Source organism: Extensimonas vulgaris, assembly GCF_003337425.1.
Taxonomy (GTDB): domain Bacteria; phylum Pseudomonadota; class Gammaproteobacteria; order Burkholderiales; family Burkholderiaceae_C; genus Extensimonas; species Extensimonas vulgaris.
The window spans coordinates 250,233-305,358 of record NZ_QPJU01000003.1; the positions used below are offsets into that span (position 1 = coordinate 250,233).

Here is a 55,126-nt window from a genome sequence, read left to right on the forward strand (position 1 = left end):
ACGCCGCTTGAATGGGAGCTGCTATGCATCTTGCAGCGGCGCTACGGCCACGTGTCGGCCGAGCGCGTGCTCAGTGGCCAGGGGCTGGTCGATCTGTACCACGCGCTGCGCGAGCGCTCGATGTTTGGCGGAACAGAAGTGAGCCAGCCCGAGCATGTCACGGCACTGGCGTTCGACGCGGGCGACGCGCTGGCCTTGCAGGCGCTCACGCTGTTCAGCGGCTTTCTGGGCACAGTGGCGGGCGACTTGGCACTGACGCTGGGCGCGCGCGGCGGCGTGTATCTGGGCGGCGGCATCGTGCCGCGCCTGGGTGCGTGGTTCGACCAATCGAACTTTCGCGCCCGCTTCGAGGCCAAGGGGCGCTTTCAGGCGTATCTGGCGCCGATTCCATGCTGGGTCATCAACCCCGACGCGGCCCCGGCGCTGTACGGCGCCGCGCGCGCGCTCGATCGGCCGCAGGACGGTGGAAATTGAGGTCTTTTTGGCCGTTAGCCTAGATGCAGGAAGCGTGAGCAGCTATCTTTTTTGAATAATTGGAATCTGACCCCAATTTCGAGTTTCCCCTCGCGAGCATCCGCGCAGGGGCGTGGCGCCTCCTCTTGGGCCAGCCGCGCTCAAACCTCTTCACTCCAGCAAAACCCGTCGCGCGCGATCATGGCGCTCGCAGCGCTTGGTCCCCAGGTGCCGGCGGCGTAGGGGCGTGGGCCTGTGGGGTCGCGGCGCCAGTGCTCGAGGATGGGTTCGACCCAGCGCCAGGCTTCTTCCTGCTCGTCGCTGCGCACGAACAGGTTCAGGCGCCCCGCGATCACGTCGAGCAGCAGGCGCTCGTAGGCGCCCACGCGCTCGGCGCCAAAGCGCTGGGTGAAGTCGAGGTTCAGGCTCACCGGCGTGAGGATGGTTTCGACGCTCTGGGCTTGCGTGGCGCCCTGCGCGAGCAGGCGCAAGTCGAGGCCGTCCTGCGGCTGCAGGTGGATCACGAGGCGGTTGGCCGCGTCCGCCGGGGTTTTGAAGATGTGGTGCGGCACGGGGCGAAAGTGCACCATGATCTGCGCGCTGCGCTCGGCTAGGCGCTTGCCGGTGCGCAGGTAAAAGGGCACGCCGGCCCAGCGCCAGTTCATGATCTCGGTGCGCAGCGCGACGAAGGTTTCGGTGTTGCTGTCGGGCGCTACGCCTTTTTCTTCGCGGTAGCCGGGCACGGGCTGGCCGTGCACCATGCCTGCGGTGTATTGGCCGCGGATCACGTTCTGGCCGATGCTGGCTTCGTCCCAGGGCTTGAGCGATTGCAGCACCTTGAGCTTTTCGTCGCGGATGGCGTTGGCGCTGGCGTTGATCGGCGGCTCCATGCCGATCGCGCACAACAGTTGCAGCGCGTGGTTCTGGATCATGTCGCGCAGCGCGCCGGTCTGGTCGTAAAAGGCGCCGCGCGTTTCCACGCCCAGGTCTTCGGCGATGGTGATCTCGATGTTCGCGATGGTTTCGCGCCGCCACAGCGGCTCGAACAAGGCGTTGCCAAAGCGCATCGCAAACAGGTTTTGCACCGAGGGCTTGCCCAGGTAGTGGTCGATGCGAAAGACCTGCTCCTCGCGCAGCACGCGGCGCAGGGTGGCGTTGATGGCCTGGTTCGAGGCCAGATCGTGCCCCAGCGGTTTTTCGAGCACCACGCGCGTCGCCGGGCCGTTGAGCCCCGCGGCGGCGATCTGCTCGCACACGGTGGTGAAGAGGCTGGGCGCGGTCGCCAGGTACATCACCACGGTGTCGGCCTGGCGTGCTTGCAGCAGCGCGGCGAGCTGCGCGTAGTCCTGCGGCTGCGACAAGTCCATGCGCAGGTAGTGCAGCAGCTGCGCGAAGCGCGCGAATTCGTCGGGCGTGGGGCGTTTGGCGAGCTCGACCTTGTCGAAGCGCTCGTACATCAGGCGGCGGTATTGCTCGTCGCTGAGCGTGTCGCGCGCCACGGCGATGATGCGCCCGCCTGCGGGCAGCGTGCCGTGGCGAAAGGCCTGGAACAAGGCTGGCATGAGCTTGCGCCAGGCCAGATCGCCCGTGCCGCCGAACAAGACGAGGTCGAATCCCATGGGTGGCTCCTGTGCGTGCGGCCATCCGTCACGAAAGGCCCTGCGGCGCAGTGTACCCTTGCCATGTGGCACGCACCTGTAGCGCCAAGCGATGTCCTTACACGCCGTAATTACTCGCAAAACAGGAGCTGCTTGCGACCTATCCATAAGCCTTGGAGTGCTTTTTGACCATGAACCCCACGAGCTCCCTGCCGCCCTTGCTGCCCTGCGACCAGGCGCCCGAGTGGCCGCGCCTGCAGGCTTTGTTTGCCGCGCAGGGGCGCGCCTTCGACCTGCGCCGCGCCTTTGCCGAAGACGCCGGGCGCTTTGCGCACTTCAGCCAGGAGGCGCCGCACCTGTTCGCCGACCTGTCGAAAAACCTCTGGAGCCGCGAGGCCGAGGCGCTGCTGCTCGCGCTCGCGCAATCGTGCCGGCTCGCCGAGCGGCGCGACGCAATGTTTGCCGGCGTGCCCATCAACACCACCGAGGGCCGCGCCGTGCTGCACACCTTGCTGCGCCGCCCCAAGGGGCTGGCGCTGCCGGGCGACTTGCCGCAGGTGGCGCACGAGCTCGCGCAGGTGCACGCCACGCTCGACGCGATGCTGGCCTACGCCGAGGCGCAGCGCGCCGACGCGGCCATCACCGACGTGGTGAACATCGGCATCGGCGGCTCCGACCTCGGCCCGCAGATGGCCGTGCTCGCGCTCGAGGCGCAGCACATCGCGGGCAAGCGCTTTCATTTCATCTCGAACGTCGATGGGCACGAGCTGCATACCACGCTGCAAACGTTGTGCCCCGAGCGCACGCTGTTTCTGATCGCCTCCAAGACCTTCACGACCGTCGAGACCATGACCAACGCGCATTCGGCGCTGGCCTGGTTTGCCGCGCAGGGCGGGCGCGAGGTGGCGCGCCACTTTGCGGCGCTCACCACCAACGTAGCAGCGGCGCGCGCGCTGGGCATCACCACCACCTTCGGCTTTTGGGACTGGGTGGGCGGGCGCTATTCCCTGTGGTCGGCCATTGGCTTGTCGCTTGCGATCGCCATAGGCGCCGAGGGCTTTCGCGCGCTGCTCGCGGGCGCGCACGCGATGGACGAGCACTTTCGCTCTGCGCCTTTTGCCGCCAACCTGCCCGTGCGCCTGGGGTTGCTCGACCTCTGGTATCGCAATTTCTACGGCTTCACGAGCCGCTGCATCGCGCCCTACCACGCGGGCCTGCGGCGCCTGCCCGCGTATTTGCAGCAGCTCGAAATGGAGAGCAACGGCAAGCGCGTGGGGCTCGACGGCAAGCCGCTTGCGCTCGCCACCGCGCCCGTGCTCTGGGGCGAGCCTGGCACCAACGGGCAGCACGCGTTTTTCCAGATGTTGCACCAGGGCAGCGACGTGGTGCCGCTCGAATTCATCGCCGTGCGCACGCCCACGCACCCGCTGCCGGGCCACCACGAAAAGCTGCTCGCCAACGCCCTGGCGCAGGCGCAGGCGCTGATGCAAGGCAAGGTGGTGGGCGACGGGCACCGCGACTTTCCGGGCAATCGGCCGAGCACCTTCATCGTGCTCGACGCGCTCACGCCCGCCGCGCTCGGCGCCTTGCTCGCGCTGCAGGAGCACCGCGTGTTCGTGAGCGGGAGCCTCTGGGGCATCAATAGCTTCGACCAGTGGGGTGTGGAGCTGGGCAAAGTGCTTGCGCGCGACCTGGAGCCGCGCCTGGCGAGCGGCGACGCGACAGGGCTCGATGCCTCGACGGCGGGGCTATTGCAGCGCCTGCGCCGCCCCGGCCGAGCCTGAGCCTGCGCGAAAGAAATTCACCGGCAGTCCCGGCACGCTCACGCGCAGGCGCAGCAGCGCGCCCGCGGGCACGGCGGCGGTGCATTCCTCGGGCGGGCGCCCGCGCCGCGCCGAGGTCACGTAGAGCGTGCGCAGGTCTTCGTCGCCAAAGCACACCATGGTCGGGCATTGCACGGGCGTCGTCAGGCGCTGCAGCACCTCGCCCGCGGGGGAGAGCTGCAGCACGCACGCGCCTTCGAACATCGCCACCCAATAGTCGCCCTGCACATCGACGCTCGCGCCGTCGGGCCGCCCGCCGTAGGGCTGGCCGTCTTGCGGCGGCGCAAACTGCACCCAGGGCGTGCGTGCGCCCAGGCTGCCGCTCGCGGCATCGAAGGCAAAGCGGTCTATGCGGTGCGCGGGTGTGTTGGCCCAGTAGAGCCAGCGCTCGTCGGGGCTGAAGGCCAGGCCGTTGGCGGTGTAGTTGTCGCCCGCCATGCGCTGCAGGCTGCACGGCGCGCTGCGGCAGTCCAGGCGCCACAGCGCCGCGTCGGGCTGGGTGCGCGGGCTGACCACCGAGCCGGCCCAAAAACGCCCCGCGCGGTCGCAGCGCCCGTCGTTGAGGCGCAGCCGCTGCGGGTCGTGCGACGCGGGCGGCAGCTGGGCGATGCAGGTGATGGCGCCGGTCTGCACATCGAGCGCGTAAAAGCCATCGCGCAAGCCCAGCGCCACGCCGCCGCCCTGCATGGGCGCGCAGCAGCCGGGCTCGGACGGCGTGCTCCAGCGCCAATGGCGTCCCGTCTGCGGCTCCCAGGCATGCACGGCAAAACCGTGGATGTCGCACCAGTACAGGCGTTTTTCCGTCGGGTGCCAGAACGGGGATTCGCCGAGTTCGCAAGGGGGCAGGGGCAGGGCGGTGAAGGGCATGGAGGAACGTGGGGCGCATGATGGATGCACGCATTGTGCGCGCGTGGGCGTTGGCTTTTGCTGGGGGCGCCGCAGGCGGTGCCTCACCCGTGCTCATAAAAACCCGCGGTTTGCACCGCCAGGGGGCGCGCGCTACATTCCTCGTCTGCTTTTTCGTCCAGGAGGCAGTCATGCATGCAGTCGTAGCCCGCGTCACGGAGCGCATCGCGCAGCGCAGCCGGGACAGCCGCGCGGCCTATCTGGCCGGCATAGACGCCATGCTCGCGCGCGCGGTGCCGCAGGAGCGCATGGGCTGCGCGAACCTGGCGCACGCCTATGCCGCGCTGCCGGGCCCGCAAAAGATCAAACTCATGGTCGAACGCGCGCCCAACATCGCCATCGTCACGGCCTACAACGACATGCTCTCGGCGCACCAGCCCTACCACGCCTACCCGGACTTGCTGCGCGACGAGGCGGCGCGCTGCGGCGCCACGGTGCAGGTCGCGGGCGGCGTGCCCGCGATGTGCGACGGCGTCACGCAGGGCACGCCGGGCATGGAGCTGAGCCTGTTTTCGCGCGACGTGATCGCCATGGGCACGGCCATCGCGCTTGCGCACGACGTGTTCGACGGCGCGCTGCTGCTCGGCGTGTGCGACAAGATCGTGCCGGGCCTGCTGATCGGCGCGCTGCACTACGGCCACTTGCCCTGCGTGTTCGTGCCCGCAGGGCCCATGCGCTCGGGCCTGTCGAACCGCGAAAAAGCCAAGGTGCGCGAGCTGCACGCGCAAGGGCTGGTCGGGCGCGCCGAGCTGCTGCAGGCCGAATCCGCGGCCTACCACAGCCCCGGCACCTGCACGTTTTACGGCACGGCCAACAGCAACCAGATGCTGCTCGAAGCGATGGGGCTGGTGCTGCCGGGCGCGGTCTTCGTGCACCCCGACGCGCCCGAGCGCGAGCAGCTCACGCGCGCCGCGCTGCGCACCGTGCTCGACATCGGCCGGCGCGGCGCGCGCTTCACGCCCATTGGGCGGCTCGTCGATGCGCGCTGCATCGTCAACGCCATGGTGGCGCTGCTGGCCACGGGCGGCTCGACCAACCACCTGATCCACTGGGTCGCGGTGGCGCGCAGCGCCGGCATCGTGATCGACTGGACGGACTTCGACGAGCTTTCCTCTGCCGTGCCGCTGCTCGCGCGTGTCTATCCCAACGGCGAGGCCGACGTGAACCAGTTCCAGGCCGCGGGCGGGCCGCTGTGGGTGCTGCGCGAGCTGCTCGCCGCGGGGCTGATGCACGATCTGCCCAGCGTGCACCCGGGCGGCTTGGCTGCGGGCGCACGCATGGCGGCCACAGCGTCGGGCGACGAGACCGTGCTGCGCCCGGTGCGCCGGCCGTTCGCGCCCACGGGCGGCTTGCGCCTGCTGCAGGGCAACCTCGGGCGCGCGGTGATCAAGGTCTCGGCCGTGCCCGAAGATCGCCTCGTGGTGCAGGCGCCGGCGCGCGTGTTCGCCTCGCAGGAGGAACTGCTCGCCGCGTTCAGCGCGGGCGGCTTGCGGGAGGACATGGTGGCCGTGCTGCGCTTTCAGGGGCCGCGCGCCAACGGCATGCCCGAGCTGCACAAGCTCACGCCCGCGCTTTCGGTGCTGCAGGATCAAGGCTATCGCGTGGCGCTCGTGACCGACGGGCGCATGAGCGGCGCTTCGGGCAAGGTGCCCGCGGCCATCCACGTCACGCCCGAGGCGCTCGAAGGCGGCCCGCTCGCGCGGGTGCGCGACGGCGACCTGCTGCGCATCGACGCCCGCGCGGGCACGCTGGACGCGCTCGTCGAGGCCGCCGAATGGCAGCGCCGCACGCCTGCGCCGCACCCGGCGCCGCCGCCGCACGGGTTCGGGCGCGAGCTTTTTGCCAACTTTCGCCGCAACGCGACCAGCGCCGAACAAGGAGCATGCACATGGCTGTGAACCCGCAACTCTTGCGCCCCATCGATCTGGCGTCTTACGGGCCGGTGATTCCGGTGATCGTGCTCGAGCGCGTGGAGGACGCGCTGCCGCTGGCGCGCGCCTTGTACGCGGGCGGCGTGCAGGTGCTCGAAGTCACGCTGCGCACGCCGGCGGCTTTGCCCGCGATCGCGCAGATCGCGCGTGAACTGCCCGAGGTCATCGTGGGCGCGGGCACGGTCTTGAATGCCGCCGACGCGGGCCGCGCGCGCGAGGCCGGCGCGCGCTTCGTCGTGAGCCCCGGCTACCACCGCGAGCTCGCCCAAGCCTGCCGCGCGCTCGGCCTGCCGCTGCTGCCGGGCGTGGCCACGGCAAGCGAGGTCATGGCGGCGCTCGCCGACGGCTTCACCTTTCTCAAGCTGTTTCCGGCAGACGCCATCGGCGGGCTGGGTTTGCTCAAAGCCTGGCGCAGCCCTTTCCAGCACGTGTACTTTTGCCCTACGGGTGGCATCACCAGCGCCACCGCGCCGCAGTACCTTGCACTGCCCAACGTGCGCTGCGTCGGCGGCTCGTGGCTCGCGCCCGCGCCGTCGATCCAGGCGGGCGACTGGGTGCGCATCACGCAGCTCGCGCGCGAAGCGCAGGCCTTGCGCCCCGCGTGAGGGCGCTCACATCGAGGCCAATTTCGGATACAAAATCGGCCTCAAAGGCACATGCAGTAAGCGCTTGATGCTCACTTTTGAGGAGTAATGCCGATGGGCCGTACTTGCATGCCGGGCATCAGGTCACTTCCTCGGCGCGCAGCGCGGCTTTTTGGATCTTGCCTGCCGGTGTCAGCGGCAGTTGTTCGCGGAACACGATCTGGCGCGGCACCTTGTAGTCGGCCAGGTGTTCGCGGCAAAAGGCTTGCAAGGACTGCTCGGTCAGTGTGCTGCCGGGTTTGCGCACGACGTAATAGCGCCCGACTTCGCCCAGCACCGGGTCCGGCACGCCGATGCCGGCGACCATGAGCACCTCGGGGTGCGAGGCGATCACGCTCTCGATCTCGGCCGGATAGACGTTGAAGCCGCCCTGGATATACATGTCCTTTTGCCGGCCCATGAGGTGGATCAGACCCGCCTCGTCCACGAAGCCCAGATCGCCCGTGTGCAGCCAGCCCTCAGCGTCGAAGGCGCCCGCGTCGCGCTGGCTGCCAACATAGGCGCGGATCACGCCCAGGCCGCGGAACCAGAGTTCGCCGACTTCGCCCGTGGGCAGGTCTTTGCCCTCGGGCGAGACGACGCGCACCTGCGCGCCGGCCAGCGGCTTGCCTATGGTTTCGAGCAGCGCCTGCTGGCTCGCGCCCCACGGCGTCATGACGATCGCGCCCGAGGATTCCGAGAGACCGTAAAGGTTCATGATCGCCACCTCCGGAAAGGCCGCCTGCAGGCGCGTGAGCAGCGTGGCATCGACGTTCGAGCCGCCGACGATCAGCAGGCGCAGGCGCGAGAAGTCGCCGCGCGCGAGTTGCGGGTGCATGAGCAGCAGGGTGAGCATGGTCGGCACGCCGGTCAGCAGCGTCGGCGGGTGTTTGCGCGTCATCTCCAGCAACCTGTCGGTATTGAACTCGGGCATGAGCTCGCAGGTGCCACCCGCTAGCAGCATGGAGAGCACGCCGCAGGTGATTCCGCCCACGTGGTTCAAGGGCAAGGCCAGTTGCACAAGATCGTCCGCGGTGAGCTTGGTGTGCGCGTCTTGCGCCCGCGCCGACGCCAGCTGCGAGCGGTGCGTGATGCCCGCCGCCTTGGGACGCCCCGTGGTGCCCGAGGTGTAGATCACGAGCAGCAAGTCGTCCGGCTGCGGGCTGCACTCCGGCGGCAAGGCTGCGGTGTCGTCACCACCCGGGGCGAGCAGGGTGTGAAAGGCGATGCCCGGCCCGTCCGGCAAATTTGCGGCGGGCGCATCATCGACGAACAGCAGGTGCTGCAAGGCGGGAAAGCGCGCCTGCGCCTGCGTGAGAAACTGCACGTAGTCGAAGCCCGCATAACTGCGTGGCGCGAGCACGGCCTTGATCTGGCTGTCGGCGAACATGAAGTCCAGCTCCACATCACGGTAGCGCACGTTCAGCCCCACGACCACGGCGCCGATCTTGGCCGCGGCAAAGTAGGTGTAGAGCCACTCGATGCGGTTGGGCAAAATGATGCCGATGCGGTCACCCTTGCCCAGCCCCAGCGCGCGCAGGCGCCGCGCCAGGCGCGACGAGGTGGCGTCCACCTCCTGCCAGCGGATTTCCTGGTCGTGGTCTATATAGGCGGTTTTGTGGTGCTGCTGCACCGTGCGCGCGAGCGCCGCTGCCACCGTGTCCGGGGCTGGAAGGGATGCCATGGGTTTGTCTCCTTTGCGGTGATAGGCGCAGGATTGGGCTTTTGCCTGCGGGTGGCCTCCGCGCCCTTGCACCAAAATATGCCACGCCTGCAGTGATTCTGTCCCATGCCGAACGGGGTGGCGTCACTAATTTATGGATAAAAATGGCTCTAAGCCAAGACACAGAAAGCGCAAGCAGCAATGGTATTGATAGCAACCATCGTCGCCACCCTGGCGGCGGGCATAGGCAGTGTGTGGCTCGCGGCGCTGCTGTTGCGCACGGGTTTGGGCGCGGGGCAGGGCCGTGCAGGGCCGCAGAATTTGCTGAGCCTGGCCGCGGGGGGCTTGCTCGCGACCTCGTTCATGCACCTGCTGCCCGAAGCCTTCGAGAGCCAGGTGGACGCGCACGCGCTCTTTGCCACGCTGCTCGTGGGCGTGGTGTTTTTCTTCTTGCTCGACAAGGCCGAACTCTGGCACCACGGGCACGAGCATGGCTTTGCGCACGCGCACGGCCAGCCGCAGGCGCACGGACACGCGCACACGCATGACCCTGCACACACGCATGCGCACGAGGCGGATCACGGCCAGCGCGCCGCGGGTGGCTGGACGGTGCTCACGGGCGACAGCGTGCATTGCTTTGGCGACGGCATGCTGATCGCCTCGGCCTTCGTGGCCGACCTGCGCCTGGGCGCCGTCGCGGCGCTGTCAGTGCTCGCGCACGAGGTGCCGCACCACATGGGCGACCTGGTGGTGCTGCGCCAGTCGAGCGCGAGCCGCTCGGTGGCGCTGCTCAAGGTGTCGCTCGCGGGCGCCGTGACCGCGCTGGGCGGTATCGTGGGCTATTTTCTGGTCGATCGCCTGCAGGACGGCCTGCCGTACTTTCTGGCCGTGGCGTCGAGCAGCTTCATCTACGTGGCGCTCGCCGACCTGATCCCGCAACTGCAAAAACACCTCACGCTGCGCCAGACCGCAGGCCAGGTGTTCTGGCTGCTCGCCGGCATGGCACTCGTGACGCTGGTGAGCGCCGGGGTGCATGTGCATTGAGCCCGGCGCGCACGGGCTGCGCTCAGTGTTATTCTTGTTTGGGTAGTGCGCTTCTAGCGGATAATTGGGCGTATGGTCTTCATCGAACTTCCCATCTTCGTGCGTTGTGCGAGTGAGTTGTTCTCCGACGAAGACATGCGCGAGTTGCAATTGATTTTGCTGGAAAACCCTGCAGCAGGGGACATGATCCCCGGTGGACGTGGCCTGCGAAAGCTTCGGGTGCCGCTGCCTGGACGAGGCAAACGCGGTGGTGCGCGGGTCATTTATTACCACTGGGTATCCCATGAGCGCTGCTACATGGTTTATGCCTACGCAAAAAATGTGATGGCGGACTTGAGCAAAGACCAACTGCGTCGGCTGGCCGACATCATTGCCGAAGAGGTGCACGATGAACGAAAAACAATTTGACGAGCTATTGCAAAGTGTCCGTGACATGGGGCGCCACATGCGTGGTCAGGCGGTGGCGGGAGTGCGTGTGCACGACTTTCCTGATCCCGACGTCAAGGCCATACGGGAGCGCACGGGCTTGAGTCAGACCCGTTTCGCCTACCTCATCGGCGTCAAGCCCAAAACCTTGCAGAACTGGGAGCAGCACCGTGTTCGCCCAGCTGGGCCTGCGCGCGCGCTGTTGAAAATCGTCGAGCTCAACCCAGAGGCGCTGTCGGCGCTGCATGGGTGAGCGCACGCGGCGTTTCGGCCAGACTCTACCCGCCCTCAAGCTCCGCGCGCACCGCCGCCAGCTGGCGCCGGGACACGGCCAGCGGCTCGACGAGGCCCTGCAGGCGCACGGCCCAGCCTTCGCCTTCTTCGGGGTCGAAGTGCTTTTCCAGCGCGCGGATGGCGCGGCGCGCGACCAGGGCGTTGCGGTGGATGCGCAAGAACTGCGCGGGGTATTTGCGTTCGAGCTCGCTCAGGGCGCCGTCGAGCACGTAGCTGCGCGTGCTGGTGCGCACCGTCACGTACTTTTGTTCGGCCTTGAAATACAGTACCTCGGCCAGCGGCAGGCGCTCGGTGCGGCCGCGGTCTTGCAGCAGCAGGGCTTCGCCCGCGTTAGGCGGCGGTGGGGCTGTGGCGCTCTGGCCCGCGAGGCGCTGCGCCTTGGCCAGCGCCTGTTGCAGGCGTTCGCGGCGCACGGGTTTGGTGAGGTAGTCCACGGCGTCGAGCTCGAAGGCGCTCAGCGCATGGTCGGGGTGCGCGGTCACGAACACCAGCGCGGGCGGGTGCGCCAGCGCCTTGAGGCGCTGTGCGAGTTGCAGGCCGTCCAGCCCCGGCATGTGGATGTCGAGCAGCACCAGGTCGAAGCCGCGCCCGCCCGTGGGTTGCAGCAGGGCCAGCGCCTGCGCGGCGCTCTCGGCCTCGGTCACGGTGTGGGCGCCGTTGCAGTGGCCCGCGCCGCTGCCGCTGCAGTCGGCGAGCAGGGTACGCAGGCGGCTGCGCGCCAGGGCTTCGTCGTCAACGATCAGGATGTGCATGGGACTGCTCTCTGGATGGCGGCGGGGTGGCTTCGGGCGTGGGCGTGGGCGTGGGCGTGGGCGTGGGCGCCCGGCGCGGTGCTGGCCGTGGCTGCCGTAGCGGCTGGCGTGGCGCGGGCAGGGTGATGCAGACTTCGTACAGGCCATCCTGCACGCCGGCGCTGAAGTTCGCCTGCAGGTCGTGCAGCAGGGCGAGGCGCGCGCGCACATTGGCCAGGGCCATGCCGTGGCCGCGGCGCTGCGCGGCGGGCGCTTCGCTGCCGGGCGCGGGCAGGGTGTTGGTGATGCGCACGCGCACGCGGCTGCCGCGCAGCTCGGTCTGCACGCGCAGCTTGCCGCCGCGCGGGCTGGGCTCCACGCCGTGCTGGATGGCGTTTTCGACCAGCGGCTGCAGCAGCAGCGGCGGCAGCCGCGCCGCGTCGGCGCGCGGGTCGAGCTGCCATTGCACCTGCAGGCGCGGGCCGAAGCGCACGGCCTCCACATCGAGGTAGTGGCGCGCCAGCCGCAATTCCTCGGCCAGCGTGACCGACTCGCCCTGCTCGGCGAGGGCGTGGCGAAACAGCTCGCTCAGGTCTTCGAGCAGCGCCTCGGCTTTGGCAGGCTCGGCGCGCACCAGGGCGATGGCGCTGTTGAGCGTGTTGAACAAAAAGTGCGGGCGGATGCGCGCCTGCAGCTCGGCCAGGCGCGCCGCGGTGGCGGCCGGCGTGCGCCCGCGTGCGCGCAGCACGAGCGCCGCGACGAGCAGCGCCGCAAGCAGCGCGCCGCTGGCGGCGCTCGCAAGCCAGGGCGGCGCGGTGGCCACGCCGGCGAGCGCCAGCATGGCGCAGGCCATCAGGCCCGCGAGCGCGCCCAGCAGCACGCCCGCAGCATATTGCCGGGCGGTGGACAGGCGCTGCAGCGTTTTTTTGAGGCTGCAGGCCGTGAGCAGCCAGGCCAGCGTGGCGGGCAGCGCGCCGCCGGTGAGCAGCATCAGGCGCAGCAGCCACTCGCGTGCGCTGCCCGCGCCAAACAGCGCGCCCACGCCGAGCACGGCTTCGACGAACAGCACCGCGCGCAGCACCAGGCCGACCTCGCAGGCGTCGAAGACCAGCACGGCCGCATGGGCCGATGTGCCGCGCGCAGTTGCGGGTTTGGGGATGGCCGCAGAGCTTTCCAGCATTTTTAGGTCTTTTATGGCTTTTATGCTTATGTAGTATGCACAAGCAGCTTCTGAAGATATAGCATTTTGCGGCGTCGATAAAATCTGCGGCTCGCGCACTTGCAGCGCCCGGCGGCGCCGGCTTCACTCATTCAACGGATTATTGCCTCCCCATGCCCACGCCCCCCAGCCCCCATTCTTCCTCCGCGCCCGCCCCCACGCCCGCCCCCGCGAACCAGCTCGACACCAAGGCGCAGGCGTGGTCGGCGCTGTTTTCCGAGCCCATGAGCGAGCTGGTGCAGCGCTACACGGCCAGCGTGTTTTTCGACCAGCGCCTGTGGCAGGCCGACATCATGGGCAGCCTTGCGCACGCCGAGATGCTCGCCGCGCAGGGCATTCTGAGCGCGCAGGACCTGGCCGACATCGAGCGCGGCATGGCGCAGATCCGCGCCGAGATCGAGGCCGGCAGCTTTGCGTGGAAGCTCGAGCTCGAAGACGTGCACCTGAACATCGAGGCGCGCCTCACGCAGCTCGTGGGCGACGCGGGCAAGCGCCTGCACACGGGCCGCAGCCGCAACGACCAGGTGGCGACCGACGTGCGCCTGTGGCTGCGCGGCGAGATCGACCTGATCCTCGGCCTGCTCGCCGAGCTGCAGCGCGCGCTGCTGGCCGTGGCCGAGCCGCATGTCGAAGTGATCCTGCCCGGCTTCACGCACCTGCAGGTGGCCCAGCCCGTGAGCTTTGCGCACCACATGCTCGCCTACGTGGAGATGTTTGCGCGCGACGCCGAGCGCATGCAGGACGTGCGCCGGCGCGTCAACTGCCTGCCGCTGGGCGCGGCGGCGCTCGCGGGCACGAGCTACCCGCTGGACCGTGAGCGCGTGGCGCGCACGCTGGGCATGGTGGATGCGCAAGGCAACCCTTGCGTGTGCCAAAACAGCCTGGACGCCGTGAGCGACCGCGACTTCGCGATCGAATTCAGCGCCGCCGCGAGCCTGTGCATGGTGCACATCAGCCGCCTGAGCGAGGAGCTGATCCTGTGGATGAGCCAGAACTTCGGCTTCATCCAGATCGCCGACCGCTTCACCACGGGCAGCTCCATCATGCCGCAGAAGAAGAACCCCGACGTACCCGAGCTCGCGCGCGGCAAGACGGGGCGCGTGGTGGGGCACCTGATGGGCCTGGTCACGCTCATGAAGGGCCAGCCGCTGGCCTACAACAAGGACAACCAGGAAGACAAGGAGCCGCTGTTCGACACCGTCGATACGCTCAAGGACACGCTGCGCATCTTTGCCGAGATGGTCGGCGGGCAGACCGACCCGGCCACGGGCGCGCGGCATGGCGGCATCCGCGTCAACGCGCAGGCCATGGAGCAGGCGGCGCTGCGCGGCTACGCCACGGCGACCGACCTGGCCGACTATCTGGTCAAAAAGGGCCTGCCGTTTCGCGACGCACACGAAACCGTGGCGCACGCGGTCAAGGAGGCCATGGCGCGCCAGCTCGACCTGGCCGCGCTGCCGCTCGAGGTGCTGCAGGGCTTTCACCCCGCGATCGGGCCCGACGTCTATGAGGTGCTGAGCCTGCGCGGCTCGCTGAACGCGCGCAACACGCTGGGCGGCACCGCGCCCGCGCAGGTGCGCGCGCAAATCGCCCGGCACCGCGCGCGCCTGGGCGGCTGAAAAGGGTTGGCCGGAAAGCCAGAAAACACGCCCACGCGCACATGACGGCTTTGTTGCGTTTTCTCTCGCACCGCCTGGTGTGGCTCGCCGTGCTCGTGTCCTTGGGCATCGGCGGCCTGTTTGCGCGCGCCATCTGGATCACGCACGCAGACGCGCTGGCGTATGCCGAACGCAGCAATGCGAACCTCGCGCGCGCGCTCGAGATCGGCCTCGTGCGCGGGCTGGACACCTTGGCCGAAGCGATGCAGAACGTGGTGTTCGAGCTGGGCCGCTCCAAGGTCATGGCGCTGCCGCCCGACATGCGCCAGCGCGTGCTGTTCGCCAGCGTTGCGCGCGCGCAAAACATCGACGACATGCTGGTGACCGACGAGCGCGGCCATGTCGTGCTCGACGCCCGCGGCGTGGTGCCGCGCCAGATCGATCTTGCAGACCGCGAGTATTTCCAGGTTCTGCGCAGCGGGCAGCAGCGCGGACTCTACGTGGGCCGGCCCATCGTCGCCCGCACCACGCAGGAATGGAGCCTGCCCCTTGCGCATGCCTACTACAACTCCGACGGCAGCTTTGCTGGCGTGGTCGTGGGTGTGATTCCGCTGCGCTACTTTCAATCCATCTTCAGCGAGGTGCAGCTGGGGCCGGACAGCGGCATCAACCTCATTACGCTCGATGGCACTTTTTTGGCGCGCTTTCCTTACGACGGCACGGGCGTGGGCAAGAGCGTGGCCGCGAGTGCGGACTTGCGCTTCGTGCAGTCGCATCGCAGCGGCACCTTGCTCACGCGCTCGACGCTGGACGGCGTGCGGCGGCTGTATTCATTCCGCCGCGTGGGCGCCTATCCGCTCGTGGTAGGCGTGGCGCAGTCGTACGACACCATCATGCTGCCGTGGCGCCACAATGCCTGGCTGCTGGGCGCCTTCGCCGCGCTGCTCATGGCTGGCAGCATCGGCCTGGCGTGGCTCTTCACGCGCCAGCTGAGCGAGCGCGAACGCATCGCCGCGCAACTGCACGAGGCCGAGCACAGGCTGCGCACCATCCTCGACAGCGTGCCTTCACTGATCGGCTACTGGGGCGCCGACTTGCGCAACCGCTTCATCAACCATGTCTGCGAGGACTGGTTTGGCCTGGCGCCCGCGCAGGTGGCGGGGATGCATCTGTACGACTTGATCGGCAGAAAAATGGCGTCGCAATACCAGTCGTATATCGAGCAGGCCTTGCAGGGACGCAGGCAGGTGTTCGATTTGTCCATGCGCGATGCGCGCAACGAGGAGCGGCACTACCTCGTGGCGTACCTCCCGGACATGGAGGGTGGCGCCGTGCGCGGATTTTTCGTGCAGATGACCGACATCACCGAACGCAAGCGCATGGAGGACGAGCTGTTCGAGGAGAAGGAGCGCATGCGCCTGACGCTGCAGGCCATCGCCGACGCCGTGGTCTGTACCGACGCGCAGGGCCGCGTCACCTACGTCAACCCCGCCGCCGAGCGCCTGACGGGCTGGCAGGCTTTCGACGCGGCTCTGCGCGACGTCGACGAAGTCATCGCGCTGTGCGCGGCCGACGGCACCACGCCCCAGTCCAGCCCGCTGCACCAGGCACTAGCGCAAAAGCGCCCCATCCCCACCACGCGCGGCGTGGTGCTGCAGCGCGGCACGGGCCGGCGCGTCGATGTGGAGGCGTCGGCGAGCCTGATCACCGACCGCAAGGGCCGCGTCACAGGCGCCGTGGCCGTGCTGCGCGACGTGGGCGCGGCGCTGGCGCTGGCCGAGCGCATGGCGCACCTTGCGCAGTACGACGCGCTGACCGACCTGCCCAACCGCCTGCTGCTGCGCGAGCGCGCGCACCAGGCGTTTGCCCAGGCGCGGCGCGACGGCAGCCTGGTGGCCGTGCTGTATATGGACCTCGACGGCTTCAAGCAGGTCAACGACCAGCTGGGTCACGACGTGGGCGACGAACTGCTGGTGCAGTTCGCCAAGCGCCTGCAATCGGCCGTGCGCGCCACCGACACCGTGTGCAGGCTCGGTGGCGACGAATTCTTGTTGCTGCTGCCCGGTCTGGCGAGTGCCGAGCAGGCCGCGCCGTTGGTGTGCAAGGTTTTGAATGTCTGCAATGCGCCGGTCGAGCTCGCGGGGCAGACGCTGCCGCTGCGCGTGAGCGGCGGCATGAGCCTGTTCCCGCTGCACGGACAAGACCTGGAAACGCTGACGCGCCACGCCGACGAAGCCCTGTACGCGGCCAAACGCAGCGGGCGCGGGCGCGTGTGCCTCTACGCGGGCGAAGGCGTGGAGCCCGCGCTGCTTGCCCCCGCGCCCGCACCCGGGGCTACAACCATGGTGGTCGCGCCGTCGAAGTAGCTTCTGAATAAATAGCTGCTTGCGCAGTATCCATGAGCGCTGGAGGCCAATTTCTATCAAAATTGCCAGCGCTGTCCTGCGCCAGTCTGCGGCCTGCGCCTGCCGCACAATCGACGCTGAACGAATCCCCGCCCCATCCAAGGAGACACCGCGTGCCCGACCTGTCCAAAATCACCTGCATCGAAGACCTGCGCCGCATCGCGCGCCGCCGCGTGCCGCGCATGTTCTACGACTATGCCGACTCCGGCTCCTACACCGAGAGCACCTACCGCGCCAACGAAGCCGACTTCCAGCGCATCCTGCTGCGCCAGCGCGTGGCCGTGAACCTGGAAGGGCGCAGCACGCGCAGCACCATGCTCGGCGAGCCCGTCGCCATGCCCGTGGCGCTCGCGCCCACGGGGCTCACGGGCATGCAGCACGCCGACGGCGAAGTCCTCGCGGCGCGTGCGGCCAAGGCATTCGGCGTGCCCTTCACGCTCTCGACCATGAGCATCTGCTCGCTCGAAGACGTGGCTGAGCACACGGGGCGCCATCCGTTCTGGTTCCAGCTCTACGTGATGCGCGACCGCGACTTCATCGAACGCCTGATCGAGCGCGCCCGCGCCGCCAACTGCTCGGCGCTGGTGCTCACGCTGGACTTGCAAATCCTCGGCCAGCGCCACAAGGACATCAAAAACGGCCTCTCCACGCCGCCCAAACCCACGCTGGCGAACCTGCTCAACCTCGCCACCAAGCCGCGCTGGTGCCTGGGCATGCTGGGCACGCGCCGGCGCAGCTTTGGCAACATCGTGGGCCACGCCAAGGGCGTGGGCGACATGGGTTCGCTCGCCGCCTGGACAGCCGAGCAGTTCGACCCGCGCCTGAACTGGGCCGACGTCGAGTGGATCAAAAAGCGCTGGGGCGGCAAGCTCGTGCTCAAGGGCATCATGGACGCCGAGGACGCGCGCCTCGCGGCGCAAAGCGGCGCCGACGCGCTCATCGTGAGCAACCACGGCGGGCGCCAGCTCGACGGCGCGCCCTCGAGCATCCAGGCCCTGCCCGCGATCGCGGACGCCGTGGGCCAGTCCATCGAAGTCTGGATGGACGGCGGCATCCGCAGCGGCCAGGACGTGCTCAAGGCCCGCGCCCTGGGCGCACGCGGCACGCTGATCGGGCGCAGCTTCCTCTACGGCCTGGGCGCCTTCGGCGAGGCCGGCGTGCGCCGCGCGCTCGAAATCATCCAGAAAGAGCTCGACATCACCATGGCGTTTTGTGGGCGCACGCAGATCGACCAGGTCGACCGCTCCATCCTGCTGCCCGGGACTTATCCGACGCCGTGAACGAGCCAGCCCCCCGCGACGAACGGCCACCGTCCGCGCCCCAAGACCAGGCCCCGCCCCGGCGCATCGCGCACCTGGACATGGACGCCTTTTTTGCCAGCGTGGAGCTGTTGCGCTACCCGCAGCTGCGCGGCCTGCCCGTGGTCATCGGCGGGCGGCGGCGCACGCCGCAAGAGGGCGCCAGTGCAGCCGATGCCGCCCTGCCGCTGTCGGCCTTCGAGCGGCTCAGAAACTACCAGGGCCGCGGCGTCATCACCACGGCCACCTACGCGGCGCGCGCTTTTGGCGTGGGCTCGGCCATGGGGCTCATGAAGGCTGCGCGCCTGTGTCCTGATGCCATCTTGCTGCCGGTCGATTTCGACGCCTACCGGCGCTACTCGCGCGCCTTCAAGGACGTGGTGCGCAGCTTCGCGCCGGTCATGGAAGACCGCGGCATCGACGAGGTGTATATCGACTTCACCCACGTGCCCGGCGGCCAGGAGCAGGGCGGGCGCGTGCTCGCGCAGCGCATCCAGCAGGGCATCCTCGCGGCCACGGGTCTGACCTGCTCGATCGGCGTGGCGCCCAACAAGCTGCTGGCCAAGATGGCGAGCGAGTTCGACAAGCCCCAGGGCATTTCCATCATTTTCGAGGGCGACCTGGCCACGCGCATCTGGCCCTTGCCCTGCCGCAAGATCAACGGCATAGGCCCCAAGACCGACGCGCGCCTGCAGGCCCTGGGCATACACACCATCGGCGAGCTCGCGCAGCAGGACGTGGCGGCGCTGGTGCGGCACTTCGGCAAGGCTTACGGCGCCTGGCTGCACGACGCCGCCTGGGGGCGCGACGAGCGTGCCGTGGTCACCGCGAGCGAGCCCGTTTCCATGAGCCGCGAGACCACCTTCGAGCGCGACCTGCACGCGGTGCACGACCGCGCCGAGCTCGGGCGCATCTTCACCGCGCTGTGCGAGCGCGTGGCCGCCGACCTGCAGCGCAAGGGTTACTGCGGCCGCACGATTGGCATCAAGCTGCGCTACGCCGACTTTCGCAGCGTCACGCGCGAGCAGACCATCGCGCTGCCCACGCAGGACGCCGCCACCATTCGCCGCGCCGCCGGGCAATGCCTGCGCCGCGTGGCTTTGACGCAACGCCTGCGCCTGCTCGGCGTGCGTGTGGGGAATCTGGTGCCGCAGAGTGAAGTCGCCTTGCAGCACATGGCCGCAGGAACGCCCGAGCTGTTCTGAATTCAGGAGTTGACCTGCGTCAAACCCCTGCCGGGGGCATGCCGGGAAGCTTGATGTGTTTCTTTACAAAAACCCTTGCAACCATGCGCATCAACCTCCCCGTCACCCAGCGCGAGTACGACTTCCCAGGTGAAGAACTGCTCATGTCCACCACCGATGCCAAAGGCCGCATCACGCATTGCAACGCGGCTTTCGTGCGCGTGAGCGGCTTCGATTTTGCCGAGCTCATGGGGCAGCCGCACAACATCGTGCGCCACCCGGACATGCCGCCCGAAGCCTTCGCGGATATGTGGACGACCATAGGCCACGGCCGCAGCTGGACGGGAATCGTGAAAAACCGGCGCAAGAACGGTGACCATTACTGGGTACGCGCCTTCGTCACCCCGCTGATGGAGGGCGGCAAACCCAAGGGCTATATGTCGGTGCGCGCCAAGCCCACGCGCGAGGAAGTGCGCCAGGCCGAGGCGCTGTACGAACGCATCAAGGCAGAGCGCGAAGCCGGTCGGCGCACGGTACGCCTGCACGCAGGGCGCGTGCGCCGTGTGGGCTGGCGTGATCTGCCGGGCCGCTTGCACCGCGCCACACCCACGATGCGCATGGCGGCCATGCTGCTCGGCCTGATCGCGCTCACGCTGCTGTCGCTGTGGCTGGGCTGGCAAGATGGGAAACTGGTGCTGTTTCAGTTTTTTGCCTTGCTTCTGGGTGGGGGCTTCATCGTCTGGCGCTTTCACCGCAACGTGACGCAGTCGCTACTGCAGGCCAACCTGCTCGCACGCGACATCGCGGGTTGCGACCTCACTACTGCGCTGCAGTGGAATATGGACGCCATTCGCACGCCCATGGTCATGCTGACCGAGCGGCTGCAACAAATCCAGCTCAACCTGCGCGCAGTCGTCGGTGATGCGTGCCACGAGATCGCCGGCTTTGGCAGTATCGCGGCCGAGCTCGCACAAGGCGCGCAAGACCTCTCGGCGCGCACCGAGGCGCAGGCCAGCAGCCTCGAAGAAACGGCCGCCGCGATGGAGCAGCTGGCCAGCACCGTGCAGCAGTCCGCCGAGACCACGCAGCGCATCCAGCAGCAAAGCGAGCACAGCGCCGCACTCGCGCGCACGGGCGGCGCGGCCGTGCAGGCCGTGGGCGCGGCCATGCAGGAGATAGAAAACTCGGCGCGGCAGATGCAGCAGATCATTGGCGTCATAGAGAGCATCGCGTTCCAGACCAACATCCTCGCGCTCAACGCCGCCGTGGAAGCGGCGCGTGCCGGCGAGCAGGGGCGCGGTTTTGCCGTCGTCGCGAGCGAGGTGCGTGCGCTCGCACAAAACAGCGCCGCCGCGGCGCGCGAAATCCGCGCGCTGATAGGCGCCTCGAACGCGCAGGTCGGCCAGGGCGCGGGCCAGATGCGCGAAGCCGATGCAGCCATCGCGCAGGTGGTGCATTCGGTCGAACAGGTGAATGCGCTGATCGGCCACGTCACCGGCGCCGCGCGCGAGCAGGCGCTGGGCATCGCGCAGGTGAACCAGGCCGTGAGCGACATGGACAGGGTGACGCAGCAAAACGCCGCCCTGGTCGAAGAAACCGCCGCCGCCGCCGCGGCCATGAACGGCAACGCCGGGATACTCGGGCGCACGCTCGCGGTGTTTCGGCTGAGGTGATGCCTACACGCGGCGAGGTGCGCCGCATTATCAGCATGAGGAAAGTCAAAGTCCGACAGGCTGCTAGCAGGCCCAAGCAGGCCCAAGCAGGCATTGACGGTACGCTACGACGCCGAAGTCATCAAGGCATTCAAGGCTACGGGCAAGGGCTGGCAGACACGCATGAATGCTGCTTTGAAAGACTGGCTCAAAAGCCATTCACCGACGTGATGGTTTGAACCCAGATTGTCCATTAGGCGGTGCTGTGCACCTACGCGGGCGCTGGCGAACGTCTGACGGTCATTTTGGCCGCGGCTTCGTCGTCCATGGCACCGGCCATGCACTCCTCAGCCGCGACCAAACTGCCTCGCCAGCCGCCTCGCCATCATCCCGCGTCCTAATGGACAATCTGGGTTGAACCCAGATTGTCCATTAGGCGGTGCTGTGCACCTACGCGGGCGTTGGCGGACGTCTGCCGGTCATTTTGGCCGCGGCTTCGGCGTCCATGGCACTGGCCATGGACTTCTCACCCGCAACCAAACTGCCTCGCCAGCCGCCTCGCCATCGTCCCGCGTCCTAATGAACAATCTGGGTTGAAATTTGGATAAAGCGCAAGATTCTCCATCGCAAAGAGGTTTTGCAAAATGCCTATCGAGTAGCTGGCAAAGGTGCGCAAGGCTGGCGGTGGCATCGAAGCGGCGCATGCCTGCATCGCCGCGGTGGCCGTCGCCAACGGGCGGACCGTGGCCACACGCGACACGGCGTCCTTTCAGGGCGCGGGGCTGAGCGTCGTCAACCCTCGGCTGGCGTGAATCGCTTGCGCTGCTGCAAGTGTGCATGCGGGTTTTTCCGCATGCGGCATGTGACCGTTTGTAATAATGCGTCGATCCCTTTTCCCTCGCGCATTTGCGAGGGATTTTTCACGAGACCCGGATGCGCATCAATCTACCTGTCACCACCCAAGAATACGACTTCCCCGCCGATACCATGCTGGTATCGACCACCGACACCAAGGGTGTCATCACGCATTGCAATGCGGCGTTTCAAGAAACCAGCGGGTACAGCTACGATGAGCTCATCGGTCAGCCGCACAACCTGATACGCCACCCCGACATGCCACCGCAGGCGTTTCGTGACATGTGGCAGACCATTGGGCGCGGCCAGACCTGGACCGGGCTCGTGAAAAACCGGCGCAAGAATGGCGACTTTTACTGGGTGCGCGCCAATGTCACGCCCATCATGGAAGGCGGCAAGCCGCGCGGCTACATGTCGGTGCGCACCAAGCCCAACCGCGACGAGATACGCCAGGCCGAGGCCCTTTATGCGCAGCTGCGCCGTGACGCCGAACAGGGGCGCACGGGGCTGCGCTTGCAGCAGGGGCGGGTGATCCAGCCCGGTGTGCGCGGCCTTTGGCAGCGTCTGCGCTGGCTGCCGCCCGCCTATGGCCTGGGCGCACTGCTGCTCGGCGTGACGGCGCTCGCCATGCTGCCGTTCGCGCTCGGCGCCAGCGGCGCCTGGGCCTGGGGCGGCGTGCTGGCCATCCTGCTGGCGGGCCATGCGGCGGTGCTCGCCTGGTTCCAGGCGCGCATCGGGGGAGGTTTGCAGCGTGCGGCGGACTTCGCGCGGGACATTGCGGCCTGCAATCTTGCGGTGCGCCTCGATAGCTCCGACTTCGCGCCGGCGCTGCAGGATTTGCTGCGCAATCTGCAGCAGATTCAGATCAATCTGCGCGCCGTGGTGGGCGATGTACGCAGCGAAATCCAGGGTTTTTTGCAGACCGCCGAAAGCATGGCGCAGGCTGGGCAGGACTTGTATGCGCGCACCGAGGGCCAGGCCAGCAACATCGAAGAAACGGCCGCCACCATGCAGCAGCTCTCGGGCACGGTGCACCAGACGGCCGATATGGCAAGCCAGGTGGCGCAGGACGGCGCGCAGAGCGCTGCGCTCGCGCAGCGCGGCGGGCAGGCCGTGCAGCAGGTGGGACAGACCATGCAGGCGATCGAACAGTTCTCGCGCCGCATCAGCGAGATCGTCGCCGTGATCGAGGGCATCGCCTTCCAGACCAATCTGCTCGCGCTCAACGCCGCCGTCGAAGCGGCGCGTGCCGGGGCGCAGGGGCGCGGCTTTGCCGTCGTGGCCGGCGAGGTGCGCGCGCTCGCGCAGCGCAGCGCAGAGGCAGCCAAGGACATCCGCACGCTGATTGCCTCGTCGGTGTCGCAGGTCAGCGGTGGCAGCCAGCAAATGGCGCAGGCCGAGCAAATGATCGCCTCCGCGGTGGCCGCGGTCGAGCGCCTGAGCGCACTGGTGCGCCGTATCAGCGAAGCCACCCAAGAGCAGTCGCACGGCATCGATCAAGTCAACGAGTCCGTCGTGCAGCTCGAGGCCGTGACCCAGCAAAACGCCGCGCTCGCCGAACAGACCGCCACTTCGGCCGAGGAGCTCGAGGCGCACTCGCAGATGCTCGCGCGCTCCGTGGAAGTGTTCCGACTGTAGGCGCGCGTGGGGGCCAGCGATGCCGTAGGGCTGGGTGAGGAACGAAATCCAGCAGACAGACGCGCGCGCAAAGCCCTACTGCCGCGCCGTGCGCACGTTCGCGGGCGGCTGTTGCGGGTGGCTGGTGCGCCAGGGGTTGATGTCGAGCCCGCCGCGGCGCGTGTAGCGCGCATAGACGGTGAGCTGCGTCGGCCGGCAGCGCGTCCAGAGGTCCATGAAGATGCGCTCCACACAGTGCTCGTGAAAGCCGCTGTGCTGGCGAAAGCTCACGAGGTAGCGCAGCAGGCCCTCCTGGTGGATCGGCGCGCCGCTGTAGCGGACTTGCACGCTGCCCCAGTCGGGCTGGCCCGTGACCGGGCAGTTGCTCTTGAGCAGGCGGCTCGTGAGCACTTCGCCGTGTACGGGCGGCGCATCCTGCTGCACGGTGAGCAGTTCGGGCGCGGGCTGGTAGTGCGTGCATTCGACGTCGAGCCGGTCCAGGTTCAGGCCGTCGAGCTCATGGATGGCCTGCTGGTCGAACTGCTCGGGCAGCAGCAGCTTCACGCCGATACTGCCGGGCGCAGCGGCGCCGCGCCATAGCGCCGCGGCCAGGTCGGCGCGGATGCGCGATTGCACCTCGGCTGCGTCGGCAAAGCGCGTCTGGCTGAAGCTGCCCAGGTAGAGCTTGAGCGACTTGCTTTCGACGATGTGCGGCGTCTCGCACGGAACCGTGAGGTGTGCGAGCGCCACCTGCGGCTTGCCGCGCAGGTTGAGCCACGAGAGTTCGTAGGCCGTCCACAGGTCGGCGCCAAAAAAGGGCGGCGCGGCCGTGATGCCGAGCTCGGCCCGCTGCGCTGCACGCGCTATCGGAAACAGCAGCGCCGGGTCGTACTGGTCGGCGTAGGCGACGGCCTTGCCCAGCGGCGAATGCTGCGGCGACGGGTCGGGCGAAGGAGCGTTGATGGACATCTAATTTCTATCAAATAAGGAGCTGCTTGCGCTTGATGTGCCTTGGCAAAAGGCCGATTTCATTCAAACTTTCCCGCGCGCAGCCACTTGGTCGCGATCCATTTTTCGCCCGCGATCACCGGGGTGCCCGCGTGCAGGCTGCCGCTGGAGGGGTGCGCGCGCTCGTAGCTGAAGAACACGGCGTTGCCGCGCTGCGCCGCGACTTCGAGGTGGATGCCCGGAAAGCCCGTGGAGCCGCCTTTTTCGGGCGTGTTGAGGTAGAGCACCAGCGTGCCCACGCGCTGGCCGCCGCGCGCGAGCAGCGTGGGTGTGCCGGGTGCGTCGGGGTCGAAGTAGTCGTAATGCGGCTTGTATTCGGCGCCGGCGCGGTAGTGCAGCACCTGCAGGCCCTCGCCGTTTTCCACGGGCCAGCGCAGCAGGCGTGCGATGCGCTGTTCTATGCGCTGCAGCAGCGGGCTTTCGCCGCGCTGGAAGAACATGCCCTCGCTCGTGCGGTCGGCGTTGACCTCCTGCCCGCCCGTGGCCGTGGCCACGGTGAGCGAGCGCGCCAGGCGCGGGCGCGCGGCCTCGATGAGCGCGTCGCATTCTTCGGGCGCGAGCAGATCGCCGAACACCACGATGCGCGGCTTGCCGATGGCGAGCAGCACGCGCACCTGGCGCTCGCCCAGGTCGATCACGGTGGGCGCGTCGGCCAGATCGGGCTCGGGCACGGGATTCGCGGGCGGCAGCCCCTGCGCGACGGCAACGGCGTCGAGGTGCGCGCGCAAGGTTTCTTCGAGCGCTGCGGCGGCCAGGTCTTCGTCCCAGCCGGCTTGTTGCATGGCTTGCAGCAGCGCAGGCGCGCTGCAGCCGGCCTCGGCCTGCGCGACGATCCACTGGCGCAGCTCGGGCGTGATTGTTTGGCTACGCCGGCTCATGCGTGCGCCCCTGGCTGCTCACGCCGGAACACGAGGCGCTCGGGGCTCGAAGCCGCAGGCGCAAAGGAGTAGCCCTCGAGCGCAAAACCTTCGAGGCCCGCGGGCGTGGTGATGCGCTGCGTGATGGCGTAGCGCGCCATCAACCCGCGCGCGCGCTTGGCGTAAAAGCTGATGATCTTGTAGCCGCCGCCTTTGAAGTCCTCGAACACGCAGTCGATCACGCGCGCGCGCAGCGCCTTGCGATCCACGGCCTTGAAATACTCTTGCGAGGCCAGGTTGACGACGATGCGTGCTTCGTGCTTTTGCGGTTGAGATTGGGCTTGATCCTGTCCCTCTAGCGCGGCGTTCAGGTAGTCGGCGATGCGCGTGCCCCAGAACTGGTACAGGTTCGCGCCCGCGGCGGTGGCCAGCGGCGTGCCCATTTCGAGGCGGTAGGGCTGCATGCAGTCGAGCGGGCGCAGCACGCCGTACAGGCCGCTCAGGATCACGAGGTGCTGCTGTGCCCACTCCAGGTCGGACGTGCTGAGCGAGCGTGCCTGCAGTCCTTCATAGACGTCGCCGTTGAATGCGAGCAGCGCCTGGCGCCCCAGCGCGGGGGTGCACTGCGGCTGCCAGGCCTGGTAGCGCGCGACGTTGAGCGCCGCGAGCTTGTCGCTCAGGCCCATGAGCGAGGCGATTTCTTGCGGCGACTTGGTGCGCAGCACCTCGATGAGCTGCGCCGCCTGCGCGGTGAAGGCGGGCTCGGTGCACGGCAGTTGCGCCGGCACGGGGGTGTCGAAGTCCAGGGTTTTGGCGGGCGAGAGCAAAAACAGCATGGCGATGGCACCTCAGGGAAAGTGGCGTGGCGCTAGTGCAGTGTTCGACGCTATATGCGACATAAAACCGCGTCTTTTCGGCCTGGGCCGCGTTGCAAATCCTCGCGATACCACCCGGTATCGCTGCGGTTTACGCCTTGCCCAGACCAAAAATCCATCGGTTTTATTTGTCGCATCAAGCATCAAACACTACACTAGCGGCCGCCTGCAGTGGGGCGGCACGCCAGCGACGCACGATTATGGGCGCGGCTCTTCGAACGGCAGGCGCAGCGCGGCCAGATCGCGCCGCGTTTCCACCAGCACCAGCGGGCCTTCGTCGGGCCGGGCCACGGCGGGGCGCTCGCGCGGCACGCGGATGGGCGCGGGCTCGGCCGCGATTGCGGCTTGCACGGCAGCGACCTTGGCCGGATCGGTGTTCACCCACTGCAGGCCGGCTTGCGCGACGACCTGCTGCAAATCCTGCAGCGGCAGGACAAACCGCTGGGTCGGCGCAGTCGAGGCCGTGCTTGCAGCCAGCGGTGTGGCGGCCTGCGCCTGCGCCACTTGCGCGGTGGCAAGCGCGGGCTGGGCTGGGGCTGCTGGCTCGGCAGCAGCTTCGGCCGTGGCTGCGGTTGCAGGCTGCGGCGCAGCGGCGTGGCTCTGGTCGAAATAGCTGCGGCGTGCAGGCGCTGCCTCGGCGGTGGGTTGCGCTTGTGCGCTGGCATCCGGCGGTGCCGCGGCCGGCGTGGGGGCCAGGGCGTCGAACTCCAGCAGCACCGATGCTTCGGCCGCGGCAGGAGTGGGCGCGGCTTCTGCGGCGGTGCTGCTGCCAGCTTCGGCGCGTGGCGTGCGGCTGCGGCGGTCGCGGCCGTAGCGGTCGCGCGAGCGGCGTTCCCGGCGTTCTTCGCCGCCTGGGGCTGCGCCGCTTTCTTCGGCCGGGGTTTGCGCGGCGGCGCCGGGCCCGGCTTCGCTGCTGCTCAGGTCGAGGTCGGGCATGAGCGCCATCGGAACGGTATCCGCAAAGCCGGACGCAGAGGTGCCCGCAGAGGTGGCCGCTTCGGTCGCGCCAGGCTGTGCAGCGGCACGCAGGGCGCGCTCACCACGCGCACCGCTGTCGCGGCGCTGGCTCGTCTCGGGCGCCGGGCGCGTCGGGTGCGCCGCGGGCTCGGCGCTGCTCAGGTCGAGATCGGGCATGAACTCGATCGGGATGGTGTCGGCAAAGCCGGACGCAGAGGCTTCGTTTCCTTCCAGGCCCTGCGACGCGCGGGCCGCGCGCAAGGCGTTTTCGCCACGCTCACTGCGGTCGCGCCGGCCCGTGCCCTCGCCACGTTCGCGGCGTGTGTTGTCCCGCTCGCGGCGCGCTGTGCGGGCGCCGGCGCTGCCTTCAACCGCGCCCTCGGCTGCGCTCGTGCCAGCTTCTGCCGCAGCCGCAGCACTTTCCGGCGATGCGCTGGGGCGGGACTCGGCGTCGCGGCGGTTGCGGCCCCGGCTGCTGCGCGCTTCGCCAGTGGGCTTTTCTGTGGCGGATCTGTCGGCCGCAGCGTTTTCGGCGTCGGCTTCGGTGCGGCGGTTGCGCGCGGGCGGTGCACTCTGCGCAAGGTCGCGGTTCGCGCCATTGCCTTGGCCGTTCGCGGAGGCGCCGGCGCTGCGCTCGGGGCGTCGGTTGCGTCCCTCGGTGCGGCCCGTGCGCCGGGTTTCTGCGGCGGGCGCAGTCGCCACGGGCGCTGCCGGGGGCGTCGGCACTGGCGTAGGTGGTGTGGCCGGCGCCAGAGGGGTCAAGCCCAGCAGGCGTTTGAGCCAGGCGAAGAAGCCGCGCTCTTGCGGCACAGGCACCGCGGCCGGTGCGGGCGGCGCGGCTGGCGCTGGCGCAGCAGGCGCCGCGCTGCGGGCGGTGGGGCGCGGCTCGGCCGCCGGCGCGGGCATGTCGGGCAGCACGCCCTTGATGACCGGGGTCTGTCGGTTCGTGGGCTCCTGCGAGCGGCGCGTCACGGCCGTGGGGTCTTCGACTTCCTCGGCGAGCTGGTAGCTCGGCTCGATTTGTTCGAGGCGCGGGTCGTCGTGCTTGAGGCGTTCGAGCTTGTAGTTCGGCGTCTCGAGGCCCTTGTTGGGCACGATGAGCACGCTCACGCGCTGCTTGAGCTCGATTTTGGTGATTTCAGGGCGCTTTTCGTTGAGCAAAAAGCTCGCCACCTCCACCGGCACCTGGCAGCGCACGGCGGCGGTGTTGTCCTTCATCGACTCTTCCTGAATGATGCGCAGGATCTGCAGCGCCGAGCTCTCGGTGTCGCGCACGTGCCCCGAGCCGCCGCAGCGCGGGCAGGGAATGGACACGCCCTCGCTCAGCGCGGGCTTGAGGCGCTGGCGGCTCATCTCGAGCAGGCCGAACTTGCTGATCGAGCCGAACTGCACGCGCGCGCGGTCCTGGCGCAAGGCGTCGCGCAGGCGGTTTTCGACCTCGCGGCGGTTCTTGGCCTCGTCCATGTCGATGAAGTCGATCACGATCAGTCCGCCCAGGTCGCGCAGGCGCATCTGGCGCGCCACTTCGTCGGCGGCTTCGAGGTTGGTGCGCGTGGCGGTTTCCTCGATGTCGCCGCCCTTGATCGCACGCGCCGAGTTCACGTCGATCGAAACCAGCGCCTCGGTGTGGTCAATCACGATCGCGCCGCCGCTGGGCAGCTGCACGGTGCGCGCGTACGCCGATTCGATCTGGTGCTCGATCTGAAAGCGCGAGAACAGCGCGGCGTCGTCGCGGTAGCGCTTGACGCGGCCCGCGTACTCGGGCATCACGTGCGCCATGAACTGCTGCGCCTGTTCGTAGATGTCGTCGGTGTCGATGAGGATTTCACCGATGTCGTGGCTGAAATAGTCGCGGATCGCGCGGATCACGAGGCTCGATTCCTGGTAGATCAGGAACGCACCCTTGCCGCCCTTGGCGGCGTTTTCGATCGCGCTCCAGAGCTTGAGCAGGTAGTTCAAGTCCCATTGCAGCTCGGCGGCGCTGCGGCCTATGCCGGCGGTGCGCGCGATGATGCTCATGCCCTTGGGGTATTCGAGCTGGTCCATCGCGTCTTTGAGCTCGGCGCGGTCTTCGCCCTCGATGCGGCGCGACACGCCGCCGCCGCGCGGGTTGTTGGGCATGAGCACCACGTAGCGCCCGGCCAGGCTGATGAAGGTGGTGAGCGCAGCGCCCTTGTTGCCGCGCTCTTCTTTTTCGACCTGCACCAGCAGCTCTTGGCCCTCTTTGATCACGTCGCTGATGCGCGCCTGGCTCACGGGCACGCCTTCGGCGAAGTATTGGCGCGAGATTTCCTTGAACGGCAGGAAGCCGTGGCGCTCCTCGCCGTAATCGACGAAGCAGGCTTCGAGCGAGGGCTCGACGCGCGTGACCACGGCTTTGTAGATGTTGCCCTTGCGCTGCTCGCGCCCTTCGATTTCGATTTCGTAGTCGAGCAGTTTCTGGCCATCGACGATCGCCAGGCGGCGCTCTTCGGGCTGCGTGGCGTTGATGAGCATCCGTTTCATGATGCGTGTCCTTCTTGTTGTCAGTGCGGACAGCGGCGTGCAGCAATGCGCTGCGTGGGGCCGCTGCCCGCGGGGTTCCAATCAATGAATGCTCTGCACTTCAGAGCTGCAAATGCCTGGACTGACGCATCGAAACGGAAGAAATGGCCAAAGCAGCCGCCATCCCGCAGGCAGCAAGTGCTTGCGGCGGGTGGGGCAGGGACGGGTGGATGGGGCGAGCAGGCGGCGGAGGACGCACGGGTGCGCTATGTCAGTGGTAGCTGCCAGCGCAGGCTGCGCCTTGGCTTGGGCCACTTTTCGTTCCAAATACAGGGGCGTGGGCCGGTGCCAGAGCACGCGCCACAAGGCCATCAGCAACCACATTGCTCGCTTTGATCCGCTGGCGCCTCGCAGGGGGCGATGGTGCCGGCTTGGGGATTCCAGGTTGGGTTTCGATTCGTCGGCCCGCAGCGTGCTGCGCGGGCCACTGCAGGCTGCATGGCCTGCGGATGTGCGCGCGACGCTCGCCGGCATCGACCTGCCTGCGCGCGGTGTTGGCAGGCTCGGCTAAACTCGATCCGAATCAACCACTCTGGACTTACGCAAACAAGGATGCAGCGAGGTTTTTGCCCTACGGCGAGTGCCTTGCATCATCCCGATTTGCGTAAGTCGCGCCACTTACACACACAGGTGAAACGAATTATAGGGGCCAAAGCGAAGGCGCCGGCGCCGGCCGCGCGCACGCCGGAGCGAGCGGGCGCAGCCGAGGCGCGCATGCTGCAGGTCGATGAGGAATCCTCGGGTCAGCGGCTCGACAATTTTCTGCTGCGCCAGCTCAAGGGCGTGCCCAAGACGCATGTCTATCGCATCATCCGCAGCGGCGAGGTGCGCGTGAACAAAGGCCGGGCGCGTGCCGACACGCGCGTGCAAGCGGGCGACTTGGTGCGCCTGCCGCCGGTGCGCGTGGCCGCGCGCGCCGCTGGCGTGGGAACCGACGGCGGGGTCGGCGGCGCTGCCGAAGCGCAGGCCGCGGCGCAGGTGCCGGCGCGCCAGTTTCCCATCCTGTTCGAAGACGAGTACCTGATCGCGCTCGACAAGCCCGCGGGCGTGGCCGTGCATGGCGGCAGCGGCGTGAGCTTTGGCGTGATAGAGCAATTGCGCCGTGCGCGGCCCGAGGCGCGCTTTCTGGAACTCGTGCACCGGCTCGACCGCGAGACCTCGGGCATCCTGCTCGTGGCCAAAAAACGCTCGGCGCTTACGCGGCTGCAAGACCAGTTCCGTAGCCGCGCCACGGGCAAGACCTATCTCGCGCTGGTCACCGGCGTGTGGCCCGCAAACCAGAAGGTGATCGACCTGCCGCTGCACAAATACCTGCTGCCGGGCACCCCGGGCCAGGCCGGGCAGGGCGGCAATGCCGGCGCGGGCGAGCGGCGCGTGCGCATCGCGCGTGCCGACGATCCACAGGGCCAGCGCGCGATCACGCTCGTGCAGGTACGCCGCGTCCTGCCCGCGCGGCCGCAGCAGGGCCTGCCCGCGATGACGCTGCTCGAAGTGACCATCAAGACCGGGCGCACGCACCAGATCCGCGTGCACCTCGCGAGCCAGGGCCACCCCATCGCCGGCGACGACAAATACGGCGACTTCGAGCTCAACAAGCGCCTCGCGCGGCGCGGGCTCAAGCGCATGTTCTTGCACGCCTGGCGTTTGGATTTCACCCACCCGGCCACGGACGCGCCCGTGCGTCTGCATGCCGAGCTGCCGCCCGAGCTGGCCGACTTTTTGCAAAGGGATTGATTTCGCCATGTCTGCCACCACTCCCGTCCCCGCCGCCGAGCGCCCGCGCCGCTTTGACCTGATCGCCTTCGACTGGGACGGCACCCTGTTCGACTCCACCGCCATCATCGTGCGCTGCCTGCAGGAGGCCGTGCGCGACGTGGGCGGCAAAGTGCCGGCGCAGCAGGACGCCGCCTACGTGATCGGCATGGGCCTGCCCGAAGCGCTCGCGCACCTCGTGCCCGACCTGCCGCCCGCGGCCTACCCCGAGCTGAACCGGCGCTACCGCTACCACTACGTGCGCCACCAGCACGACATCAGCCTGTTCGACGGCGTGCGGCCCATGCTCGAGCAGCTGCGCGCGCGCGGCCACTGGCTGGCCGTGGCCACGGGCAAGAGTCGCCGCGGGCTCGACGAGGCGCTGCAGGCCGCCGGGCTGCACGCGCTGTTCGACGCCACGCGCACCGCCGACGAAACCGCGGGCAAGCCGCACCCGCTGATGCTGCACGAGCTCATGGCCGAGCTCGGCGCCGCGCCCGAGCGCGTGCTCATGGTCGGCGACACCACGCACGACCTGCAAATGGCGCAAAACGCAGGCTGCGCCGGCGTGGGCGTGGCCTACGGCGCGCACGACCCGCAAGCCTTCGCCACGCTGCAACCGCTGTACGTCGCGCCCTCGGTGGCGCATTTGCACGACTGGCTGCTGCAGTCGGCCTGAAGCGCGCCGCCCCCATGAGTAGCGTACCTGCCGAGTCCATCGCCATCCCGCTGTGCCGCAGCAGCGAACTGCAAGAGCGTGGCCTGGCCGTGCCTTTCGACGTGGTCTACGGCGGCCAGACCTGCCGCGCCTTCGCGATCCGCTTCGAAGGCCAGGTGCACGCCTACCTGAACCGCTGCACGCACATCGCGATGGAGATGGACTACCAGCCCGACCGCTTTTTCGACGCGAGCGGCCAGTGGTTGCTGTGCGCCACGCACGGCGCCGCCTACGCGCCCGCAAGCGGCGCCTGCGCAGGCGGGCCGTGCCGCGGCGGGCTGGTGAAAATCGCCGTCTCCGAAGCAGACGGCGTGGTGCGCTGGCATACTGCCCACAATCTCCGTCCCGCCGAGTTCTGATATGACCGACCCGATCGCTCCGCCCCCTCCGGAACCCCCCAAAAAATCTGAACCAAATATGCCTCCAACGCCCAATCCATGGGCGCAAGAAGCTCCTAAGACAGAAGCAAACGCGGCACCGCGCGGGGCGTCGTCCGAGACGCCGCCACAAGAGCCCGGCTGGGAGCGTTCCGTGCTCGAAAAACTTGCCTTCGCCACGCTCGAAGAGCAGCGCCGCGCGCGCCGCTGGAAGGTGTTTTTCCGCTTCGCCTGGCTGGCGGTGGTGCTGACCGTAGGCGCAGTCGTGCTGTACGAAAACACGCCCGGCGCCGACGTTATCGCCCCGCACACCGCGCTCATCGAGATCAAAGGCGAAATCGCCGCCGACACGCCCGCCAACGCCGACGACATCGTCGACAGCATGCGCAGCGCTTTCGAAGACGCAGGCGCCAAAGCGCTCGTGCTGCGCATCGATTCACCGGGCGGCAGCCCCGTGCAGGCGGGCATCATCAACGACGAAATCGTGCGCCTGCGCGCCAAATACCAAAAACCCGTGTACGTCGTCGTCGATGAGACCTGCGCCTCGGCTGCCTACTACATTGCCTCGGCCGCCGACGAAATCTACGTCGACAAAGCGAGCATCGTGGGCAGCATAGGCGTGCTCATGGACGGCTTCGGCTTCGTGGGTACGATGGAAAAGCTCGGTGTGGAACGGCGCCTGCTCACCGCGGGCGAAAACAAGGGCTTTCTCGACCCTTTCAGCCCGCAGACCGAAAAACACCGCCAATACGCCCAGGCCATGCTCAACCAGATCCACCAGCAGTTCATCAACGCGGTCAAAGCCGGCCGTGGCGACCGCCTCAAGCCCACGCCCGAGACTTTCAGCGGCCTGTTCTGGACTGGCCAGCAGGCCGTCGAAATGGGTCTTGCCGACCACTACGGCAACCTCGACTACGTCGCGCGCGAAGTCGTCAAGGCCGAGGACATCGTCGATTACACGCACCACGAAAACCTCGCCGAGCGTCTGGCCAAGAAGTTTGGCGCGGCGATAGGACGGGGCGGCGTCGCCGCTTTGCGTTCGGCACTGCCGGCGCTGCGCTGACCGGCCAAGCGGCGCGCTGTGTGCGCGCCGCGCGCAGGTTTCGGGGTGCACATCCTTGGCAGCAGCGCTGCGAAATATTCTGCACAAATCGGCCGTAAGCCCTTGTGCAGCAAGCGCATGCAGCTATCGAAAACGCTTCATCTTCAATGATTTGCGTGGATTATCAGCTTGCGTCCAAGCTCCCGTGCCGCCCGGCCCCGCTGGCAAAACGTGCGGCGCCTTCTATACCTTCGGCCAACACCACGGGCGCGCCGCGTGCGCCCTCGGCGCGCAGCGCCTCCTCGAGCGGCAGGCTCCACTGCGCATACGCCGAGGCGCGGTCGATCAGCATGCACTGCTGCGGAAACGCGGCAATCTGCCGCGCGAGCTCCTGCGCCGCAGCCAGCGCGCCGCCCACGGGTGTGACGCGGTTGACCAGCCCCATCGCCAGCGCCTCTTGCGCCGAGCACGCACGCCCCGTGAGGATCAAATCCAGCGCGCGCCCCATGCCCACGATGCGCGGCAGGCGCACGGTGCCGCCGTCGATCAGCGGCACGCCCCAGCGCCGGCAGAACACGCCCAGCGTCGCGTCCTCGTCGGCCACGCGCAGGTCGGCCAGCAGCGCAAGTTCCAGCCCGCCAGCCACTGCGTAGCCGTTGATCGCCGCGATCAGCGGTTTGCGCAACGCCATGCGCGACGGCCCCATGGGCCCGCTGCCGCTGCCGTCGGGCGTGACCTCGTTGCGCAGCTGCGCGTTGCCCATTGCGGCCAGATCGGCGCCGGCGCAAAAATGCCCGCCCGCTCCATGCAGCACGGCCACGCGCAAGTCGTCGTCTGCCTCGAAGCGCTCGAACGCCGCGTGCAAGGCCTGCGCCATCGGTCGGTGCACGGCGTTGCGCTTGTCGGGGCGGTGCAGCGTGATCGTGGCGATCGGTGCGGTGGCTTCGAAGAGGACGTCGGGCATGGGAATTTCCTCGTGACGGGATGAAGGAGTCGGCTGTGGCATAGGAGCGTTGCAGCGTGCGCACGCTTGCGAGCTCAGCCTCCGATGCCAAAAACCGCCGGTGTGCGCGGCTCGGGCGGGTTCGGGTCGCGGCGCCAGTCGGCCACGGTTTTGCAGGCGATGCGCGCTTCGGGCAGCGTCAGGCCGCTCGCGAGCGCCAGGCGCGTGCGCGGGTGCAGGGTTTGCAACAGCGCTTGCCAGAGCGCGGCGTTACGGTACGGCGTTTCGATGAACAGCTGGGTCTGCCCGCTGTGCAGGGCCGTGGCTTCGAGGGCGCGGATGCGCTGGGCGCGCGCGCTCGCGTCCTGCGGCAGGTAGCCCGTGAAGGCGAAGTTCTGCCCGTTCAGGCCGCTGGCCGCGAGCGCGAGCATGAGCGAGACGGGGCCCACCAGCGGGCACACCGACACGCCCAGCGCATGCGCGGCGCGCACCACCGAACTGCCGGGGTCGGCCACGGCGGGCATGCCGGCTTCGCTGACCAGTCCCACGTCGTGCCCGGCGAGCGCGGGCGCGAGCAGCGCGCGCGCATCGAAGGCGGCCATGCCCTGCGCGCCGTGGTCGCCCTTTTTGTGCACGGCGCGCGGCAGCTCGGTGATGTGCTGCTGCTGCAGCGGCGCTGCCAAAGGGTAGAGCGCAGCGACGCGCGCAAGGTAGGCGCGCGTGCTCTTGGCGTTTTCGCACACCCAGTGCGTGAGGCGCGCGGCCACCTGCAGCGTGCCCGCGGGCAGCACGCTTTCGAGCGGCACCGGGCGCGCGCAGCCGAAGTCGAGCGGCGCGGGTACAAGGTACAGCGTGCCCGGCGCAGTTCGTGCAGATTCGGCAAAGGTGTCGGCGTCGGGCGCGCGGCTGCTGGGGGCGTTCATGGCAGCGTGAGCCCGGCGGCGCGCAGCAGGCGGCAGGTGTGGATCAGCGGTAGGCCCACGAGCGCCGTGGGGTCGTCGCTCACGATGGCGTCGAGCAGCGCGATGCCCAGCCCTTCGCTCTTGGCACTGCCCGCGCAGTCGTAGGGCTGCTCGGCGCGCAGGTAGCGCTCGATTTCATCGTCCGAAAGCATGCGAAAGCGCACCTCCACGGTCGCGAGTTCGGTCTGCGCAAAACCCGTCGCGGCGCAGACCACGGCCACGGCGGTTTGGAACAGCACCGTGCGCCCGCGCATGCGGCGCAGCTGCGCCACGGCGCGCTCGTGCGTGCCGGGCTTGCCCAGCGGCTGCCCGGCCAGGTCGGCGACCTGGTCTGAGCCTATGACCAGCGCCTGCGGGTGTTGTGCGGCCACGGCCTGCGCCTTGGCGTGCGCCAGGCGCAGCGCCAGCGCGCGCGGCGCCTCATCGGGCTGCGGCGTTTCATCGACTTCGGGGGCGGATACCGTGAAGGGGACGCGCAGCCGCGCGAGCAATTCGCGCCGATAGCGCGAGGTGGAGCCCAGGATCAATGGGCGTTGTGCGGCAAGGGAGGCAGGCATGGGCGCGATTCTCTTACACTGCCGCGATGGAAAAGCCAAAGACCAAGCCAATGGACAAGGAGGGCGAGAAAACGTTTTCCGCCGACCGCCTCGACGTGTGGGCCTTCGCCCAGGCCGGGGGGCAGCTCGCGGGGCGTGATCAACTCCCGAAATATGAGCGCCTCACGCTTGATACACAAGGGCTGCGCCCCGATTTGTTCGTAGATTGGCAAGCCGAAGGCAGCGTGCGCAAGGCCGCGCTGGGTGGCGTGGCGCAGGCGTGGCTGCAGCTGCGCGTGCACGCCACGGTGCCCCTGCTGTGCCAGCGCTGCCTCACGCCCGTCGATGTGCCGCTCGTCGTGGAGCGTGCATTTCGCTTCGTCGCCGACGAGGCCACGGCTGAAGCGCTCGACGAGGGCTGCGAGGAAGACCTGCTCGTGCTGAGCCGCAGCTTCGACCTGCGTGCCCTGATCGAGGACGAATTGATCCTCGCGCTGCCGCTCGTACCGATGCACGATCGCTGCCCGGTGGCCGTCCCCATGGCCAGCAGCGACCCGGACTTCGACGCCGCCGGCGCCGACAAGCCGCACCCTTTTGCCGCGCTGGCCGGTTTGCGCAAAGACCAACACGGCAAATGACCGTGGCGCCAAGGCAGTTATAATCGCCGGCTTCGCGCGGATTTTCTTTGGCTTTTGACCATCGAATGCAAGCGGATGAGGTCGCTGGCGCTTGCGCAGTGCCTGAATCTCCGCTTGGCGCGCGCTTTGCGGATGTCCGGCTGCATCAGGAACCCGATGAGGAACAGATCGGCTGACCGCATTTTTACCAACCCTGTTCCAGACCAGGAGCCACCATGGCCGTTCAGCAAAACAAAAAATCCCCTTCCAAGCGCGGCATGCACCGCTCGCATAACGCCTTGAGCGTGCCGGGCATCGCCGTCGAGCCCACCACGGGCGAGACCCATCTGCGCCACCACATCAGCCCCAACGGTTTCTACCGCGGGCGCCAGGTGCTCAAGAACAAGTCCGAACTCTGATTTTTGTTTTCGGCGCAAGGCCCGTTGCTACTCTTGATGTAGCGCGGGCTTTTTTGTGAACTTTTCCTTTTCTGGCCTGTGTGCGGGCCGCAGCGGATTTTCATGATCACCCTGGCTGTTGACTGCATGGGCGGTGACCACGGCCCGCCCGTCACGCTTGCGGCGTGCCGGAAATTTCTCGACCGCCATGCCGATGCGCGCTTGCTGCTGGTCGGCCTGCCCGACAGTCTGCGCGCGTTCGCGCACGAGCGCGCCGCCGTGGTGCCCGCGACCGAGGTCGTCACCATGGACGACCCCATCGAGGTCGCGCTGCGCAAAAAAAAGGATTCGTCCATGCGCGTGGCCATCCAGCAGGTCAAGGATGGCGCGGCCGCAGCGGCCGTTTCGGCGGGCAATACGGGCGCGCTGATGGCGATTGCGCGCTACCTGCTCAAGACGCTCGAAGGCATAGACCGGCCCGCCATCGCGACGCAATTGCCCAATGCCAAAGGCGCTGCAACCACGGTGCTGGACTTGGGTGCGAACGTCGATTGCACGGCCGAGCATTTGTTGCAGTTCGCCGTGATGGGTTCGGCCCTGGTGTCGGTGCTGCAAGGCGGCGAGCCCACGGTGGGTTTGCTCAACATCGGCGAAGAAGCCATCAAAGGCAGCGATACGATCAAAAAAGCCGGCGAACTGCTGCGATCTGCGGCCAATTCGGGTGATCTGCGCTTTCAGGGCAACGTTGAAGGCAACGACATCTTCAAGGGCACGGTCGATATCGTCGTGTGTGACGGTTTTGTGGGCAACGTTGCGCTCAAGGCCAGCGAAGGTGTGGCGGCGATGATCGTCGATGGCCTCAAACAAGAGTTTGCGCGCAACATCTTCACCAAACTTGCTGCCATCGTCGCTTATCCTGTTCTCAGGGCGCTCATGAAGCGCATGGACTACCGGCGCTACAACGGCGCTGCGCTGCTCGGCTTGCGCGGGCTGGTGTTCAAGAGCCACGGCTCCGCCGACGCGCTGGCTTTCGAACAAGCGCTCAACCGCGCGTATGATGCGGCCCGAAACAAACTGCTCGACCGCGTCCGGGCGCAGATCGCCCATGCAGCGCCTTTGTTGCTGCCCGTGGAGCCTCTGGAATCCGGCGCGGCGGCGATGACCCGATCATGACCCTGTATTCCCGTATCACCGGCACTGGCAGCTATTTGCCGCCGCGCCGCCTGACCAACGCCGATCTGGTGGCCGACCTGGCCCGGCGCGGCATCGAAAGCTCCGACGAATGGATCGTCGAGCGCACCGGCATCCGCGCACGCCATTTTGCTGCCCCCGATGTCACGAGCAGCGACCTGGGCGCCGAGGCCGCGCGCCGCGCCTTGCAGGCTGCCGGCCTGCAGCCGCAGGACATAGACCTGATCATCGTCGCGACTTCGACGCCCGACATGGTCTTCCCCTCGACGGCCTGCATTTTGCAAAACAAGATCGGCGCCAACGGTTGCCCGGCCTTCGACGTGCAGGCGGTGTGCACGGGCTTCATCTACGCGCTCACCGTGGCCGACGCCATGATCCGCGCCGGCAACGCGCGGCGCGCGCTGGTGGTCGGCGCGGAGGTGTTCAGCCGCATCCTCGACTTCAACGACCGCGGCACCTGCGTGCTGTTCGGCGACGGCGCGGGCGCGGTGGTGCTCGAAGCTGCCGAGGCTCCAGGCATCCTCGCGAGCGACCTGCACGCCGACGGCAAATATGTGGACATCCTCTGCGTGCCGGGGCAGGTGTCGGGCGGGCAGGTGATCGGCGACCCGCTGCTCAAGATGGACGGACAGGCGGTGTTCAAGCTCGCCGTGGGCCTGCTCGAAAAGGCCGCGCACGCCGCGCTCGGCAAGGCTGGCCTGCACGAGGCCGACATCGACTGGATGATCCCGCACCAGGCCAACATTCGCATCATGCAGGCCACGGCCAGGAAGCTCAAACTGCCCATGGACAAGGTGGTGGTCACGGTGGACCAGCATGGCAACACTTCTGCCGCCTCAATCCCGCTCGCGCTCGACCAAGGCGTGCGCACGGGGCAGGTGCAAAAAGGCCAGACGCTGCTGCTCGAAGGGGTGGGCGGCGGCTTCACCTGGGGCGCGGTTCTCCTGAAGTTGTAGTTGCTTGCGCTTTTCCTATCTACGTAAAAGCCGTTTTTCATTCAAACTTTTGCCATGAAATCTTTTGCCTTCGTATTCCCCGGCCAGGGCTCGCAAGCCGTGGGCATGCTCGACGGTTGGGGCGAGCACCCCGCCGTGGCGCAAACCCTGCAGGAGGCGAGCGCCGCGCTCGGTGAAGACATAGGCCGCCTGATCAAAGAAGGCCCGAAGGAAGCGCTCGCGCTCACGACCAACACGCAGCCCGTGATGCTCGTCGCGGGCGTTGCGGCCTGGCGCGTCTGGCGTGCCGAAGGCGGCGCGCTACCGGCGGCCGTGGCCGGGCATTCGCTGGGCGAATATTCGGCGCTGGTCGCGGCAGGTGTGCTCACGCTCGCGCAGGCCGCGCCGCTCGTGCGCCTGCGCGCTGCCGCGATGCAGGAGGCCGTGCCCGTGGGCGCGGGCGCGATGGCCGCAATTTTGGGCCTGCCCGCCGATAAGGTGATGGCAGGTTGCGCGCAGGCCACGGCAAGTTTTGGTGCGGGCAGCGCCGAAGTGGTCGAAGCCGTGAACTTCAACGACCCGATTCAAACCGTGATCGCCGGCACCAAGGCCGCGGTGGACAAGGCCTGCGAACTGCTCAAGGCCGCAGGCGCCAAGCGCGCGCTGCCGCTGCCGGTGTCGGCACCTTTCCATTCGAGCCTCATGAAGCCCGCCGCCGAAAAGCTGCGCGCCGCGTTGGCGCAGGTGCCTCTGGCTGCGCCGCAGATTCCCGTCGTGAACAACGTCGATGTGGCGGTGCAGCAAGACCCTGACGCGATCCGCGATGCGCTCTACCGCCAGGCCTTCAGCCCGGTGCGCTGGGTCGAATGCGTGCAGGCGCTCAAGGCGCGTGGCGTGACGCACGTCATCGAATGCGGCCCGGGCAAGGTGCTCGCGGGCCTGACCAAGCGCATAGACCCCGAGCTGGTCGGCGCGGCTTTGTACGATCCGGCCACCTTGGCCGAAGTGCGGGAGTTGCTGGCATGACGACCCTTGAAACATCCCCCGCCGCGCAGGTGGCGCTGGTCACGGGCGCCTCGCGCGGCATCGGCGCGGCGATCGCGCTCGAACTTGCCGCGCGCGGCTACCAGGTGACTGGCACGGCCACGACCGACGAGGGCGCGGCGCGCATCAGCCAGGCCCTGTCGGCCTACGCGGGCTGCCGCGGCGTGGCGTGCAACGTCAACGATGCCGCCGGCGTCGAGGCGCTCGTCGATGGCATCGTCAGACACCAAGGCGGGCTGCACGTGCTCGTGAACAACGCCGGCATCACGCGCGACACCCTGGCCATGCGCATGAAGGACGAGGACTGGGATGCCGTCATGGACACCAACCTCAAGGCCGTGTTCCGCCTCTGCCGGGCTGCGATCCGCCCGATGATGAAGCAGCGCTTCGGGCGCATCATCAACATCACGAGCGTGGTCGGTGCCTCTGGCAACCCGGGCCAGGCCAATTACGCCGCCGCCAAGGCCGGCGTCGCGGGCATGACGCGCTCGCTCGCACGCGAACTCGGCAGCCGCGGCATCACGGTGAACTGCGTCGCGCCGGGCTTCATCGAGACCGACATGACCGCGCACCTGGCCGAAGAGCAGCGCAAGGCGCTGCAGGCGCAGATCGCCGTCGGGCACCTGGGCAAGCCTGCCGACATTGCGCACGCCGTGGCCTACCTCGCGTCTGCGGGTGCGGGCTATGTGACGGGGCAGGAGCTGCACGTCAACGGCGGCATGTATATGTGAGCACGACTTACGCAAATGGGACCCAGGCAAGGCGCTCGCCCCACGGCAAAACACTTTGTTGCATCCTTGTTTGCGTAAGTCCAGATGAGCTGTGCCCCAAAATCGACTTCATTGCCAATTTCCAGCCGCATCATCCGTACGGCAGGCGGCGCGAAAAGTGTGACTTTCGTGCAGCTAGAATCGCGGATTCATTCACAACCCCCAGAGGGAACCCCATGAGCGATATCGAAACACGTGTCAAAAAGATCATTGCCGAGCAACTCGGCGTCGAAGAGTCCCAGGTTACCAATGAAAAAGCCTTTGTGGCCGACCTCGGTGCCGATTCTCTGGACACCGTGGAACTGGTGATGGCCCTTGAAGACGAGTTCGGCATCGAGATCCCGGATGAGGACGCCGAGAAGATCACCACGGTGCAAAACGCCATCGATTACGCCAAGGCCCATTACAAGGGCTGACAGAACCCTCCCCATTTCCTCCATTCGGCGCTCCTGAGGTGTTTTGCACCGAAGTTCGAGCGCTGTGCAGAAGGTTTTATTCGCATGAGCCGTCGTCGCGTCGTCGTGACCGGCCTGGGTTGCATCAGCCCCGTGGGCAACACGGTTGCTGAGGCCTGGGCCAACATCCTTGCCGGCCGCTCCGGCATCGGCCCCATCACCAAGTTCGATGCGTCGAATTTCTCGTGCAGGATTGCCGGGGAAGTCAAAGGCTTCGACGTCGAGTCCTACATGAGCGCCAAGGATGCGCGCAGCATGGACACCTTCATCCACTACGGCATCGCCGCCGCCGAGCAGGCCGTGCGCGACGCCGGCCTGCCCACGGGCGAGGCGCTCGATGAAGAGACCGCGACGCGCATAGGCTGCGTGATCGGCTCAGGCATCGGCGGCCTGCCGATGATAGAAAACACCCACGCCGAGTTGGTGGCGCGCGGGCCGCGGCGCATCACGCCGTTTTTCGTGCCGGCGTCCATCATCAACATGGTGGCGGGGCATGTGTCCATGCGCTTTGGCTTCAAGGGGCCCAATCTTTCGGTGGTCACGGCGTGCACCACGGGCCTGCACTGCATCGGCGAAGCCGGGCGCATGATCGAATACGGCGATGCCGACGTGGTGGTTGCCGGCGGCGCCGAAGCCACGGTGTCGCCGCTCGGCGTGGGCGGCTTTGCCGCGATGCGTGCGCTCTCCACGCGCAACGACGATCCGCAAACCGCCTCGCGTCCCTGGGACAAAGACCGCGATGGTTTCGTGCTCGGTGAGGGCGCGGGCATCATGGTGCTCGAATCCTACGAGCACGCCAAGGCACGCGGCGCAAAAATCTATGCCGAGCTGACGGGCTTCGGCATGAGCGCCGACGCCGGCCACATCACCGCGCCGAACATGGACGGCCCGCGCCGCGCGATGCTCAACGCGCTGCGCAACGCGGGTCTGGCGCCCGATGCGATCGATTACCTCAACGCGCACGGCACTTCGACGCCGCTGGGCGACGTCAACGAAACCAAGGCCATCAAAGCCGCCTTGGGTGCGCATGCGCACAACGTCGTGGTGAGCTCGACCAAGTCGATGACGGGCCATTTGCTCGGCGGTGCCGGAGGCGTGGAGAGCGTGTTCACCGTGCTCGCGCTGCACGAGCAGAAAATCCCGCCCACGATCAACCTCTTTGCGCAAGACCCCGAGTGCGACCTCGACTACTGCGCCAACGTCGCGCGCGAGGCAAAAATCGAAGTCGCGATGAAAAACAATTTCGGCTTCGGCGGCACGAACGGCACTTTGATCTTCCAGCGCGTGTGAATTGCGCGCTGGTGTATCGACCGCCCACCGACCCGGCCGTCAGGCTTTCAGGCCGCCTTTTCTGCATGGGCTGATGAGCGTGCCATCCCAGCAAACACCCCCTGCCGTGCGCTACCCCGTCGGGCGCACGCGGTTGCTCGGGGCTGCTTTGCTGGCGCTCGCCGCGGCGGGCTGGGTGATGCTGGCCGGCTGGGCGGCGCAAGGAGCAGGAACTTCGCCGTGGCGCCTCGCGATGGCCGGCGCGCTGTGTCTGGCATGCAACGGCTGCGCATGGCATTTTTGGCGTCGCCTGCCGCAAGGCGCGCTGCATTGGGATGGCGAGCGCTGGTGCTTCGAAAATCGCAGCGAGGGTCGCCGTATCGGTGCCAGGTCTGGCGCTGCGCCCACAGAGGGCGTACCCGAGATCTTGCTCGACTTGCAAGACCATCTGGCGCTGCGCTGGCGCAGCGTGCAAGGGCACCATCAGTGGCTGTGGCTCACGCGCGCCTCCGACGCGGCGCGCTGGGCAGACTTGCGCCGCGCCATCTATGCGCGCGTTCCGCATGCGGCCGCAGCCAGCGCGGGTGTTGCCGAAAACGCATCCCCGGATGCGGCGCGATTCCCATGAGCGCGCCCGTACCCCCGGCCCCGCCTGCAGCGCCCGACAGCGATCTGCCGCTGGTCGAGCGCGCGCGCGCGGGCGACCAGCACGCGTTTGCGCTGCTCGTGCACAAATACCAGCGGCGCATAGAGCGCCTGATCGCGCGCATGGTGCGCGACCCCGATCTGGTGCAAGACATTGCGCAAGAGACATTTTTGCGTGCCTACCGCGCCCTGCACCAGTTCCGCGGCGACGCGCAGTTCTACACCTGGCTGTACCGCATCGCGGTGAACACTGCGAAAAAAGCGCTGCTCGAGTTGAAGCGCGACCCCCTGATCTATGAAAGTGCCACGGCGCCGGCCAGCGAGGACGAGGAAACTTTCCGCCCCCAGCAAGAACCAACGAGCACGGAAACCCCGGAAGCCGAGCTCGCGGCACGCGAAGTGGCTGCGGCCGTGCAGGCCGCTGTGGCGGCGCTGCCCGAAGACCTGCGCGAAGCCTTGCTGTTGCGCGAGATCGAGGGCCTGAGCTACGACGAGATCGCCGCGGCCATGGGCACGCCCATAGGCACGGTGCGCTCGCGGATTTTCCGTGCGCGCGAGGCGGTGTCGGAGCGCGTGCGCCCGCTGCTTGAGAATCAGTCGGGCAAACGCTGGTGAGCGGTGGCGCGGCGCAGAGGAACAAAAAGGTGCAGCTATGGCGGATGAATCGATCAATGCAGTGAGACAAACGGAACTGCTGTCGGCCCTGGCCGATGGCATGTTGGAAGGTGAAGAGTTGGCGCAGGCGCTGGACTTGGCCGCGCGCACCGAGGCGCAGCAGACCTGGCAGGTTTATCAACTCGTGGGCGACGTGCTGCGCGCGCCCGAACTTGCGGCGTATGGCCGCAATGCACTTGCCGAAAGGGTGTGCGCGCAACTTGCGCAGCAAGAGCAGCGACCGCAAGCCGCGGCGGCGGATACGGCGCAAATGCTGCCCGCCGCAGCGCCGGCGCGCACCGAGGCCGCAAATGCAGCGCAGTTCCGCTGGAAGTGGGTCGTGGGTCTGGCTTCGGTGGCCACGGTGGCCGTGGTCGGCTGGGGCGTGTTCGGCGTGATGCACGAGGAAGGGACTACCGCCGTGCAACTGGCAGCCCGCCCGCCCGCGGCGCCGTTGGTGGCGGTGGCCGATCCCAACGGTGCGCAGCAACCCATGCTGCGCGACCCGCGGCTCGACGAACTGCTCGCCGCGCACCAGCAGTACGGCTACACGCCGGCCTTGCAAATGCCGGCGGGCTTCTTGCGCAACGCGGCGTTCGAATCTTCGGGGCGCTGAGGGCGCTCCTTTTTTGCTTTGTTCGCGCCTCTTTTTGCGCTGCGCCGCTACCCGTTTTGCACCACGCGCTTTTCCAGCAGGCGCACGAGCGTGTGCAGCAGCCGGTTCACGGGCGTGTCCAGGCCCAGCGCGGCGCCGCGGCGCACGATGAAGCCGTTGAGGTGGTCGATCTCGCTGCGCCGCCCGCGCGCGAGGTCTTGCGCCGTCGAAGAGGTCTGCGTCGGCATGCTCGCGGCGAGCTGGCGCACGCTGTCGTAGAGGTTCTCGGGCAGCTCTACGCCGCTCGCGCGTGCCACGACCAGGCATTCGCGCACGATGTCGTCCATGACCTGCGCGACGGGCAAGTCGGGGCTTAGCACGATCTCGCCGTAACTGAGCTGCGTGAGCGCCGACAAGGGGTTGTAGGCGCAGTTGAGTACCAGTTTGCTCCAGAGCGCGCGCGCCACGTCGTCGGACACTTGCGTGGGGATGCCCGCGGCTTGCAGGGTGGCGGCGATGTCTGCGCTGGCGGGCGAGGGCGCGAGCACCAGTTCGCCTCGGCCGCGGTGCAGCACATGGCCGGGCCCGGCCATTTCGGCGGCGACATAGACCACGGCGGGCAGCACGAGGTGCTGCGGCAGCAGCGCCTGCAGGCGCTCGGCGTTGTCCACGCCGTTTTGCAGGCTCAGCACGATGGCGCCGGGGTCAAGGTGCGGGGCCATCGCGCGCGCGGCGCTTTCGGTGTCGGTCGATTTGACGCAAAAAAGCACCCATTGCGCGCCCTGCACGGCGCTCGGCTCGGTGCTCGCCGCCACCGCGACGCGCTCGGTGAACGACTGCGTCTGCAGCAGCAGGCCCTGCGCTTGGATGGCCTGCACATGCGCGGGGCGGCCGATCAGCACCACTTCGTGCCCGGCGCGCGCGAGCATGCCGCCGTTGTAGCAGCCCACCGCGCCCGCGCCCATGACGGCGATTTTGGTGTGCCCGGTTTTAAGCATAAAAATGGCCTCTAAGGCATATACAGCAAGCGCTAGCAGCTACTGAATACGTAGTCATTGCCGCGCCCGCAGCCCCTGCACGAGCGCACCGAGCGCGATGCCGGCGAGCGCCCACAGCATGCTCCAGTTGCCCGCGCCCAGGCCCGCGATCGCCGGCCCCGGGCACACGCCGCACAGCCCCCAACCTATGCCAAAGAGCGCCGCGCCCACGGCGGTGTCGCGGTTCCAGGCGCTCGGGTGCGTGTGAAACTGCCCGCCAAGCAGTGGGCGCGTGAGCAGGCGCGGCGCGAGCTTGTAAGCCAGCAGCGTCACGAGCACGCCGCCGCCCATCACGAGCGCGAGGCCGAAGTCCTGCAGGCGCAGAAAACTCAGCACCACCTCGGGCCGGATCATGGTGGAAAGCGCGAGGCCAAAGCCGAACAGCGCGCCCGCGAGCAGCGTGGCGAGCAGGCGTAAAGGGGTCAGGGAAGTGCCGCTCATGCCAGCCACCTCGCAACCAGGTTGGCGGTGACAAAAGCCGTGGCCATGAAGGTGAGCACGGCCAGCAGCGAAGGCCACTGCAGCGAGCCCAGCCCGCAGATGCCGTGGCCCGAGGTGCAGCCGTTGCCCAGCCGCGCGCCGTAGCCCACGAAAAAGCCGCCCACGAGCAGCTGCCACACAGGCACGCTGGTGCTTTGCGCCGCACCGTGCGCAAAGCCGAGCCACCACACGAACGTGCCCAGGATCAGGCCCAGCGCATACACGAGCCGCCACGCGCGCGAGGCCGTGAAGCGTTCTTGTTGGAAGAACGGCCGCCGCAGCACGTACGACCAGCTTGAGGAAAACACCGTGCTCATGCCGCCGATCAGGCCCGTGCACACGAACAGCAGCGCCACGCCGGCGCCAATGCAAAGTCCGCCGAGCAGGTAGTGCTGCCAGCCGAGCGGGAAGAGGGAAAAGGTGGAGTTCATGGGGCGCGATTATGCGCAACGGGCGTCGAAATGCGCAGAGCGCAGAGGTGCCCACCCACGCCCTTTTCACAGCGGCTCACAGAGCGATGGTTTCGGCGCGCCCGGCACGCGCGCGCGCGCCATCACTTCGGCTGCGGGCAGGTGCTTGAGGCGGTGGTCGCTCCAGACCTGGCGCCAGCGGCGTGCGCCGGGCAGGCCGTGGCGCAGGCCCAGCATGTGGCGGGCGATGGAGTACCACGGTGTGCCGTGCGCGGCGGCTTCGCGCTCCATGTAGCGCACCATGGCTTCTTCGACAGCCTCGTGCGTCAGCGTGGCGGGCGCGGCGCCGAAGTAGCGCGCGTCCCAGCTGGCGAGCCACCAGGGGTTGTGGTACGCGGCGCGGCCCACCATGGCGCCGTCCAGTCCCGCATCGAGCTGCGCCTGCACGGCCGCGTCGGTGTCGAGGCCGCCGTTCACGACGATCGTGAGCGCGGGAAAGTCGGCCTTGAGCGCGCGCGCGACGTTGTAGCGCAGCGGCGGAATCTCGCGGTTTTCCTTGGGCGAGAGGCCCTCGAGCCAGGCGTTGCGTGCATGCACGATGAACACCCGGCAGCCGGCCTCGGCCACGGTGCCGACGAAGTCGCGCACGAAGGCGTAGCGCTCGTCGCGGCCTATGCCTATGCGGTGCTTGACGGTGATGGGCAGCGACACTGTGTCGGCCATGGCCTTGACGCAGTCGGCCACGAGGCGCGGCTCGTGCATCAGGCAGGCGCCGAACGCGCCGCGCTGCACACGCTCGCTCGGGCAGCCGCAGTTGAGGTTGACCTCGTCGTAGCCCCAGCGCTGTGCCAGGCGTGCGCACTGCGCCAGATCGGCGGGTTCGCTGCCGCCCAGTTGCAGCGCGACGGGGTGCTCCTCTGCAGAAAAAAGCAAATGCCGCGCCACGTCCCCGTGCAGCAGCGCGCCCGTGGTCACCATTTCGGTGTAGAGCCGCGCGTGGCGGCTCAGCAAGCGGTGAAAGTAGCGGCAATGGCGGTCGGTCCAATCGAGCATGGGCGCGACGCTCAGGCGCCAGGGGCTGTAAGTCGTTGGCGGGGAAGGGGGGGTCGTTTGCAGCACAAAAAATCAAAAAGGAGCGATGGGGGAATGACCAAAGGCAGAGGCAGAGCGCGCTCAGCGCCCCGCGGCCGGCGTCTGCAGCATTTTCATGGCCGAGCCCAGCAGCGTGGCGACTTCGCTCATGTTGCTGGGCACGATCAGCGTGGTATTCGCGTCGGCGGCGACCTTGCCGTAGGCTTCCACGGCTTTTTCGGCGACCTTGAGCTGCACCGCCTGTTCGCCGCCGGGCTGGCGGATGGCCGCGGCCACGCGCGTCAGGGCCTCGGCGGTGGCTTCGGCCACGGCGAGGATGGACGCCGCCTCGCCCTGGGCCCTGTTGATCGCGGCCTGTTTTTCGCCTTCGGAGCGCGCGATGAAGGCCTCGCGCTCGCCCGTGGCGAGGTTGATCTGCTCCTGCCGCTTGCCTTCGGAGGCCGCGATCAGCGCGCGCTTTTCGCGCTCGGCGGTGATCTGCGCCTGCATGGAGCGCAGGATTTCGGCAGGCGGCGTGAGGTCTTTGATCTCGTAGCGCAGCACCTTCACGCCCCAGTTGAGCGCGGCCTCGTCGATGGCGTTGACCACCTGGGCGTTGATCATCTCGCGCTCCTCGAAGGTTTTGTCGAGTTCGAGCCTGCCGATCACGCTGCGCAGCGTGGTCTGCGCGAGCTGCGTGATCGCGACCACGTAGTTCGAGGCGCCGTAGCTCGCGCGCATGGGGTCGGTGACCTGGAAGTAGAGGATGCCATCGACCTTCAGCTGCGTGTTGTCCTTGGTGATGCAGACCTGCTCGGGCACGTCGAGCGGGATTTCCTTCAAGCTGTGCTTGTAGGCGATTTTGTCGATGAAGGGCACGATGAAGTTGAGCCCCGGCGTGAGCGTGCCGGCGTACTTGCCCAGGCGTTCTTTGACCCAGGCGTGCTGCTGCGGCACGACCTGCACCGAGCGCGCGATGAAGATGACGGCGATGATGAAAACGACGATGGCGATGGGCATGGCGGGCCTCGGTGCGGATGGTGAAGGAACAGATCGAAGGAGGGGGCTTGCAAGGCCGTCAGGCGGGATCAGCAGGGTCGGCAGGATGGGCTGCATCGAGGGGCTCGACCAGCAGCCGGCTGCCCACGAGCTCGGCCACGCGGTGCGCTCCGGGGCGCGGCGTGGCGCCGGGGCGGTGCAGGGCCGTCCAGAGCGTGCCGCGGTAGCGCACGGTGGCGGTGCCGTCGGGGTTCCATTGGCTGATGGTGACGATCTCGCCCACGTCGAGGTTCACGCTGCGGTCGGCGCGTGCCGAGGGCGCGCCCGCGGGCTTTTTGCGCACCAGGTAGCAGGCCAGCACTGCGCCCATGCCCACCGCGGAGGCGCTGAGGGTTTGCACCAGCGTGCCCAGGCCCGCGTGCGCCGCAAGCGCGCCCGCAGCCAGGCCCAGCGCCAGCATCAGCAGGTAAAAAGTGCCGGTGAGCAACTCGGCCAGCACGGCCACGCCGGCCAACAGCCACCAGAGGGTGGGGGTTTCCATGGGATGGGGTGTTCAGCAATGAAGGTGCCGCTATTGTGCGGGATGGCTTGCCCGTGGCGCGCAATGACGTAACGAGGGTTCACGAAGGGCGCACGACGCAGTCACATGGATTCCGTACACTTCGCGCCTTTCTTCTTTTGGATGCGGCTGCCGCAGATGCTGCGGCGGCGCAAGGCACGGAGGCTGTGCATGAAGTTTCGTTTTCCCATCGTCATCATCGACGAAGACTACCGTTCCGAAAACACCTCGGGGCTGGGCATTCGCGCGCTGGCGCAGGCCATAGAGGCTGAAGGCTTCGAGGTGCTGGGCGTGACCAGCTATGGCGACCTGTCGCAGTTCGCGCAGCAGCAAAGCCGCGCCAGCGCCTTCATCCTGTCGATCGACGATGAGGAGTTCACGCTCGAGTCCGGCCTGGACCCTGCGGTGCTGAACCTGCGCAACTTCATCGGCCAGGTGCGGCGCAAGAACGCCGACGTGCCCATCTATCTGCACGGCGAGACCAAGACCAGCCGCCACCTGCCCAACGACATCCTGCGCGAGCTGCACGGCTTCATACACATGTTCGAGGACACGCCCGAGTTCGTCGCCAAGCACATCGTGCGCGAGGCCAAGAGTTATCTCGAGGGCATTCAGCCGCCGTTTTTCAAGGCGCTGCTCGACTACGCCGAGGACGGTTCGTATTCGTGGCACTGCCCGGGGCATTCGGGCGGCGTGGCCTTCCTCAAAAGCCCGATCGGCCAGATGTACCACCAGTTCTACGGCGAAAACATGCTGCGCGCCGACGTGTGCAACGCGGTGGAGGAGCTGGGCCAGCTGCTCGACCACAACGGCGCCATCGGCGAGAGCGAGCGCAATGCGGCGCGCATCTTCAACGCCGACCACTGCTTTTTCGTGACCAACGGCACCAGCACTTCGAACAAGATCGTCTGGCACCACACGGTGGCGCCGGGCGACGTGGTGGTGGTCGATCGCAACTGCCACAAGTCGGTGCTGCACAGCATCATCATGACGGGCGCGATCCCCGTGTTTCTCAAGCCCACGCGCAACCACTTTGGCATCATCGGGCCGATCCCGCAAAGCGAATTCGAGCCCGCGGCCATAGAGGCCAAGATGCGTGCGAACCCGCTGCTGCAAGGCGTGGACGTGAAAAAAATCCGCCCGCGCGTGCTCACGCTCACGCAGTCCACCTACGACGGCGTGCTCTACAACACCGAAACCATCAAGTCCATGGTGGACGGTTACGTGGACAACCTGCACTTCGACGAAGCCTGGCTGCCGCACGCGGCCTTTCACCCCTTTTACGGCAGCTACCACGCCATGGGCAAGAAGCGCGCGCGGCCCAAGCATTCGGTGGTGTATTCGACGCAGTCGATCCACAAGCTGCTGGCCGGCATCAGCCAGGCGAGCCACGTGCTCGTGCAGGATTCCCAAACCATCAAGCTCGACCGGCACCTGTTCAACGAAGCCTACCTGATGCACACGAGCACCAGCCCGCAATACAGCATCATCGCGAGCTGCGACGTGGCCGCCGCGATGATGGAGCCGCCCGGCGGCACGGCGCTGGTCGAGGAAAGCATCCTCGAGGCGCTGGACTTTCGCCGCGCGATGCGCAAGGTCGAGGCCGAGTTTGGCGAGAACGACTGGTGGTTCAAGGTCTGGGGGCCGCAAAAGCTCGTCGAAGAGGACATAGGCCGCGCCGAAGACTGGATCTTTCGCCGCGATGGCCGCAGCGCCGGCGAAGGGGGCGACGATTGGCACGGCTTCGGCGAGCTGGCCGACGGCTTCAACATGCTCGACCCGATCAAGTCCACCATCGTCACGCCGGGGCTGAACCTCGACGGCAAGTTCGACCCCACGGGCATCCCCGCGTCCATCGTCACCAAATACCTGGCCGAGCACGGCGTGGTGGTCGAAAAAACCGGGCTCTACAGCTTTTTCATCATGTTCACCATCGGCATCACCAAGGGCCGCTGGAACACCTTGCTCACGGCGCTGCAGCAGTTCAAGGACGACTACGAAAAAAACCAGCCCATGTGGCGCATCCTGCCCGAGTTCTGCCAGCAGCACCGGCGCTACGAGCGCATGGGCCTGCGCGACCTGTGCCAGCACGTGCACGAGATGTACGCCAAATACGACATTGCGCGCCTCACGACCGAGATGTACCTGTCAGACCTGCAGCCGGCCATGAACCCGGCCGACGCCTACGCGCACATCGCGCAGCGCAAGACCGAGCGCGTGGAGATCGACCACCTCGAAGGGCGCATCACCGTGGGCCTGCTCACGCCGTATCCGCCGGGGATTCCGCTGTTGATCCCGGGCGAGGTGTTCAACCGCAAGATCGTCGATTACCTCAAGTTTGCGCGCGAATTTGCCAAGCTCTGCCCGGGCTTCGAGACCGACATCCACGGCCTGGTCGAAGAGATCGACGCCCACGGCCACGTGCGCTTTTATGCCGACTGCGTGACCGAAAAGCCGCAGCGCCAGCCCAAGCACCTGGCCACGGCCGACAACTTGGTGCAGCTGGGCGACGACGGGCCTTACGGCCGCATTCTCTGAACTGCAGGCGGGGCTTAATTTTTGGGTTGCCCGCGCCCGCGTACTGCCGTGTCGATCAGGGCTGCGGTGTGTTCGCGCTCGGCGCCGAGTGCGAAGTCGCGCGCCGTCAGGCCCAGCTGGTTTTTCAGCGTCGGGTCTGCGCCCTCTTGCAGCAGCAGTTGCACGATCGTCTCGCTGCCGTAGCGCGCGGCCAGCATCAGCGGTGTGCTGCCGTTGGGTGAGGCGGCGTCGATGTAGGCGGAGTGCTCGAGCAGCAGCTTGACGATTTGCGCGTGCTGCGGCGTGTCACCCGAGGCCGCGTAGTGCAGCGGCGCCCAGCCGGGCTGGTTCACGTCGGCGCCGCGCGCGAGCAGGGCCTGCACGGCCGGCAGGTTGCCCTTGATGGCCGCGAGCATGAGCGGCGTTTCGCCGCGCGCATTGTGCGCATTCACATCCACCTGGGGCGACTGCAGCAGCGCGAAAAAGACCCTGTCGGATTCGAGCTGCAGCGCCAGCAGCAGGCCCTTGTCGCCGCGCTCGTTGGGCGTGTTGGGGTCGAAGCCGCGGCGCAGCAAGTCGGTGATGGTGCCGGGGTTGTCGCGAATGATGGCCGTGAAGAAGTCGTCGTAGGAGCCAGCCTGCGCCCCTGGATGCTGCAAAAAAAGCAGTGCAAACGGCAATGCCAGAAAGCGCAAGTGGCTAAAAAAGGCTTGAAATCGAGTGCCCATGGCCGTGCCTCAGAGCGCTGATTTTCAAGCCGCGCCGGGGCGAAACAGCGTGTCGAAATTGCGGCTCGTGGCCTCGGCCACGGCTTCGATCGGCAGGCCCTTGACCTGTGCGATGGTTTGCGCCACCAGCGGCACGTAAGCCGGGGTGTTGGTCTTGCCGCGGTGCGGCGCGGGCGCGAGATAGGGGCTGTCGGTTTCGATCAGCATGCTCTCGAGCGGCACGTAGGCCACCACGTCGCGCAAGTCCTGCGCGTTCTTGAAGGTCACGATGCCCGAAAAAGACAGGTAGTAGCCCATATCGAGCACGGCGCGCGCCACCTGCAGCGACTCGGTGAAGCAGTGGAACACGCCGCCGGCACCCGGGCCGGTGCTCTGGCTTGGGTTGCCTTCGCCTTCCTCGCGCAGGATGGCCAGGGTGTCGTCCGCCGCACTGCGCGTGTGCACCACGAGCGGCTTGCCGCAGGCGCGCGCGGCGCGGATGTGGGTGCGAAAGCGCGCGCGCTGCCACTCCAGGTCGGCGATGCTGCGCCCGCCTTTGCGCTCCTGCATGCCGTAGTAGTCCAGCCCCGTCTCGCCCATCGCGAGCACGCGCGGCAGCGTGGCGCGCTGCTGCAAGTCCTGCTGCGAGGGCTCGTACACGCCCTCGTTGTCGGGGTGCACGCCCACGGTGCACCAGAAATTGTCGTAGGCCAGGGCAAGCGCGTGCACCTCCTCGAATTCTTCGATGGTGGTGCAGATGCACAGCGCGCGATCGACCTGCGCTGCGGCCATGGCGGCGCGGATCGCGGGCAGCTGGCTTGCGAGCTCGGGAAAAGTGAGGTGGCAGTGGGAATCGGTGAACATGCAAAACGGTCGGCCGGTCAAGGCGCGGGCAAAAGAGGCGGGCGAAAGGACGGGCAAAGGGGCGGGCAGTGGCAGGCGCAGCGCTCAAATCGTTTGTGTGGGCCGGTCGGAATTCAGCGCCGCGCCGAGGATTTCCTCGATCTTGAACTTGAGCTGGCGCGATTTCTCGTCCGCGGGGAACTGTATGCCCACGCCCGGCTTGCGGTTGCCGCCCACGTTGGGCGGGTTGATCCAGGCCACGCGCCCCGCGATGGGGTAGCGCTGGGTGCCTTCGGGCAGCGTGAGCAGCACGTAAACGTCGTCGCCCAGGCGGTATTCGCGCTCGGTGGGCACGAAGATCCCACCTTCTTTGAAAAAAGGAATGTAGGCGGCGTAGAGCGCGGCCTTTTCCTTGATGGCCAGCTGCATGACGCTGGGGCGCGGGGTGGAGTTGCTCATGGTGAGGCTCAGACGGTGAGGGGTGCGCGGAAAAAATTCAGCGCTGTGAGTGTAGGACGGCCTGCGCCCCGGCCACAAGCGCTTCGAGCATGAGCCCGGCGTTGAAGGGGTGTTCGGCCGTGCGCGCCTCCTGCGCCAGAGTGCGCGCCCAGCGTGTGAGCGCGGCGAGCGGCGGCGCCTGTGCGGGCTGCGGCAGGTCGGCCGGCGCGAAGTAGCGCGGCGCGGCGCCCACGCGCACGGCCAGCAGGTCGTGGCAGAGCTTTTGCAGGCTGCCGACGGCCTGCGCAGAGGGCAGGCCCGCGAGCACGCCGGCCTCGCCGCGCGCGAGCGCACGCGGCAGCGCGGCCCAGTCCTGCGGCTGGAGGCCCGCGTGTGCGAGCGCCAGCGCGTCCTCGGGGCGCTCGCCCGCGGCGCGCAACAGGGCTTGTGCGGTGTCGGCGGGCACGCCCTGCGCTTGCAGCCATTGCAACGCGTCGGTAGCCTGCGGCCAGACCATGGCGTGGCCCAGGCAGCGGCTGCGGATGGTGGGCAGCAACTGGTGCGCAGCCTCGCTCGCGAGCACGAAGCGCGTGTCACCCGGCGGCTCTTCGAGCGTCTTGAGCAAGGCGTTGGCCGTGACGGTGTTCATCTGCTCGGCCGGATAGACCAGCACGGCCTTGCCGCGTGCACGCGCGGCCGTGCGCTGGCTGAATTCGACCGCGTCGCGCATGGCTTCGACGCGGATCTCGCGGCTGGGCTTGCGCTTTTTGTCGTCGATATCGGCCTGCGCCTTTTCGGGCAGCGGCCAGCCCAGCGCGAGCAGCGTGGTCTCGGGCATGAGCACGCACAGGTCGGCATGCGTGTGCACATCGATCGCATGGCAGCTCGCGCAGGTGCAGCACGCGCCTTGCGCGCCCGGCGCGTCGCAGAGCCAGGCGCGCACCAGCTCGAGCGCGAGCGCCAACTGCCCCAGGCCCGAGGGTCCGTGCAGCAGCCAGGCGTGGCCGCGCTGGGCCAGCAGCTGCGCGCGCTGTGCGGCGATCCAGGGCGGGACGGTGGGGGCGGCGGTGACGGCACTCATGCGGCGTTCGCGGGCATGTGGGCTGGGCCGGTGGCAGGCGATCCGGCCGCCGGCGCGGGCAGCCAGCCACGTTCTGAGAGCGCTGCGCAGATTTGCTGCCAGACCTGCGCGCGCTCCTGGGCGGCGTCCAGGCGCACAAAGCGCTGCGGTGCGGCGGCCGCGCGCGCGGCGTAGCCCTGCGCCACGCGGCGGAAAAACTCCACGGGCTGCGACTCGAAGCGGTCCGGCAGGCGCACACCGGCGAGGCGCTGCGCCGCGGTTTCGGGGGGCAGGTCGAACCAGAGCGTCAAGTCGGGTTCCAGCATCAAACCAGGCATTTGTGCAATGTCCGTCTGCACCATCAGCTCTAATTGCGAGAGCATTTCGAAGTCCACTCCGCGCCCTGCGCCCTGGTAGGCGAAAGTGGCGTCGGTGAAGCGGTCGCACAGCACTACGGCGTCGCGCGCGAGCGCCGGGCCTATGACCTGCACGAGGTGGTCGCGGCGCGCGGCAAAGGCCAGCAGCGCCTCGGTCAGCGCGT

Annotated in this window: 52 protein-coding genes and 1 pseudogene (2 of these 53 only partly in view); 30 read left to right on the plus strand and 23 right to left on the minus strand. The window is 67.8% G+C overall.

Features of this window, described 5'->3' with window-relative positions; genetic code table 11:
• Positions 1-474, plus strand: the 3' portion of a protein-coding gene (gene glk, locus DFR45_RS06735) for a glucokinase (protein WP_114482931.1). 504 nt of this gene lie to the left of the window's left edge; the window shows 474 of its 978 coding nt (coding positions 505-978); the start codon falls outside the window, past its left edge; it ends in the stop codon at positions 472-474.
• Between the two features lie 140 nt (positions 475-614).
• On the opposite strand, the gene zwf is transcribed toward glk, so the two are convergent.
• Entirely contained in the window at positions 615-2,072 is a 1,458-nt protein-coding gene (gene zwf, locus DFR45_RS06740) for a glucose-6-phosphate dehydrogenase (RefSeq protein ID WP_114482932.1), read from the minus strand.
• A gap of 170 nt (positions 2,073-2,242) precedes the next feature.
• Here zwf and pgi point away from each other — a divergent pair, with 170 nt between their 5' ends.
• A complete protein-coding gene (pgi, locus tag DFR45_RS06745; protein ID WP_114482933.1) occupies positions 2,243-3,835 on the plus strand; it encodes a glucose-6-phosphate isomerase in 1,593 nt (530 codons plus the stop codon).
• Here pgi and DFR45_RS06750 read toward each other — a convergent pair.
• The gene (locus tag DFR45_RS06750; protein WP_114482934.1) at positions 3,800-4,741 is read right to left on the minus strand and encodes an SMP-30/gluconolactonase/LRE family protein; all 942 of its coding nucleotides are present in this window, start codon (positions 4,739-4,741) and stop codon (positions 3,800-3,802) included. The genes pgi and DFR45_RS06750 overlap by 36 nt on opposite strands.
• A gap of 170 nt (positions 4,742-4,911) precedes the next feature.
• Here DFR45_RS06750 and edd point away from each other — a divergent pair, with 170 nt between their 5' ends.
• Positions 4,912-6,678, plus strand: coding sequence for a phosphogluconate dehydratase (gene edd / locus DFR45_RS06755; RefSeq protein WP_114482935.1), 1,767 nt, complete (start codon positions 4,912-4,914; stop codon positions 6,676-6,678).
• A complete protein-coding gene (locus DFR45_RS06760) occupies positions 6,669-7,316 on the plus strand; it encodes a bifunctional 4-hydroxy-2-oxoglutarate aldolase/2-dehydro-3-deoxy-phosphogluconate aldolase (protein ID WP_114483030.1) in 648 nt (215 codons plus the stop codon). The genes edd and DFR45_RS06760 overlap by 10 nt, the downstream gene beginning before the upstream one ends.
• A 118-nt stretch (positions 7,317-7,434) precedes the next feature.
• Here the strand turns inward: DFR45_RS06760 and DFR45_RS06765 are convergent, their stop codons facing one another.
• Positions 7,435-9,018 (minus strand): class I adenylate-forming enzyme family protein, encoded by a 1,584-nt coding sequence (locus DFR45_RS06765; protein WP_114482936.1) that lies wholly within the window; start codon positions 9,016-9,018, stop codon positions 7,435-7,437.
• 180 nt (positions 9,019-9,198) lie between these two features.
• Between DFR45_RS06765 and DFR45_RS06770 the strand changes: the two genes are divergently transcribed.
• From DFR45_RS06770 to DFR45_RS06780, 3 genes are all read left to right on the plus strand, one after another.
• Entirely contained in the window at positions 9,199-10,041 is an 843-nt protein-coding gene (locus tag DFR45_RS06770; protein WP_114482937.1) for a ZIP family metal transporter, read from the plus strand.
• A gap of 72 nt (positions 10,042-10,113) precedes the next feature.
• A complete protein-coding gene (locus DFR45_RS06775; RefSeq protein WP_114482938.1) occupies positions 10,114-10,449 on the plus strand; it encodes a type II toxin-antitoxin system RelE/ParE family toxin in 336 nt (111 codons plus the stop codon).
• Positions 10,430-10,720 carry a helix-turn-helix domain-containing protein gene (locus DFR45_RS06780; RefSeq protein WP_114482939.1) on the plus strand — a complete coding sequence of 97 codons (291 nt, stop codon included), beginning with the start codon at positions 10,430-10,432 and terminating at the stop codon, positions 10,718-10,720. Before DFR45_RS06775 ends, DFR45_RS06780 begins: the two co-directional genes overlap by 20 nt.
• A 25-nt stretch (positions 10,721-10,745) precedes the next feature.
• Here the strand turns inward: DFR45_RS06780 and DFR45_RS06785 are convergent, their stop codons facing one another.
• Entirely contained in the window at positions 10,746-11,513 is a 768-nt protein-coding gene (locus DFR45_RS06785; RefSeq protein ID WP_114482940.1) for a LytR/AlgR family response regulator transcription factor, read from the minus strand.
• On the minus strand, positions 11,494-12,672 hold the full coding sequence (locus DFR45_RS06790; RefSeq protein WP_114482941.1) for a sensor histidine kinase: 1,179 nt from the start codon (positions 12,670-12,672) through the stop codon (positions 11,494-11,496). The genes DFR45_RS06785 and DFR45_RS06790 overlap by 20 nt, the downstream gene beginning before the upstream one ends.
• A gap of 152 nt (positions 12,673-12,824) precedes the next feature.
• Here DFR45_RS06790 and argH point away from each other — a divergent pair, with 152 nt between their 5' ends.
• From argH to DFR45_RS06830, 7 genes and pseudogenes are all read left to right on the plus strand, one after another.
• Positions 12,825-14,330: an argininosuccinate lyase gene (gene argH / locus DFR45_RS06795; RefSeq protein ID WP_114482942.1), complete on the plus strand. Its 1,506-nt coding sequence runs from the start codon at positions 12,825-12,827 to the stop codon at positions 14,328-14,330.
• A 41-nt stretch (positions 14,331-14,371) separates the two neighbouring features.
• Positions 14,372-16,675, plus strand: coding sequence for a bifunctional diguanylate cyclase/phosphodiesterase (locus DFR45_RS06800; protein WP_114482943.1), 2,304 nt, complete (start codon positions 14,372-14,374; stop codon positions 16,673-16,675).
• A 152-nt stretch (positions 16,676-16,827) separates the two neighbouring features.
• Positions 16,828-17,994: an alpha-hydroxy acid oxidase gene (locus DFR45_RS06805; protein ID WP_114482944.1), complete on the plus strand. Its 1,167-nt coding sequence runs from the start codon at positions 16,828-16,830 to the stop codon at positions 17,992-17,994.
• A gap of 80 nt (positions 17,995-18,074) precedes the next feature.
• The gene (dinB, locus tag DFR45_RS06810; RefSeq protein WP_114482945.1) at positions 18,075-19,217 is read left to right on the plus strand and encodes a DNA polymerase IV; all 1,143 of its coding nucleotides are present in this window, start codon (positions 18,075-18,077) and stop codon (positions 19,215-19,217) included.
• Positions 19,218-19,300: 83 nt separating this feature from the next.
• The gene (locus DFR45_RS06815; RefSeq protein ID WP_114482946.1) at positions 19,301-20,869 is read left to right on the plus strand and encodes a methyl-accepting chemotaxis protein; all 1,569 of its coding nucleotides are present in this window, start codon (positions 19,301-19,303) and stop codon (positions 20,867-20,869) included.
• Between the two features lie 81 nt (positions 20,870-20,950).
• A pseudogene (locus DFR45_RS06820) lies at positions 20,951-21,079 on the plus strand (BrnA antitoxin family protein); the annotation flags it as partial.
• A 702-nt stretch (positions 21,080-21,781) separates the two neighbouring features.
• A complete protein-coding gene (locus DFR45_RS06830; RefSeq protein ID WP_114482948.1) occupies positions 21,782-23,341 on the plus strand; it encodes a methyl-accepting chemotaxis protein in 1,560 nt (519 codons plus the stop codon).
• A gap of 75 nt (positions 23,342-23,416) precedes the next feature.
• Here DFR45_RS06830 and queF read toward each other — a convergent pair whose 3' ends face one another.
• From queF to DFR45_RS06850, 4 genes are all read right to left on the minus strand, one after another.
• Entirely contained in the window at positions 23,417-24,289 is an 873-nt protein-coding gene (queF, locus tag DFR45_RS06835; protein ID WP_114482949.1) for an NADPH-dependent 7-cyano-7-deazaguanine reductase QueF, read from the minus strand.
• 59 nt (positions 24,290-24,348) lie between these two features.
• Positions 24,349-25,206 carry a 2OG-Fe(II) oxygenase gene (locus tag DFR45_RS06840; RefSeq protein WP_114482950.1) on the minus strand — a complete coding sequence of 286 codons (858 nt, stop codon included), beginning with the start codon at positions 25,204-25,206 and terminating at the stop codon, positions 24,349-24,351.
• Positions 25,203-26,021 carry a peroxide stress protein YaaA gene (yaaA, locus tag DFR45_RS06845; RefSeq protein ID WP_114482951.1) on the minus strand — a complete coding sequence of 273 codons (819 nt, stop codon included), beginning with the start codon at positions 26,019-26,021 and terminating at the stop codon, positions 25,203-25,205. Before yaaA ends, DFR45_RS06840 begins: the two co-directional genes overlap by 4 nt.
• 237 nt (positions 26,022-26,258) lie before the next feature.
• Positions 26,259-29,522, minus strand: coding sequence for an Rne/Rng family ribonuclease (locus DFR45_RS06850; RefSeq protein WP_114482952.1), 3,264 nt, complete (start codon positions 29,520-29,522; stop codon positions 26,259-26,261).
• Positions 29,523-30,191: 669 nt separating this feature from the next.
• Here DFR45_RS06850 and DFR45_RS06855 point away from each other — a divergent pair.
• The 4 genes from DFR45_RS06855 to DFR45_RS06870 are packed head-to-tail and all read left to right on the plus strand — an operon-like array spanning position 30,192 to position 33,471.
• Complete coding sequence (locus DFR45_RS06855) at positions 30,192-31,295, plus strand: pseudouridine synthase (RefSeq protein ID WP_241659290.1); 1,104 nt, start codon at positions 30,192-30,194, stop codon at positions 31,293-31,295.
• A gap of 7 nt (positions 31,296-31,302) precedes the next feature.
• Positions 31,303-31,992 (plus strand): HAD family hydrolase, encoded by a 690-nt coding sequence (locus tag DFR45_RS06860; RefSeq protein ID WP_114482954.1) that lies wholly within the window; start codon positions 31,303-31,305, stop codon positions 31,990-31,992.
• 14 nt (positions 31,993-32,006) lie between these two features.
• Entirely contained in the window at positions 32,007-32,390 is a 384-nt protein-coding gene (locus DFR45_RS06865; RefSeq protein WP_114482955.1) for a Rieske (2Fe-2S) protein, read from the plus strand.
• Between the two features lies 1 nt (position 32,391).
• Positions 32,392-33,471: a S49 family peptidase gene (locus DFR45_RS06870; RefSeq protein ID WP_421781544.1), complete on the plus strand. Its 1,080-nt coding sequence runs from the start codon at positions 32,392-32,394 to the stop codon at positions 33,469-33,471.
• A gap of 163 nt (positions 33,472-33,634) precedes the next feature.
• On the opposite strand, the gene DFR45_RS06875 is transcribed toward DFR45_RS06870, so the two are convergent.
• The 3 genes from DFR45_RS06875 to DFR45_RS06885 form a co-directional block, all read right to left on the minus strand.
• The gene (locus tag DFR45_RS06875) at positions 33,635-34,414 is read right to left on the minus strand and encodes a crotonase/enoyl-CoA hydratase family protein (RefSeq protein ID WP_114482957.1); all 780 of its coding nucleotides are present in this window, start codon (positions 34,412-34,414) and stop codon (positions 33,635-33,637) included.
• A gap of 74 nt (positions 34,415-34,488) precedes the next feature.
• A complete protein-coding gene (locus DFR45_RS06880; RefSeq protein WP_241659291.1) occupies positions 34,489-35,316 on the minus strand; it encodes an SAM-dependent methyltransferase in 828 nt (275 codons plus the stop codon).
• Positions 35,313-35,912 carry a Maf family nucleotide pyrophosphatase gene (locus DFR45_RS06885; RefSeq protein ID WP_114482958.1) on the minus strand — a complete coding sequence of 200 codons (600 nt, stop codon included), beginning with the start codon at positions 35,910-35,912 and terminating at the stop codon, positions 35,313-35,315. The genes DFR45_RS06880 and DFR45_RS06885 overlap by 4 nt, the downstream gene beginning before the upstream one ends.
• A 26-nt stretch (positions 35,913-35,938) precedes the next feature.
• Here DFR45_RS06885 and DFR45_RS06890 point away from each other — a divergent pair, with 26 nt between their 5' ends.
• The 11 genes from DFR45_RS06890 (at position 35,939) to DFR45_RS06940 (ending at position 44,485) form a co-directional block, all read left to right on the plus strand.
• A complete protein-coding gene (locus tag DFR45_RS06890; RefSeq protein WP_241659292.1) occupies positions 35,939-36,529 on the plus strand; it encodes a YceD family protein in 591 nt (196 codons plus the stop codon).
• Between the two features lie 215 nt (positions 36,530-36,744).
• A complete protein-coding gene (rpmF, locus tag DFR45_RS06895) occupies positions 36,745-36,927 on the plus strand; it encodes a 50S ribosomal protein L32 (RefSeq protein WP_114482959.1) in 183 nt (60 codons plus the stop codon).
• A gap of 102 nt (positions 36,928-37,029) precedes the next feature.
• On the plus strand, positions 37,030-38,079 hold the full coding sequence (gene plsX, locus DFR45_RS06900) for a phosphate acyltransferase PlsX (RefSeq protein WP_114482960.1): 1,050 nt from the start codon (positions 37,030-37,032) through the stop codon (positions 38,077-38,079).
• On the plus strand, positions 38,076-39,053 hold the full coding sequence (locus DFR45_RS06905) for a beta-ketoacyl-ACP synthase III (RefSeq protein WP_114482961.1): 978 nt from the start codon (positions 38,076-38,078) through the stop codon (positions 39,051-39,053). The genes plsX and DFR45_RS06905 overlap by 4 nt, the downstream gene beginning before the upstream one ends.
• Before the next feature lie 54 nt (positions 39,054-39,107).
• On the plus strand, positions 39,108-40,058 hold the full coding sequence (gene fabD, locus DFR45_RS06910) for an ACP S-malonyltransferase (protein ID WP_114482962.1): 951 nt from the start codon (positions 39,108-39,110) through the stop codon (positions 40,056-40,058).
• Positions 40,055-40,807 carry a 3-oxoacyl-ACP reductase FabG gene (fabG, locus tag DFR45_RS06915; protein WP_114482963.1) on the plus strand — a complete coding sequence of 251 codons (753 nt, stop codon included), beginning with the start codon at positions 40,055-40,057 and terminating at the stop codon, positions 40,805-40,807. The genes fabD and fabG overlap by 4 nt, the downstream gene beginning before the upstream one ends.
• 215 nt (positions 40,808-41,022) lie before the next feature.
• On the plus strand, positions 41,023-41,262 hold the full coding sequence (gene acpP / locus DFR45_RS06920) for an acyl carrier protein (RefSeq protein ID WP_114482964.1): 240 nt from the start codon (positions 41,023-41,025) through the stop codon (positions 41,260-41,262).
• 84 nt (positions 41,263-41,346) lie between these two features.
• Entirely contained in the window at positions 41,347-42,591 is a 1,245-nt protein-coding gene (gene fabF, locus DFR45_RS06925) for a beta-ketoacyl-ACP synthase II (RefSeq protein WP_114482965.1), read from the plus strand.
• Positions 42,592-42,664: 73 nt separating this feature from the next.
• Complete coding sequence (locus DFR45_RS06930; protein WP_114482966.1) at positions 42,665-43,198, plus strand: hypothetical protein; 534 nt, start codon at positions 42,665-42,667, stop codon at positions 43,196-43,198.
• On the plus strand, positions 43,195-43,830 hold the full coding sequence (gene rpoE / locus DFR45_RS06935; RefSeq protein ID WP_114482967.1) for an RNA polymerase sigma factor RpoE: 636 nt from the start codon (positions 43,195-43,197) through the stop codon (positions 43,828-43,830). Before DFR45_RS06930 ends, rpoE begins: the two co-directional genes overlap by 4 nt.
• Before the next feature lie 37 nt (positions 43,831-43,867).
• The gene (locus DFR45_RS06940) at positions 43,868-44,485 is read left to right on the plus strand and encodes a sigma-E factor negative regulatory protein (RefSeq protein ID WP_114482968.1); all 618 of its coding nucleotides are present in this window, start codon (positions 43,868-43,870) and stop codon (positions 44,483-44,485) included.
• A gap of 47 nt (positions 44,486-44,532) precedes the next feature.
• Here the strand turns inward: DFR45_RS06940 and DFR45_RS06945 are convergent, their stop codons facing one another.
• The 6 genes from DFR45_RS06945 to DFR45_RS06970 form a co-directional block, all read right to left on the minus strand.
• The gene (locus DFR45_RS06945; RefSeq protein WP_114482969.1) at positions 44,533-45,462 is read right to left on the minus strand and encodes a ketopantoate reductase family protein; all 930 of its coding nucleotides are present in this window, start codon (positions 45,460-45,462) and stop codon (positions 44,533-44,535) included.
• A gap of 54 nt (positions 45,463-45,516) precedes the next feature.
• Positions 45,517-45,942, minus strand: a complete 426-nt coding sequence (locus DFR45_RS06950; protein ID WP_114482970.1) for a DUF6691 family protein — start codon at positions 45,940-45,942, stop codon at positions 45,517-45,519.
• Entirely contained in the window at positions 45,939-46,412 is a 474-nt protein-coding gene (locus DFR45_RS06955; protein WP_114482971.1) for a YeeE/YedE family protein, read from the minus strand. The genes DFR45_RS06950 and DFR45_RS06955 overlap by 4 nt, the downstream gene beginning before the upstream one ends.
• Positions 46,413-46,478: 66 nt before the next feature.
• Complete coding sequence (gene dusA, locus DFR45_RS06960) at positions 46,479-47,507, minus strand: tRNA dihydrouridine(20/20a) synthase DusA (RefSeq protein WP_277752665.1); 1,029 nt, start codon at positions 47,505-47,507, stop codon at positions 46,479-46,481.
• A gap of 57 nt (positions 47,508-47,564) precedes the next feature.
• A complete protein-coding gene (locus DFR45_RS06965) occupies positions 47,565-48,482 on the minus strand; it encodes an SPFH domain-containing protein (RefSeq protein WP_114482972.1) in 918 nt (305 codons plus the stop codon).
• A gap of 58 nt (positions 48,483-48,540) precedes the next feature.
• A complete protein-coding gene (locus DFR45_RS06970; protein WP_114482973.1) occupies positions 48,541-49,002 on the minus strand; it encodes an NfeD family protein in 462 nt (153 codons plus the stop codon).
• A gap of 189 nt (positions 49,003-49,191) precedes the next feature.
• Between DFR45_RS06970 and DFR45_RS06975 the strand changes: the two genes are divergently transcribed.
• Entirely contained in the window at positions 49,192-51,558 is a 2,367-nt protein-coding gene (locus tag DFR45_RS06975) for an arginine/lysine/ornithine decarboxylase (protein ID WP_114483034.1), read from the plus strand.
• A 14-nt stretch (positions 51,559-51,572) separates the two neighbouring features.
• Here the strand turns inward: DFR45_RS06975 and DFR45_RS06980 are convergent, their stop codons facing one another.
• The 5 genes from DFR45_RS06980 to tmk all read right to left on the minus strand — a co-directional run.
• On the minus strand, positions 51,573-52,265 hold the full coding sequence (locus DFR45_RS06980) for an ankyrin repeat domain-containing protein (RefSeq protein WP_114482974.1): 693 nt from the start codon (positions 52,263-52,265) through the stop codon (positions 51,573-51,575).
• Positions 52,266-52,289: 24 nt separating this feature from the next.
• On the minus strand, positions 52,290-53,108 hold the full coding sequence (locus tag DFR45_RS06985) for a TatD family hydrolase (protein WP_114482975.1): 819 nt from the start codon (positions 53,106-53,108) through the stop codon (positions 52,290-52,292).
• 84 nt (positions 53,109-53,192) lie between these two features.
• Positions 53,193-53,546, minus strand: a complete 354-nt coding sequence (locus tag DFR45_RS06990; protein ID WP_114482976.1) for a PilZ domain-containing protein — start codon at positions 53,544-53,546, stop codon at positions 53,193-53,195.
• 37 nt (positions 53,547-53,583) lie between these two features.
• A complete protein-coding gene (locus DFR45_RS06995) occupies positions 53,584-54,606 on the minus strand; it encodes a DNA polymerase III subunit delta' (RefSeq protein WP_114482977.1) in 1,023 nt (340 codons plus the stop codon).
• On the minus strand, positions 54,603-55,126 hold the 3' portion of the coding sequence (gene tmk, locus DFR45_RS07000; protein WP_114482978.1) for a dTMP kinase. The gene runs 181 nt beyond the window's last position; the window shows 524 of its 705 coding nt (coding positions 182-705); its start codon lies off the right edge, out of view; its stop codon occupies positions 54,603-54,605. The genes DFR45_RS06995 and tmk overlap by 4 nt, the downstream gene beginning before the upstream one ends.

Excerpts from the sequence above, each read along its gene's own strand:
- zwf (WP_114482932.1), bottom strand. The coding sequence starts at position 2,072 with ATGGGATTCGACCTCGTCTTGTTCGGCGGCACGGGCGATCTGGCCTGG.
- pgi (WP_114482933.1), top strand. The coding sequence starts at position 2,243 with ATGAACCCCACGAGCTCCCTGCCGCCCTTGCTGCCCTGCGACCAGGCG.
- DFR45_RS06750 (WP_114482934.1), bottom strand. The coding sequence starts at position 4,741 with ATGCCCTTCACCGCCCTGCCCCTGCCCCCTTGCGAACTCGGCGAATCC.
- edd (WP_114482935.1), top strand. The coding sequence starts at position 4,912 with ATGCATGCAGTCGTAGCCCGCGTCACGGAGCGCATCGCGCAGCGCAGC.
- DFR45_RS06760 (WP_114483030.1), top strand. The coding sequence starts at position 6,669 with ATGGCTGTGAACCCGCAACTCTTGCGCCCCATCGATCTGGCGTCTTAC.
- DFR45_RS06765 (WP_114482936.1), bottom strand. The coding sequence starts at position 9,018 with ATGGCATCCCTTCCAGCCCCGGACACGGTGGCAGCGGCGCTCGCGCGC.
- DFR45_RS06770 (WP_114482937.1), top strand. The coding sequence starts at position 9,199 with ATGGTATTGATAGCAACCATCGTCGCCACCCTGGCGGCGGGCATAGGC.
- DFR45_RS06775 (WP_114482938.1), top strand. The coding sequence starts at position 10,114 with ATGGTCTTCATCGAACTTCCCATCTTCGTGCGTTGTGCGAGTGAGTTG.
- DFR45_RS06780 (WP_114482939.1), top strand. The coding sequence starts at position 10,430 with ATGAACGAAAAACAATTTGACGAGCTATTGCAAAGTGTCCGTGACATG.
- DFR45_RS06785 (WP_114482940.1), bottom strand. The coding sequence starts at position 11,513 with ATGCACATCCTGATCGTTGACGACGAAGCCCTGGCGCGCAGCCGCCTG.
- DFR45_RS06790 (WP_114482941.1), bottom strand. The coding sequence starts at position 12,672 with ATGCTGGAAAGCTCTGCGGCCATCCCCAAACCCGCAACTGCGCGCGGC.
- argH (WP_114482942.1), top strand. The coding sequence starts at position 12,825 with ATGCCCACGCCCCCCAGCCCCCATTCTTCCTCCGCGCCCGCCCCCACG.
- DFR45_RS06800 (WP_114482943.1), top strand. The coding sequence starts at position 14,372 with ATGACGGCTTTGTTGCGTTTTCTCTCGCACCGCCTGGTGTGGCTCGCC.
- dinB (WP_114482945.1), top strand. The coding sequence starts at position 18,075 with ATGGACGCCTTTTTTGCCAGCGTGGAGCTGTTGCGCTACCCGCAGCTG.
- DFR45_RS06815 (WP_114482946.1), top strand. The coding sequence starts at position 19,301 with ATGCGCATCAACCTCCCCGTCACCCAGCGCGAGTACGACTTCCCAGGT.
- DFR45_RS06830 (WP_114482948.1), top strand. The coding sequence starts at position 21,782 with ATGCGCATCAATCTACCTGTCACCACCCAAGAATACGACTTCCCCGCC.
- queF (WP_114482949.1), bottom strand. The coding sequence starts at position 24,289 with ATGTCCATCAACGCTCCTTCGCCCGACCCGTCGCCGCAGCATTCGCCG.
- DFR45_RS06840 (WP_114482950.1), bottom strand. The coding sequence starts at position 25,206 with ATGAGCCGGCGTAGCCAAACAATCACGCCCGAGCTGCGCCAGTGGATC.
- yaaA (WP_114482951.1), bottom strand. The coding sequence starts at position 26,021 with ATGCTGTTTTTGCTCTCGCCCGCCAAAACCCTGGACTTCGACACCCCC.
- DFR45_RS06850 (WP_114482952.1), bottom strand. The coding sequence starts at position 29,522 with ATGAAACGGATGCTCATCAACGCCACGCAGCCCGAAGAGCGCCGCCTG.
- DFR45_RS06860 (WP_114482954.1), top strand. The coding sequence starts at position 31,303 with ATGTCTGCCACCACTCCCGTCCCCGCCGCCGAGCGCCCGCGCCGCTTT.
- DFR45_RS06865 (WP_114482955.1), top strand. The coding sequence starts at position 32,007 with ATGAGTAGCGTACCTGCCGAGTCCATCGCCATCCCGCTGTGCCGCAGC.
- DFR45_RS06870 (WP_421781544.1), top strand. The coding sequence starts at position 32,392 with ATGACCGACCCGATCGCTCCGCCCCCTCCGGAACCCCCCAAAAAATCT.
- DFR45_RS06875 (WP_114482957.1), bottom strand. The coding sequence starts at position 34,414 with ATGCCCGACGTCCTCTTCGAAGCCACCGCACCGATCGCCACGATCACG.
- DFR45_RS06880 (WP_241659291.1), bottom strand. The coding sequence starts at position 35,316 with ATGAACGCCCCCAGCAGCCGCGCGCCCGACGCCGACACCTTTGCCGAA.
- DFR45_RS06885 (WP_114482958.1), bottom strand. The coding sequence starts at position 35,912 with ATGCCTGCCTCCCTTGCCGCACAACGCCCATTGATCCTGGGCTCCACC.
- DFR45_RS06890 (WP_241659292.1), top strand. The coding sequence starts at position 35,939 with ATGGAAAAGCCAAAGACCAAGCCAATGGACAAGGAGGGCGAGAAAACG.
- rpmF (WP_114482959.1), top strand. The coding sequence starts at position 36,745 with ATGGCCGTTCAGCAAAACAAAAAATCCCCTTCCAAGCGCGGCATGCAC.
- plsX (WP_114482960.1), top strand. The coding sequence starts at position 37,030 with ATGATCACCCTGGCTGTTGACTGCATGGGCGGTGACCACGGCCCGCCC.
- DFR45_RS06905 (WP_114482961.1), top strand. The coding sequence starts at position 38,076 with ATGACCCTGTATTCCCGTATCACCGGCACTGGCAGCTATTTGCCGCCG.
- fabD (WP_114482962.1), top strand. The coding sequence starts at position 39,108 with ATGAAATCTTTTGCCTTCGTATTCCCCGGCCAGGGCTCGCAAGCCGTG.
- fabG (WP_114482963.1), top strand. The coding sequence starts at position 40,055 with ATGACGACCCTTGAAACATCCCCCGCCGCGCAGGTGGCGCTGGTCACG.
- acpP (WP_114482964.1), top strand. The coding sequence starts at position 41,023 with ATGAGCGATATCGAAACACGTGTCAAAAAGATCATTGCCGAGCAACTC.
- fabF (WP_114482965.1), top strand. The coding sequence starts at position 41,347 with ATGAGCCGTCGTCGCGTCGTCGTGACCGGCCTGGGTTGCATCAGCCCC.
- DFR45_RS06930 (WP_114482966.1), top strand. The coding sequence starts at position 42,665 with ATGAGCGTGCCATCCCAGCAAACACCCCCTGCCGTGCGCTACCCCGTC.
- rpoE (WP_114482967.1), top strand. The coding sequence starts at position 43,195 with ATGAGCGCGCCCGTACCCCCGGCCCCGCCTGCAGCGCCCGACAGCGAT.
- DFR45_RS06940 (WP_114482968.1), top strand. The coding sequence starts at position 43,868 with ATGGCGGATGAATCGATCAATGCAGTGAGACAAACGGAACTGCTGTCG.
- DFR45_RS06945 (WP_114482969.1), bottom strand. The coding sequence starts at position 45,462 with ATGCTTAAAACCGGGCACACCAAAATCGCCGTCATGGGCGCGGGCGCG.
- DFR45_RS06950 (WP_114482970.1), bottom strand. The coding sequence starts at position 45,942 with ATGAGCGGCACTTCCCTGACCCCTTTACGCCTGCTCGCCACGCTGCTC.
- DFR45_RS06955 (WP_114482971.1), bottom strand. The coding sequence starts at position 46,412 with ATGAACTCCACCTTTTCCCTCTTCCCGCTCGGCTGGCAGCACTACCTG.
- DFR45_RS06965 (WP_114482972.1), bottom strand. The coding sequence starts at position 48,482 with ATGCCCATCGCCATCGTCGTTTTCATCATCGCCGTCATCTTCATCGCG.
- DFR45_RS06970 (WP_114482973.1), bottom strand. The coding sequence starts at position 49,002 with ATGGAAACCCCCACCCTCTGGTGGCTGTTGGCCGGCGTGGCCGTGCTG.
- DFR45_RS06975 (WP_114483034.1), top strand. The coding sequence starts at position 49,192 with ATGAAGTTTCGTTTTCCCATCGTCATCATCGACGAAGACTACCGTTCC.
- DFR45_RS06980 (WP_114482974.1), bottom strand. The coding sequence starts at position 52,265 with ATGGGCACTCGATTTCAAGCCTTTTTTAGCCACTTGCGCTTTCTGGCA.
- DFR45_RS06985 (WP_114482975.1), bottom strand. The coding sequence starts at position 53,108 with ATGTTCACCGATTCCCACTGCCACCTCACTTTTCCCGAGCTCGCAAGC.
- DFR45_RS06990 (WP_114482976.1), bottom strand. The coding sequence starts at position 53,546 with ATGAGCAACTCCACCCCGCGCCCCAGCGTCATGCAGCTGGCCATCAAG.
- DFR45_RS06995 (WP_114482977.1), bottom strand. The coding sequence starts at position 54,606 with ATGAGTGCCGTCACCGCCGCCCCCACCGTCCCGCCCTGGATCGCCGCA.